General features: G+C 45.4%; 51 protein-coding genes, 1 tRNA gene and 1 pseudogene (1 of these 53 running past the window's edge). 41 read left to right on the plus strand and 12 right to left on the minus strand.

Going from position 1 to position 57,671, the window contains the following annotated elements:
* The 7 genes from ACNKW2_RS11815 to purF form a co-directional block, all read left to right on the plus strand.
* Positions 1 to 1,486, plus strand: a 1,486-nt coding sequence (locus tag ACNKW2_RS11815) for a FimV/HubP family polar landmark protein (protein ID WP_419148752.1), incomplete at its 5' end; no start/stop codon positions are given.
* 201 nt (positions 1,487 to 1,687) lie between these two features.
* Positions 1,688 to 2,482, plus strand: a complete 795-nt coding sequence (gene truA / locus ACNKW2_RS11820; RefSeq protein ID WP_336565637.1) for a tRNA pseudouridine(38-40) synthase TruA — start codon at positions 1,688 to 1,690, stop codon at positions 2,480 to 2,482.
* 135 nt (positions 2,483 to 2,617) lie between these two features.
* The gene (gene accD / locus ACNKW2_RS11825) at positions 2,618 to 3,493 is read left to right on the plus strand and encodes an acetyl-CoA carboxylase, carboxyltransferase subunit beta (protein ID WP_419148753.1); all 876 of its coding nucleotides are present in this window, start codon (positions 2,618 to 2,620) and stop codon (positions 3,491 to 3,493) included.
* A gap of 26 nt (positions 3,494 to 3,519) precedes the next feature.
* Entirely contained in the window at positions 3,520 to 4,779 is a 1,260-nt protein-coding gene (gene folC / locus ACNKW2_RS11830) for a bifunctional tetrahydrofolate synthase/dihydrofolate synthase (protein ID WP_419148754.1), read from the plus strand.
* Positions 4,780 to 4,841: 62 nt separating this feature from the next.
* Positions 4,842 to 5,453 carry an SPOR domain-containing protein gene (locus ACNKW2_RS11835; protein ID WP_419148755.1) on the plus strand — a complete coding sequence of 204 codons (612 nt, stop codon included), beginning with the start codon at positions 4,842 to 4,844 and terminating at the stop codon, positions 5,451 to 5,453.
* A 61-nt stretch (positions 5,454 to 5,514) separates the two neighbouring features.
* Positions 5,515 to 6,009, plus strand: a complete 495-nt coding sequence (locus ACNKW2_RS11840; RefSeq protein WP_419148756.1) for a CvpA family protein — start codon at positions 5,515 to 5,517, stop codon at positions 6,007 to 6,009.
* An 18-nt stretch (positions 6,010 to 6,027) separates the two neighbouring features.
* Positions 6,028 to 7,560: an amidophosphoribosyltransferase gene (gene purF, locus ACNKW2_RS11845; protein WP_419148757.1), complete on the plus strand. Its 1,533-nt coding sequence runs from the start codon at positions 6,028 to 6,030 to the stop codon at positions 7,558 to 7,560.
* 52 nt (positions 7,561 to 7,612) lie between these two features.
* Here purF and ACNKW2_RS11850 read toward each other — a convergent pair whose 3' ends face one another.
* The 7 genes and pseudogenes from ACNKW2_RS11850 to barA form a co-directional block, all read right to left on the minus strand.
* Positions 7,613 to 7,735, minus strand: a complete 123-nt coding sequence (locus ACNKW2_RS11850) for a hypothetical protein (protein WP_419148758.1) — start codon at positions 7,733 to 7,735, stop codon at positions 7,613 to 7,615.
* The gene (locus tag ACNKW2_RS11855) at positions 7,725 to 8,354 is read right to left on the minus strand and encodes a substrate-binding periplasmic protein (RefSeq protein ID WP_419148759.1); all 630 of its coding nucleotides are present in this window, start codon (positions 8,352 to 8,354) and stop codon (positions 7,725 to 7,727) included. Before ACNKW2_RS11855 ends, ACNKW2_RS11850 begins: the two co-directional genes overlap by 11 nt.
* A 1,355-nt stretch (positions 8,355 to 9,709) precedes the next feature.
* A complete protein-coding gene (locus tag ACNKW2_RS11860; protein ID WP_419148760.1) occupies positions 9,710 to 9,928 on the minus strand; it encodes a hypothetical protein in 219 nt (72 codons plus the stop codon).
* Positions 9,929 to 10,483: 555 nt separating this feature from the next.
* On the minus strand, positions 10,484 to 12,001 hold the full coding sequence (locus ACNKW2_RS11865) for a tetratricopeptide repeat-containing sulfotransferase family protein (protein ID WP_419148761.1): 1,518 nt from the start codon (positions 11,999 to 12,001) through the stop codon (positions 10,484 to 10,486).
* A gap of 34 nt (positions 12,002 to 12,035) precedes the next feature.
* Positions 12,036 to 14,501: pseudogene (locus ACNKW2_RS11870) on the minus strand (TonB-dependent receptor).
* A gap of 789 nt (positions 14,502 to 15,290) precedes the next feature.
* Positions 15,291 to 15,434 (minus strand): DUF1737 domain-containing protein, encoded by a 144-nt coding sequence (locus tag ACNKW2_RS11875; RefSeq protein WP_419148762.1) that lies wholly within the window; start codon positions 15,432 to 15,434, stop codon positions 15,291 to 15,293.
* Positions 15,435 to 15,513: 79 nt separating this feature from the next.
* On the minus strand, positions 15,514 to 18,273 hold the full coding sequence (gene barA / locus ACNKW2_RS11880) for a two-component sensor histidine kinase BarA (RefSeq protein ID WP_419148810.1): 2,760 nt from the start codon (positions 18,271 to 18,273) through the stop codon (positions 15,514 to 15,516).
* 77 nt (positions 18,274 to 18,350) lie between these two features.
* Here barA and rlmD point away from each other — a divergent pair, with 77 nt between their 5' ends.
* The 6 genes from rlmD to ACNKW2_RS11910 all read left to right on the plus strand — a co-directional run bounded on the left by rlmD (position 18,351) and on the right by ACNKW2_RS11910 (position 26,733).
* The gene (gene rlmD / locus ACNKW2_RS11885; protein WP_419148764.1) at positions 18,351 to 19,664 is read left to right on the plus strand and encodes a 23S rRNA (uracil(1939)-C(5))-methyltransferase RlmD; all 1,314 of its coding nucleotides are present in this window, start codon (positions 18,351 to 18,353) and stop codon (positions 19,662 to 19,664) included.
* Positions 19,665 to 19,710: 46 nt separating this feature from the next.
* The gene (relA, locus tag ACNKW2_RS11890; protein WP_336565662.1) at positions 19,711 to 21,864 is read left to right on the plus strand and encodes a GTP diphosphokinase; all 2,154 of its coding nucleotides are present in this window, start codon (positions 19,711 to 19,713) and stop codon (positions 21,862 to 21,864) included.
* Complete coding sequence (gene mazG, locus ACNKW2_RS11895; protein ID WP_419148765.1) at positions 21,848 to 22,657, plus strand: nucleoside triphosphate pyrophosphohydrolase; 810 nt, start codon at positions 21,848 to 21,850, stop codon at positions 22,655 to 22,657. The genes relA and mazG overlap by 17 nt, the downstream gene beginning before the upstream one ends.
* Positions 22,658 to 22,814: 157 nt before the next feature.
* A complete protein-coding gene (locus ACNKW2_RS11900; RefSeq protein WP_336565665.1) occupies positions 22,815 to 24,449 on the plus strand; it encodes a CTP synthase in 1,635 nt (544 codons plus the stop codon).
* A 430-nt stretch (positions 24,450 to 24,879) separates the two neighbouring features.
* A complete protein-coding gene (gene eno / locus ACNKW2_RS11905) occupies positions 24,880 to 26,172 on the plus strand; it encodes a phosphopyruvate hydratase (protein WP_419148766.1) in 1,293 nt (430 codons plus the stop codon).
* Between the two features lie 147 nt (positions 26,173 to 26,319).
* Positions 26,320 to 26,733 (plus strand): hypothetical protein, encoded by a 414-nt coding sequence (locus ACNKW2_RS11910; RefSeq protein ID WP_419148767.1) that lies wholly within the window; start codon positions 26,320 to 26,322, stop codon positions 26,731 to 26,733.
* Positions 26,734 to 26,742: 9 nt separating this feature from the next.
* Here ACNKW2_RS11910 and mutH read toward each other — a convergent pair whose 3' ends face one another.
* A complete protein-coding gene (mutH, locus tag ACNKW2_RS11915) occupies positions 26,743 to 27,417 on the minus strand; it encodes a DNA mismatch repair endonuclease MutH (RefSeq protein ID WP_419148768.1) in 675 nt (224 codons plus the stop codon).
* Between the two features lie 442 nt (positions 27,418 to 27,859).
* Between mutH and rppH the strand changes: the two genes are divergently transcribed.
* The 10 genes from rppH to ACNKW2_RS11965 all read left to right on the plus strand — a co-directional run bounded on the left by rppH (position 27,860) and on the right by ACNKW2_RS11965 (position 36,779).
* The gene (gene rppH, locus ACNKW2_RS11920) at positions 27,860 to 28,387 is read left to right on the plus strand and encodes an RNA pyrophosphohydrolase (RefSeq protein WP_419148769.1); all 528 of its coding nucleotides are present in this window, start codon (positions 27,860 to 27,862) and stop codon (positions 28,385 to 28,387) included.
* Between the two features lie 49 nt (positions 28,388 to 28,436).
* Positions 28,437 to 30,725, plus strand: a complete 2,289-nt coding sequence (gene ptsP / locus ACNKW2_RS11925) for a phosphoenolpyruvate--protein phosphotransferase (protein ID WP_419148770.1) — start codon at positions 28,437 to 28,439, stop codon at positions 30,723 to 30,725.
* Positions 30,726 to 30,771: 46 nt separating this feature from the next.
* Positions 30,772 to 31,581, plus strand: coding sequence for a sulfite exporter TauE/SafE family protein (locus ACNKW2_RS11930; RefSeq protein WP_419148771.1), 810 nt, complete (start codon positions 30,772 to 30,774; stop codon positions 31,579 to 31,581).
* A 9-nt stretch (positions 31,582 to 31,590) separates the two neighbouring features.
* Positions 31,591 to 32,403, plus strand: coding sequence for a prolipoprotein diacylglyceryl transferase (gene lgt / locus ACNKW2_RS11935; RefSeq protein ID WP_336565675.1), 813 nt, complete (start codon positions 31,591 to 31,593; stop codon positions 32,401 to 32,403).
* Positions 32,404 to 32,415: 12 nt separating this feature from the next.
* A complete protein-coding gene (locus tag ACNKW2_RS11940) occupies positions 32,416 to 33,249 on the plus strand; it encodes a thymidylate synthase (RefSeq protein WP_419148772.1) in 834 nt (277 codons plus the stop codon).
* Between the two features lie 9 nt (positions 33,250 to 33,258).
* Positions 33,259 to 34,152 (plus strand): UTP--glucose-1-phosphate uridylyltransferase GalU, encoded by an 894-nt coding sequence (gene galU / locus ACNKW2_RS11945; RefSeq protein WP_419148773.1) that lies wholly within the window; start codon positions 33,259 to 33,261, stop codon positions 34,150 to 34,152.
* A 255-nt stretch (positions 34,153 to 34,407) separates the two neighbouring features.
* Positions 34,408 to 34,992 carry a FlgO family outer membrane protein gene (locus tag ACNKW2_RS11950; RefSeq protein WP_419148774.1) on the plus strand — a complete coding sequence of 195 codons (585 nt, stop codon included), beginning with the start codon at positions 34,408 to 34,410 and terminating at the stop codon, positions 34,990 to 34,992.
* 11 nt (positions 34,993 to 35,003) lie between these two features.
* Positions 35,004 to 35,660: a FlgO family outer membrane protein gene (locus ACNKW2_RS11955; protein ID WP_419148775.1), complete on the plus strand. Its 657-nt coding sequence runs from the start codon at positions 35,004 to 35,006 to the stop codon at positions 35,658 to 35,660.
* Positions 35,661 to 35,670: 10 nt separating this feature from the next.
* A complete protein-coding gene (locus ACNKW2_RS11960) occupies positions 35,671 to 36,312 on the plus strand; it encodes a FlgO family outer membrane protein (RefSeq protein WP_419148777.1) in 642 nt (213 codons plus the stop codon).
* A gap of 392 nt (positions 36,313 to 36,704) precedes the next feature.
* Positions 36,705 to 36,779, plus strand: a tRNA-Arg gene (locus ACNKW2_RS11965).
* Positions 36,780 to 36,783: 4 nt separating this feature from the next.
* Here the strand turns inward: ACNKW2_RS11965 and ACNKW2_RS11970 are convergent.
* On the minus strand, positions 36,784 to 37,980 hold the full coding sequence (locus ACNKW2_RS11970; protein WP_419148779.1) for a flagellar assembly protein T N-terminal domain-containing protein: 1,197 nt from the start codon (positions 37,978 to 37,980) through the stop codon (positions 36,784 to 36,786).
* 187 nt (positions 37,981 to 38,167) lie between these two features.
* Here ACNKW2_RS11970 and ACNKW2_RS11975 point away from each other — a divergent pair, with 187 nt between their 5' ends.
* On the plus strand, positions 38,168 to 38,644 hold the full coding sequence (locus ACNKW2_RS11975) for an LPP20 family lipoprotein (protein ID WP_419148781.1): 477 nt from the start codon (positions 38,168 to 38,170) through the stop codon (positions 38,642 to 38,644).
* 24 nt (positions 38,645 to 38,668) lie between these two features.
* Here ACNKW2_RS11975 and ACNKW2_RS11980 read toward each other — a convergent pair whose 3' ends face one another.
* From ACNKW2_RS11980 to flgA, 3 genes are all read right to left on the minus strand, one after another.
* Positions 38,669 to 39,097, minus strand: a complete 429-nt coding sequence (locus tag ACNKW2_RS11980; RefSeq protein WP_419148782.1) for a flagella synthesis protein FlgN — start codon at positions 39,095 to 39,097, stop codon at positions 38,669 to 38,671.
* The gene (gene flgM / locus ACNKW2_RS11985) at positions 39,090 to 39,413 is read right to left on the minus strand and encodes a flagellar biosynthesis anti-sigma factor FlgM (protein WP_419148783.1); all 324 of its coding nucleotides are present in this window, start codon (positions 39,411 to 39,413) and stop codon (positions 39,090 to 39,092) included. Before flgM ends, ACNKW2_RS11980 begins: the two co-directional genes overlap by 8 nt.
* A 72-nt stretch (positions 39,414 to 39,485) precedes the next feature.
* Positions 39,486 to 40,193, minus strand: coding sequence for a flagellar basal body P-ring formation chaperone FlgA (flgA, locus tag ACNKW2_RS11990; protein ID WP_419148784.1), 708 nt, complete (start codon positions 40,191 to 40,193; stop codon positions 39,486 to 39,488).
* A 140-nt stretch (positions 40,194 to 40,333) separates the two neighbouring features.
* On the opposite strand from flgA, the gene ACNKW2_RS11995 reads away from it, so the two are divergent.
* From ACNKW2_RS11995 to ACNKW2_RS12075, 17 genes are all read left to right on the plus strand, one after another.
* Positions 40,334 to 41,266, plus strand: coding sequence for a chemotaxis protein CheV (locus ACNKW2_RS11995; protein ID WP_336565696.1), 933 nt, complete (start codon positions 40,334 to 40,336; stop codon positions 41,264 to 41,266).
* A 15-nt stretch (positions 41,267 to 41,281) separates the two neighbouring features.
* Complete coding sequence (locus ACNKW2_RS12000) at positions 41,282 to 42,112, plus strand: CheR family methyltransferase (protein ID WP_419148785.1); 831 nt, start codon at positions 41,282 to 41,284, stop codon at positions 42,110 to 42,112.
* Positions 42,113 to 42,737: 625 nt separating this feature from the next.
* Entirely contained in the window at positions 42,738 to 43,148 is a 411-nt protein-coding gene (flgB, locus tag ACNKW2_RS12005) for a flagellar basal body rod protein FlgB (protein ID WP_419148786.1), read from the plus strand.
* Between the two features lie 2 nt (positions 43,149 to 43,150).
* Entirely contained in the window at positions 43,151 to 43,582 is a 432-nt protein-coding gene (flgC, locus tag ACNKW2_RS12010) for a flagellar basal body rod protein FlgC (protein WP_419148787.1), read from the plus strand.
* 17 nt (positions 43,583 to 43,599) lie between these two features.
* Positions 43,600 to 44,286, plus strand: a complete 687-nt coding sequence (locus tag ACNKW2_RS12015; RefSeq protein ID WP_419148788.1) for a flagellar hook assembly protein FlgD — start codon at positions 43,600 to 43,602, stop codon at positions 44,284 to 44,286.
* 31 nt (positions 44,287 to 44,317) lie between these two features.
* On the plus strand, positions 44,318 to 45,628 hold the full coding sequence (flgE, locus tag ACNKW2_RS12020; protein ID WP_419148789.1) for a flagellar hook protein FlgE: 1,311 nt from the start codon (positions 44,318 to 44,320) through the stop codon (positions 45,626 to 45,628).
* 124 nt (positions 45,629 to 45,752) lie between these two features.
* Positions 45,753 to 46,517 carry a flagellar basal body rod protein FlgF gene (locus ACNKW2_RS12025; protein ID WP_419148790.1) on the plus strand — a complete coding sequence of 255 codons (765 nt, stop codon included), beginning with the start codon at positions 45,753 to 45,755 and terminating at the stop codon, positions 46,515 to 46,517.
* 16 nt (positions 46,518 to 46,533) lie between these two features.
* Positions 46,534 to 47,322, plus strand: coding sequence for a flagellar basal-body rod protein FlgG (flgG, locus tag ACNKW2_RS12030; protein ID WP_419148791.1), 789 nt, complete (start codon positions 46,534 to 46,536; stop codon positions 47,320 to 47,322).
* A 12-nt stretch (positions 47,323 to 47,334) separates the two neighbouring features.
* Positions 47,335 to 48,018, plus strand: a complete 684-nt coding sequence (gene flgH / locus ACNKW2_RS12035) for a flagellar basal body L-ring protein FlgH (RefSeq protein WP_419148792.1) — start codon at positions 47,335 to 47,337, stop codon at positions 48,016 to 48,018.
* Between the two features lie 11 nt (positions 48,019 to 48,029).
* Entirely contained in the window at positions 48,030 to 49,139 is a 1,110-nt protein-coding gene (locus ACNKW2_RS12040; RefSeq protein WP_336565713.1) for a flagellar basal body P-ring protein FlgI, read from the plus strand.
* Between the two features lie 102 nt (positions 49,140 to 49,241).
* Positions 49,242 to 50,216, plus strand: coding sequence for a flagellar assembly peptidoglycan hydrolase FlgJ (flgJ, locus tag ACNKW2_RS12045; RefSeq protein ID WP_419148793.1), 975 nt, complete (start codon positions 49,242 to 49,244; stop codon positions 50,214 to 50,216).
* Between the two features lies 1 nt (position 50,217).
* Positions 50,218 to 52,245, plus strand: a complete 2,028-nt coding sequence (gene flgK, locus ACNKW2_RS12050) for a flagellar hook-associated protein FlgK (protein ID WP_419148794.1) — start codon at positions 50,218 to 50,220, stop codon at positions 52,243 to 52,245.
* A gap of 2 nt (positions 52,246 to 52,247) precedes the next feature.
* A complete protein-coding gene (gene flgL, locus ACNKW2_RS12055; protein ID WP_419148795.1) occupies positions 52,248 to 53,483 on the plus strand; it encodes a flagellar hook-associated protein FlgL in 1,236 nt (411 codons plus the stop codon).
* A gap of 317 nt (positions 53,484 to 53,800) precedes the next feature.
* Positions 53,801 to 54,772, plus strand: coding sequence for a flagellin N-terminal helical domain-containing protein (locus tag ACNKW2_RS12060; RefSeq protein ID WP_419148796.1), 972 nt, complete (start codon positions 53,801 to 53,803; stop codon positions 54,770 to 54,772).
* A 449-nt stretch (positions 54,773 to 55,221) separates the two neighbouring features.
* Positions 55,222 to 56,196, plus strand: coding sequence for a flagellin N-terminal helical domain-containing protein (locus ACNKW2_RS12065; protein WP_419148797.1), 975 nt, complete (start codon positions 55,222 to 55,224; stop codon positions 56,194 to 56,196).
* 151 nt (positions 56,197 to 56,347) lie between these two features.
* Complete coding sequence (locus ACNKW2_RS12070) at positions 56,348 to 57,319, plus strand: flagellin N-terminal helical domain-containing protein (protein ID WP_419148798.1); 972 nt, start codon at positions 56,348 to 56,350, stop codon at positions 57,317 to 57,319.
* An 82-nt stretch (positions 57,320 to 57,401) separates the two neighbouring features.
* A protein-coding gene (locus ACNKW2_RS12075) for a flagellar protein FlaG (protein WP_419148799.1) crosses the window boundary here: on the plus strand, positions 57,402 to 57,671 show its 5' portion. The gene runs 153 nt beyond the window's last position; 270 of the gene's 423 nt are visible here — the first part of the coding sequence; the start codon lies at positions 57,402 to 57,404; its stop codon lies beyond the right edge, outside the window.

The raw sequence follows: 57,671 nt of genomic DNA on the forward strand, positions 1-57,671 counted from the left end.
GGGTGATGACTTCCCAGAATTTACGGAAGAAGACGCTGCTGACGACAGCGAAGCGACTCTAGAGGAACCGGCAGCCGAGCAAGAACCAACCTTTGACGGTGAGGCTGAGCTCAGCGATGACTTCCCAGAATTTACCGAAGAAGACGCCGCTGACGACAGCGAAGCGGCTCTAGAGGAACCAACAGCCGAGGAAGAACCAACCCTTGACGACGAAGTTGAGCTGGGTGATGACTTCCCGGAATTTACCGAAGAAGACGCCGCTGCTGACGAAGACGCGACTGCAGCAGAACCGACAGCCGAGGAAAAGCCAACCCTTGATGACGAGGCAGAGCTCGGCGATGACTTCCCAGAATTTACCGAAGAAGACGCCGCTGAGGACAGCGAAGCGGCTCTAGAGGAACCGACAGCAGAGGAAGAACCAAGTCTTGACGACGAGGCTGAGCTGGGTGATGACTTCCCAGAATTTACGGAAGAAGACGCTGCTGACGACAGCGAAGCGGCTCTAGAGGAACCAACAGCCGAGGAAGAACCAACCCTTGACGACGAAGTTGAGCTGGGTGATGACTTCCCGGAATTTACCGAAGAAGACGCCGCTGCTGACGAAGACGCGACTGCAGCAGAGCTGACAGCCGAGGAAGAGCCAACCCTTGACGACGAAGTTGAGCTCGGCGATGACTTCCCAGAATTTACGGAAGAGGATGCTGCTGACGACAGCGAAGCGATTCTAGAGGAACCAACAGCAGAGCAAGAACCAACCCTTGACGACGAGGCTGAGCTGGGTGATGACTTCCCAGAATTTACGGAAGAAGACGCTGCTACTGACGAAGACGAGGCGGCTGCAGCAGAGCCGGCTGCAGAGGAAGAGCCAACTCTTGACGATGAAGCAGAGCTTGAAGCCGACCAGCTGGCTGATTCCATTGCAGCAGATGATGAGCTTCTTGATGCTGAACAAGCACCCGATGATGTGCCTGAGGTGGATGAAGCCGAAGTCGAACGGGAGTTTATGGCCGAGTTTAGCAAAGAAGACTTTGATTCTTTGCTGAGTGAGTTGGAGGAGCCTGAAGACTTTGAGCAGCCAGAAGCTCAAGACTTTGAGGTCGACTTTGATAGCTTATTACAAGACGAAGCGGGCGAGCTAGGTGAAGCAACAACAGATAGCGATGCTGCGACCGCAGACGAAGACTTTTTAGAAATTGAAGAGTTACTCGAGCAAAGCGATGACGAGGAACCGGAAGTTGAACCTTACACTGGTGCCAATATGGATGTTGGTTTGGGAGACTTTGATGAACTGCTGGCGGGTGAAAACACCACCGATGTGGATCTCGAAGATGAAGGCTTTGCCGCCAAGCTCGACTTAGCCAAAGCTTACATGGAAATTCAAGACTATGATGCGGCCATGAGCACCCTTAATGATGTGATTGATAACGGCCCCGACTCGGTGCAAGCAGAAGCACAATCGCTGAAGGAAAAGCTCAGTACTTCTTAGTAACCACGTCATCATCGCAAACAGCTAAAAGCAGTGATCTTATTCTGGAACACTGCTTTTTTATTGGTATAAATCAAAGTGTATTCTGTCGCTTGCCGGGAACGATTGGCGGCAGCAATGCGGATTATCTCAGCTTGTGCTTTTATTCACGCAGGCAATCGCATAAAATGGCGCTTTTACTCAGGGTGCGACAGAACAATTATGCGAGTAGCGTTAGGCATTGAATATAATGGTGCAAATTACAGTGGTTGGCAAAGACAAAGCCATGTTAGCAGTGTGCAAGAAAAAATAGAGCGCGCTCTGTCGAATATTTGTAATCACCACGTTGATATTACCTGTGCTGGTCGCACCGATGCCGGGGTTCACGCTACCGGACAAATCATTCATTTTGATACTCATGCCGAGCGCGATATGAGTGCGTTTACGCTAGGCATGAACTCACAGCTACCAGATGACATTGCTGTGCGTTTTGCCAAACAAGTGGACCCTGAATTTCATGCGCGCTTTTCTGCAACGGCGAGGCGCTATCGCTACGTCATTTATAATCACCCATATCGACCTGGTATTTTACGTAGTGGCGTAACTCATTTCCATCATGAATTAGACGTAGAGCGCATGAAAGCGGCCTGTCCGGTAATGATAGGTGAGCAAGATTTTACCTCATTTCGCGCGGTGCATTGTCAATCGAATACGCCATTTCGTAACATATTGCACCTTGAGGTGGAGCGGATTGGCAAATACATTGTGATCGACATTAAAGCCAATGCCTTTTTGCATCATATGGTACGAAATATCACCGGGTGTTTATTGGATATTGGCATGGGCAAACAAGAGCCTGGCTGGATGGCGGAGTTACTGGCCGCCAAAGACCGCACTCTGGCCAGCGCCACCGCTAAGCCTAACGGCTTGTACTTGGTGGATGTTGATTATCCTGAGCAGTGGCAAATCGATAAAATGCCATTAGGGCCATTATTTTTACCCGATGAGTTATTTTAACAGGTCATACAAAAGCCCTATGCGTTACTCTTAAGACCAGTTTTTTATATCGTAGATAACTAAATCATGATTTAATTGGGAAAAGTTGTCTGTCTTTGCTGACGGAACAGAATAAAGCACGATAGAGAGTTGCAAATGAGTTGGTTAGAAAAGATCTTACCTAAAACCACTAAGTCTTCTGGTAAGAAAGAGATCCCAGAAGGGGTTTGGGCAAAGTGTACAGATTGTGATTCAATCCTATACAAGGCAGAGTTAGAAAAGTCACTGAACGTCTGCCCTAAGTGTGATCATCATATGCGTATTACGGCACGCAAGCGCTTAGAAAGCTTTTTAGATGATGCCGATCGCCAAGAGCTGGGTGTCGAACACGAGCCGCAAGATGTGCTGAAGTTTAAAGATTCGAAAAAATACTCGGATCGCATCGCTCAGGCGCAAAAGTCAAGCGGCGAAAAAGACGCACTAGTGGCCATGAAAGGCCGTGTGAAAGGCATTCCAGTTGCTGCTGTGGCGTTTGAATTCTCCTTTATGGGTGGCTCAATGGCCTCGGTAGTAGGCGCCCGTTTTGTTGATGCCGTAAATGAGTGTTTAGAGCACAACATGCCACTGGTTTGCTTCTCGGCCTCTGGTGGTGCGCGCATGCAAGAAGCTTTGATGTCGTTAATGCAGATGGCAAAAACCAGTGCTGCATTGGCAAAAATGAGTGAGCGTGGCTTGCCATTTATCTCAGTACTGACCGACCCAACCATGGGTGGGGTGTCGGCGTCACTAGCGATGCTTGGTGACATCAACGTTGCAGAGCCAAAAGCACTGATTGGTTTTGCAGGCCCCCGCGTTATTGAGCAAACGGTACGTGAAACCTTGCCAGAAGGTTTCCAGCGCAGTGAGTTCTTATTAGAGCACGGCGCCATTGACATGATTGTTGACCGCCGTGAAATGCGCGACACCCTTGCGCGTATTTTGGCTAAGTTTATGGACTTGCCATCAACCGAACAAGAGCATAGAGTAGCGTAAAATTTTTTAATTGAGCTACTCATCCTATGACAGTTAACCAGCCTAGCCAATCATCGAGCCTTGATGATTGGCTTTGTTATTTAGAAGCCATTCATCCTGCGACCATTGAAATGGGCCTTGAGCGTGTTGCTGCGGTGGCCAAACAAGCCGGCTTGCTTGATGATTTTAGTAAAATCATTCTCGTTGGTGGCACCAATGGTAAGGGCACCACTGCCCGTTGTCTTGAAACCTTGTTATTAGCACAAGGTTATAGCGTAGGTACCTATGCATCGCCTCACCTTATCCGTTATAACGAGCGAGTGCGCGTCAATGGTGCAGAGCTTGATGATAACTACCATATTGATGCTTTTAAATTTCTCGATGACGCCAGAAAAGACACCGAGCTGACCTATTTTGAGTTTGGTACTCTTGGCGCGTTACATATTTTTAAACGCTGCCAGGTTGATTTTGTGCTGCTTGAGGTAGGACTTGGCGGACGTTATGACGCCACCAACATCGTCACCCCCTATGCTTCCGTGATCACCACCATTGATTTAGACCATAAAGAGTATTTAGGCGATACCCGCGAGCTGGTTGGCTACGACAAAGCTGGTATCTTTAGAGCGAATACTCCCGCGATTGTCGGAGACTTAGCCATACCACATACGGTCACCGACTATGGCGAGGAAATTGGCGCTGATATGGTGCTGTCTAAACGTGACTTTCATTTTAGTGCCACAGATGAGCACTTCCGCTGGCAATATCAAGACCATGATTGGCAATTACTGAAACCTACGATCCCGGCGCAAAACGCCGCCACTGCGCTAACTGTGTTGGCAAAGCTTGGGCTGTTACCAAGCAAAGAGGTGGTAATAGAAAAACTGGCCCAGCTGCAAGTAGAAGGGCGGTTTCAACAATTAAGTGGTGAGCCGTTAGTGTACACCGATGTTGCACACAACCCTGAGTCGGCCCGCTATTTGGCAACTAAGTTGCAACAACTGCAGCAAAAAGGCTTTAAAATTCATGCCTTAGTCGCTATGCTTGCGGATAAGGACAAGGCCAGTGTGTTGGATGCCATTTCCCCTTATATTGATAAGTGGAGTCTTGCCTCGCTGTCGGGCCCACGGGGAGAGCGTGCCGAACACTTATTACCTTTGCTTGATACCAAGCAGCCTGTGGCACAATACAGTGACGTTGAGACCGCATTAGAGAGTGAACTTGCGCAGTTAAGCAACGACCAAGCATTGATTGTATTTGGCTCATTTTTTACCGTGGCAGCGGCCATCCAATACTGGCAAAATAAATAACCGCAACAGCAACCACTCTTAATTAGGGCGGTTGCTATCATTATTTAGTAGAGAGTAACGCAGTGAACTCAGTATTTATTAATCGACTTGTTGGAACCAGTATCGTGGTAGTGGCAGCGGTGATATTCATTCCAAATATCCTCGATGGTGAAAAGGTCCATTATAAAGAAGGGTTTCAAGCTATTCCTGAGCGCCCGGAGTTTAAAACCATCGACTTACAAAGCAAAGTCGATGCTAAAGCCGAAGCCGCTCCTGAGTTGCCACAACCGGTGATTGAACAAGCAACGCCAGATGATGATAAACTTGCTGCTGCCACAGCAGAAAAACCAGCGGATCCTGTCGCTGACAGCGCTGAGCCAGAGCCAGTAAGCAGTAATGACACGGTGGAAGTGGCAAAGCTGACCCGTCCTGCGGATTCTAATTTCAGCCAAATGGCATATGTGATCCAATTAGGCAGCTTTTCTCACAAGTCCAACGTTGCGGCTCTGACCAAAAAACTCAAAGACAACGGTTTTAAGACCTTTACCAAGCCAATACAAACCGCCAATGGCACCCTCACCAAAGTGTTTGTTGGGCCAGATTTAAATAAAGCCGAACTTGAAGCTAAGTTACCAGCATTAAAGAAATTAACCAAATTACAAGGGCGTTTAACCCAGTTTGAAGTGACAAAATGATCTGGCATTTAGCCGCCAAACCTTTTAGAATGCGCCCCACATTAACGACTTATTGGTTACTATGATCTGGGTTGATTACGCCATCGCTGGTATTATTGGTTTGTCGACACTCTTTGGCTTACTGCGTGGTTTTGTCAAAGAAGCGATGTCTCTCGTCGTATGGATCGGCGCCTTTTTCGTCTCCAGCATCTTTTACCAATATCTTGCAACCTTCCTTACATTCATTTCAGAACCCCTTTTAAGAAATGCAGCCGCAATAGCCATACTCTTTATTGCGACCTTGATGTTAGGTGGGCTTGTTAATTATGTCCTGAGCGAGCTGGTTCAACGAACCGGGTTATCAGGCACCGATAGGATCTTTGGGATTGTGTTCGGTGGACTTCGAGGTGTGTTGGTCGTGAGCGCCTTACTCTTTTTCCTTGATGCCTTTACCAGTGCACCCAATACGCAGTGGTGGAAGTCATCAAATTTAATACCTGAATTTGGCTTTGTGATAGAGTGGTTTTTTTCCTACCTAGAACATAACTCCAGCTTTTTAAATTCAGTAAACCGTTAATCGGCGAGGAAATTTTTAATGTGTGGTATCGTTGGGATAGTCGGAACTTCTCCTGTAAATCAGGCGATTTATGACGGCTTAACTGTTTTGCAACACCGCGGTCAAGATGCGGCGGGTATCATTACCATTGACAACAATACGTTTAGCTTAAGAAAGGCCAATGGTTTGGTGAAGGATGTATTCCACACCAGACACATGAAGCGTTTGCAAGGTAACATTGGTATTGGTCACGTACGTTATCCGACAGCGGGCTCATCGAGCTCGGCTGAAGCGCAACCTTTTTACGTCAACTCACCATTTGGTATTGCTCTGGCACACAATGGTAACCTGACCAATGCTGAGCACTTGAAAGAGCGTCTGTTCTCACAAGCTCGCCGCCACGTGAACACCACTTCTGACTCAGAGATTTTATTGAATATTCTAGCGCATGAGCTGGGCAAAACCGATAAAATGAAGTTAGACGCTGAAGACATGTTCCGCGCGGTAACTGACGTAATCGCAATGGCTTCTGGTGGCTACGCCAGTATTGCGATGATCATTGGCCACGGCATTTTAGCGTTTCGTGACCCACACGGTATCCGTCCTTTGGTGTTTGGTAAAAAAGAAACCGACCGTGGCACTGAGTACATGTTTGCCTCGGAAAGCGTGGCATTAGCGATTGATGGCTTTGAATTTGTTCGTGACGTTGCCCCTGGCGAAGCCATTTACGTTACCGAAGATGGCCAATTTTATTCACAAGTATGCGCTGAAAAAACCATGCTTGCGCCATGTATCTTTGAGTTTGTGTACTTTGCTCGTCCAGACTCTAACATCGATAACATGTCGGTGTACGCAACCCGCGTGAACATGGGCACTAAGCTGGGTGAGAAAATTGCCCGCGAATGGTCAGACAAAGACATCGATGTGGTGATCCCAATTCCTGAAACCTCTTGTGATATCGCCTTAGAAATCGCTTCAGTGCTGGGCTTACCGTACCGCCAAGGCTTTGTGAAGAACCGCTACATTGGCCGTACCTTCATCATGCCAGGGCAAGAGATGCGCAAAAAGTCAGTGCGCCGTAAGCTTAACGCCATTGACCGCGAATTTGCTGGTAAAAACGTATTGTTAGTGGACGACTCAATTGTACGTGGTACAACATCGGCACAAATCGTTGAAATGGCCCGCGAGGCCGGTGCTAAAAACGTCTACTTTGCCTCAGCGGCGCCAGAAGTGCGTTTCCCTAATGTCTATGGTATCGATATGCCATCGGCGTCGGAGCTGATTGCCCATGGCCGTGAAGTGGAAGACATTAACGCCAGCATTGGCTCAGATGGCTTAATTTACCAATCGATCACCGACTTAGTGGCGGCAGTAGGTCAAGAAAACCCTGAGATCAAGTGTTTCGAAACCTCGGTCTTCGATGGCCAATACATCACCGGTGATGTTGACCAAGAATACTTGAATTACGTTGACGAGCTGCGTAACGACTCCGCGAAATCGACTCGTGAGCAAGCCATGTCCTCAGGCCTTGAGTTACATAATCAAGAACCAGAAAACGCCGACAACGATTAACGTTTGAGTGCGTTGTAGAGGTAAAAAACCCAAGCTTGGCTTGGGTTTTTTGTTATTGCGACTTGGGTAAAGTGCCTAAATAGTGACTGACGATTTCCTGGTACTGCTTACCTTGCTTAAAGCGCCTTAACTCGCGGTTAAAGTCATCACGTAGCTGTTTATCTTTAAACGCCACACTGGCATCCACAGGAGCAATTAACGGATGCTCTTGAAACCGCTCGAGAGAACGCTTTTTGTCGTGTTGGCGATATATCTAATACGGCAAAGTCAAACCTATCCATACTGAGCATGCGTGGGATAATGGCCATTCGCGCCGATTCAACGTAGTCAGCCTGCTCTGACATGGCCGCAAACTCCTCACCAAAATAACCAGGTGCACCTTGAAAGGTGATCACGGCGTAATCGCTTAAATCACTGATGCTTTGTGGAGCGAGTTGCGCCTTTTTTAGTGAAAACACCATAGGCTTATAGGAGACGATAGCGTCGCTAATGTAAAAGTTCTCTTCATCTTGTGACTGAAAAATCGGCGCCATTAAATCCACGGCAGCGGTTTTTACCAATACTTCAGCGCGACCCAGTGGCACAAATACCAGTTTTACCTCGTAACCCATGCGCTTTAGCACCGCCTTTACCACGTCCAGATCGATGCCGCTATAGGTGGGGTGGTTAATGGTATGGGGTGGACCTTCGCTACTGACCAAAGTCAGCTGCTGGGCATGGCATAATTGTGCCGACAGAAATAAGCTAGCAATTAGGCTGGTTTGCAATAAATGGGTTAAGGTTTTCAGTAACATGTTTGTGGTGCGTGACCGGTTTCCTTATTGTTGTATGATTAGCATACAATGACTGTGGGGAAATGCCTAATTGGACTTTTTTCGTGACGGGTTTCGATGTTCGTCCATAAAAGTAAATGGAGTCATCGGTGCTTGAGGATAGTCAGTAAGAGGAAGAGTGTTCTCACCATCATACTCATTATAAAAAGACTACACATTTTTTTGCTTGTGTGTATTGGGTTTAATTGTCCTCGTGACGGGTTTCAACGCCCGTCCACGGGCGCTGACTGACTTATCGATGCCGCCCAAAGAAAAGTAAGCAAAAGAAAGGGCGCTCCCAGCATCACACTAATACCAGTTTGCTTAATTAAAGGGTCGATTCTGAGGCAAGTAAATCTCGTCAATAACAAGGCAAAAATTTTGCGATTTGGTGGTGCTAAATAATAAATTTTTAACGCAGTTAGTGGCAGATTTACTCCCTCAGAATTGAGCATGTATTAAGCCAAGCTGGTATCGTCCTCAAGTAATCAGCCAATGTTAACGTTACCAGCATGTAAGAGCCGTCCATGGCCCTGACATGCTTTTTCGCGCTTCCTTGCGCGAAATAAGTTAATTGGCTGCTGACTTGAGGGTGTGATGAGGGAGGAGGGCGTTGCTGCTGGAAGCATGTAAAAAATGAAAGTACAAAAGTCAGAACAGTAAGGGGGACCGTTTTACGGTGGATGGATCTGATGCTGGTACAATACTTCGGGTGATGTCAGACATGATTCAAGTGTCTAATAAAACATGAGACCGAATTAGAGAGCTAAACAACATAGGCCAAGATTTATTTCTGAGGCCTTACGGCAATAATATTGACTAACCAGCCTGCTAAAATCTCTGTAAAAGAAACTGGTTCAATTAATGGCTCTGATAAGCAATTTAACGCAGCAGAATGAGTAAGTAAGCTTAATAAACTAAAGCTTTTAATAGTCTCGTTGAGTGTTGACTACTGTGCTGTACTCGTTGTTCTTGCAGAAGTTATATGGCTCTTGAACGTGTTAATGCATAGTTCCAAAAGGTTTACTTAAAAACAAGTGGAAGTCAAGAGAGCAGTAAGTGTAAAAAAATCTAGTTTCTCGCTCATTTTGGCTCTCTGCATTAACCTTTTTTTTCTTTAATATTTAAAAAGTATAATATGGTTGCTGAGATGGCTAGGCTCACTCCATACTCATATACTCTGTCATTACTTAATAATAAAATATCACTTATTAGAGACTTTATTGTAAATACAACGCAAGTAGTAATTAGTAGTTTAGATAGTGTTCCATAAAATTTCTTCATTATTTTCTCCATAAAAGGCCGGCATATATAGACTGATATACGCCGGGCATGATTTATTTTGTGGCGCGGGCGTAAATATCTCTCATTATTGAGCTGAGAACACTAATTGTGCCTCCTGCAAGGCAGGTCTGGCCTGCTAATGGCAGTGACATACCTCCTGTTGCAACTGCAGCACCAGCAACCCCAGCAACGCATCCACCGACAAATTCGGCACCATAGTTTGTACCTCCACTTACCTTTTTTGCTGTATGTAAATTTAATTCTTTCATCATATTAAATTCCTTCTCATTGACTTTAGCACTAACTCTCATCAAAAAAGTTGAGCTGTGTTGTGACTTGATTTTTGAAAAAACTAAGTCAGTATCTTTTCTAGCTTAAAGCTAAAAAATTCATTTCCTATTTAAAATTTAGAGTGCCCTTAGAGGGGGAGATACCAGTATTTCTGTGTTGAAAGATTTATTAAATAACCTTTTTTTAATAAAGCTTGCAAACGGATAAATGCTGATATTGAAAAAATTTTCTTTTTTAAGCGACACTTAGCTGTAATTAGCGCAATAAAAAATTGGCAGTTCGAGCACAGCAGAATTATATTCTGATATCTAAAAGCAATTAGCTGGCTAAGGCTGAACGCAGCCCTCAGGAGAGCAAGTTTAAAAGTGATAATCATATTATAACAGCCATTTATATCCTTTAAATGTCTCTTGAAAGTAGTTGGAGTTAAATTTCTTGTCAAGAAGTTTTTGAGACTTAAATAAGGCCGCTTAATTAATAGGTTTGTATTCGTGGTAAAACCTATAGAGGTATAATCAATGTATTGTTGAGTTTTGTTAACTACCATGCCACTTTGCTTGATAGTTGCGCCAGTAGCCGATGGATTTGCTATTGAGAGGTTGGCGAATTTGCAGCTTGCTGGCGGTGGCGCAGGCATGGGGCGTGTTGTAAAACTCCAAGCTGTTCTCTTGCCATGGCAGGTCACAAAAATCGTATAGGGCTTTCACTTCGGGGGCTTTGCGGCTCACCAGTTGTTCGTAGTGTTGTAGCTTGACCTGTGCTGGGTATTTGTTGGCAAAGTGGGTGGCGAGCATGGCGTAGTCGTCGTAAAAGCTCTTGATATTGTCCAGTGAGAACGCGTAATGATGAAATGGGCTTTGCACTTGGTACGCTTGGCGGTAGTTGGCGATACAGCAGTCTGCTTTACCGCGTAGCATTAAGATGATTTTGGCGCTCGGGAAGCAAGCTAAAATAAAGTCGATGTAGTAGAAGTTAAACGGCTGCTTATCGCAGCCTCGTGCATGTTGCCCCTTTAGTGATAGATATCTTTGGCGGTAACGCTCATAAAGGCCGTTGAGCGGCGCTTTTGCTGCGGCGGCCATAATATCTGGGCTCAATACGGCTGGGTCTTGATTGCCGGCAATATGCTTGACGGCCAATGGCAGATCATTAAGTTCACCAAGCGAAGCCACCTCCTGGCTCTGTTGCAGTAGTTTATCTACCAAGGTGGTACCGGAGCGCGGCATACCCATGACAAAAATCGGCGCTTGTTCCGAGTGTGCTAACTGGTTTAGCTCGGGCGCTTGAGTAATTAACGACTGGCAAAACGCTTGGTGCTTATCTGCAGCAAAGTGAATGTTGCCAGCGACGGCGTTTTTGCTGTTGTGAAAACACGCAAAAGCTTGCTGGTACTCTTTTAACTTTTCATACTGTAATGCCATGGCGTGGTACACAAGCTGTTGCTCGGTGGCCAGTTTTGGGGTGTTGAGTAGGGATTGTAATTGTTCAATATGATCACCGGCTACACTCACAGGGCTTTGTTCGGCGAACATTAAATGCGCTTTAACATGACTGGGTGCCACGCTTAAAGCTTGCTGTAGCAGAGCTTCAGCTTGTTCAGGTTGCGCCATAATGGTGTGACTAATGGCACCATTGAGCAAAATGTCGGGGTTGTTGTTAGCAAGTGCTGTGGCGCGAGTATAGAGCTCATGGGCCTGTGGGTAGTTGCCTAAGCGAGTATGTAAGTTGCCTAAGGTATCGAGCATTACAGCATCATCAAGATCACTGTATTGCAGCTGCTCGAGGGTTTGCTGGCACTCATCCAGCGCGCCAAGCTGATAGTAACATTTGGCCAGCTCTGTAAGGTATAAAGGCAGAGGTGCCAAGGCTGCGGCTTTTTGCAGTATTTGCCGTGCCTTTGCCAGATCACCAGCCGTTTTATTAATTTCAGCCAGCAAATACCAACTGTGGTGATCTTCGCCATTGCGTTGCAATTTTTCCACCACAAGCTGATGAGCTTGGCTTATCTGCTGCTTTTGTAACAGCTGCTGTACGTGTTGTGTGTATGAATTCATAAAATAAAGGGCAGTTTACACTGCCCTGAGGATATCAAAGTTCAAAGTTGTAGGTAAACTTCACGCCCACAGTGCGCGGGGTGGTGATGTAATGACCATAAACCCGTTGTAGCTCAGGCAGGTTACGGTTCTTATCTTCAAAGCGTGCCATTCCGGCCCATGACTTATCACGTCGGGTAGAAGTAAAGGCGTACTTATCAAATAAGTTATTGACGTAGAAAGTGGCAGACCACATATCGCCCGCGACTTTTGCAGATAGGTTACTTAGGGCATAGCCTGGTAAAATTTCGCCATCGGCTTTTAACCCTACTTTGGTGTAAACATCACTTTGTGCCGTTAAACCATAGTTGATATTCAGTAGCTTATCGCCAAACACTTCAGTTTCATAGCTTACTCCCATGGATGCTTGATGCTCTGGAGCGCCTGGGAGGCGGTCGCCATCGCTGCCATCATAATAAGGCTGCATTAAGGCAATCTCAGCGGCGCTGTAGTCTTCTGCTTTAAAGACATCAAATAGCGCTGGCGCGTCTTCGGTTAGTTCCGCTTTGGCGTAAGAGTAAGTGGCGTAAACGGTCCAGTTATCATTGATAATGGCACGTGTAGATAACTCAACCCCTTGTGAGCGCGCCGTACCGGCATTGGCGGTAATGATCTCTTGGCCGTTTACCGTGGTGGCTTGAATTTGCGCGTCCTGCCAATCGACGTTAAAAATAGCGGCATTGAAGTGCAACTTGTTTTTAAACCAAGTTGATTTCAAGCCCAGCTCATAGTTGGTGGTGGTGTCTGGCTCATAAGCCAACTCATTGGGCAGCGCACAGACAATTTGTTGTTCAGGCAGTTGCTCAGGACAAGATTCTAGGCCGTTACTGCCACCGATACGGAACCCTTCGCTGACGGTAAAGTAGCTAACGATGCCATTGTCAAAGGTGTAGCTGGCATTAAACTTAAATAGGCTGCCATTGTCACTGGCTGAAGTAGCCTCCAGTGGTACATCGTCAACCGATGAGTAAATGATATCGCTCCAAACATCGTAAAGTGGGATAGCTGAGCCTGATTGCGACTCAATGTCGTACTCATAAAAACGCGCACCGAAGGTCACGTTAAATTGCTCAGTAAAGGCATAACCCACCTCACCAAATAACGCTTTTTCAGTGGTTTCTGATTCTGAAAGGGCGATGTATTCTAGATCGGGCTCAATATTGGGAATATCACTGCCATAGTCGAAATTATCAAACCCAGGTGCGTATTCGCGGTCATCCGATTTGGTCTCGAATTTATTGTAGTAGCCACCCACAATCCAATTCCAAGGACCTGAGTGGGTAGATACTAAGCGCAGCTCTTAGGTGAAGCTATCTTGAACGCTGGTGTCTTTGGTGTAGCCCACAAACGCTGGGAAGTTGGCGTACCCACTCCAAATATCATAAAGCAAATCAGTTTGGTCTCGTTGACCTACTTGGTCGTAGCTAGACCAACCCGAGGCAGAGACTAGCTCGGCAAAGTCTAAGTCGGCTTTCAGCTCTAGGCTTAACAGTGTGTCTTCTTGTTCGTTTGGCTCTTCCACTCGGTAAGCCGATTGGTATTTGCCAATTTGATCATGCAGTGGGTTTTGTTCACTGATGCTACCGTACTGGGTAATCGAGTTACCGCCATGTTCTTGCTTTTGATAGAAGTAGTTTAACGTCCCTTCAAACGCAGAAGTTGGTGCCCAGCGCAGTGATATTCTTGCTGTGGTAATGTCTTCGTCGTTGGCGTCTTTCACCTGCTTTAAATTGCTCGATACTTGCTCCGAGTTGCTCCAATCTGGATCGGGTAAAGACACACCAGGTTCGCGCACCACATAGTTATAATCTAAGTATCCAGGGTTACTGTAATGATTAATGCTGGCGCGCACGGCCAATTCATCTTGGATCAATGGAGTGTTAAACACCAATCCAGCCTCACCGCCTGTGCCATCACTTTCTGAAAGGGTAAAGACGTCACCGGTAATTTGCCCTTCAGTAATATCAAGTACTGGCTGCTTTAACATGTAGCGGATGGCGCCACCGAGCGTACCAGCACCGTACAGGGTGCCTTGCGGGCCAATGAGTACTTCAACGCGCTGAATATCAGTTAAGCGTAAATTGATATTAAGAGGGATCTCACCTAGGTAGGTTGCAACCGTGCCGCTGTCAGAAGCGCGCTCTGATGAGTTGGTGTTAAGACCGCGCACAATAATAGGCGAGCCTTCACGGCCGCCTTGATCGGTAATAGTAAGACCAGGTACCCAGCGCGCAACATCTTCGAGCTGAGCTATGTTCTGATCTTTCATGACATCGGCGTCCATGGCGGTAATGTTCAATGGCGCCTCTTGCGCCGAGCCGCTTCGACGGGTCGCGGTTACTTCAATCACTTCAATTGATTTTTCTGCCTTTGGCGCCGACTCGGCATAGGCACTGATTGGACTGATTAAAAACGTGCTGGCGATAGCGCTTGCCAACAGACTAGGTTTAAATCGAGACATTATTATTATTCCCATTTTGATGATAAAGCAAAGCTAGAGTAGTAATACAAAAGCATGTTAGGAATTGATTAACAAGAGGTTGAAATCGGGAAGGAAATGTTTATGCGGCTAACGCGTTTAACTATCCGGTTAAAACCCAAAATAAGTGAATACTCTTGCAAAAAAAATTATAAAAAAGTGTTAGCTATTTAAAAGTCTTGGGTGTTTTGTACTCTATTGCATAAAAAATTCACTTTAAGGTGTATGAATAAACATCGTTTTGCTGTTTTAAACAGCTAGCTTGTTAAGTTTGTTAATTTCATAACTGGGTCTCACCGTGACCACTACGCAGATCATAGAAAAGCAAAAAGTAATGCTTTTGCTAGTTTTATCTACAAATTCAAATTACCTGCTTATTAATTGCGGTTAATTGTTCAAGTTAGGCCTAAAAATAAGTGCATAAAAAGGTAAGTTGGCTAATGCGCTTATTTTTAAACCAATGCTGCAGTTTGCTTTGTTGACTTTTTATGCGTAAAAAGAGTTTTATTTTCTATATATATTCACTAAGTGTGAATATATATTCTTATTTGGCGGGATTTTACCTGAAGTTTTTCTTGGTGTGTAGTCTTAAGTGTAGAAAATATCGATTTTAAGTCGTTCGTTAGTAAAGTCAGGTAATACTGAGCTTTTATGGTGTACAGGTATAGCCTCAAACACTTGCCTGCGAGGCTAGGTTATAAGAAGAGCATGATGCTTCACATGCTCAAGGTGGGGGGAGGTAATACGAGCGAATGTGGCAAATGTTGCCCACTAAGCAGGTTTGATCATTGCCTGATATAACATGCCCATTTCAAAGGCGATACCACCTTGTGGCTGCCAGCCGGCTTCAAGGAGTTCATTGACGGCTTGTTCCAAAGCATTCGGGGTTTCTCCATACAGTATTTTGTAGTGCATACTTATCCTTAAATTATGAGTTAAACGTAAGCCCATGCATTAAGCGTTGGTGACTTAATCGCAACCACGCCGTCACTGATTACGCATAGGGCTGCGAATCTTCTTGCAAGCGCTCTAAGCCATCAATTAAATCAAATAGCTCAGGCTCAATATCGCTAATCGGTCTATTTTGTTTTAAGGCAGTTTCAATGATTTCGGCTAACTTTTTCAATGTGGGCACGCCGGTATAGCAACAAGCGCCATGGAATTTATGGATCACCTTGAGCAGTGTTTGCACATCGCTTTGTTCATGGGCGGTTTCAATTTGCTCTAAGGTTTCTGCTGCGCTGGTAAGCAGCATATTCAACATTTCTAGCGCTAAATCGGGTTTATTACCGGCACGTTGTAGCGCCAGCGGCCAGTCGAGCATATGGCTTTCGAATGGTGGCACGCTGTGCTGTGCTTTAGCACTGCTTTTGTGCCGGGCAATGGGAGAAGACTCACTGTGATCGCAAATAATTTGCTTGAGCATATCTTCGTCGATGGGCTTGGTCATATAATTGCTAAAACCATCTTTTAATAATTGCTCTTTCTCCCCGGCCAAAGCATGAGCCGTCACGGCGATAATAGGGGTATCTTCGTTTAGTGACGATTCGCGAATACTTTTACAAGCACTGATCCCGTCCATGATCGGCATTTGAATATCCATAAAAATTAAGTCGTAGTTACGTGACTTACATAACCCCACGGCTTGGGCACCGTTGTGCGCCGTATCAATGGCTTCTACTTGTTCATCAAGCAGGGTACAAATCAGTTTTAGGTTGGCGTCATTATCATCGGCCACTAACACCTTAAGGGGTAGGCTGGTGGCTTCTACTTCATTGGCACTCATGTCTGGGTGATCAAGACGGTAAGGAGCCGCCAGCATTTCACACAACTTGCGGTGGTTAAGTGGTTTACTTAAGCAAGCATCAGCACCACTGCCAATTAATGCTTCGCGCATGTTATGCGATACCGTATTGACCATTAAATAGAGATAATCAGCACTGCTACGTGCCTGCTTAATATAGCTTTTTACGGTTTGCATCTGGTCGACACTGGCCATTGAGCCAATTAAACAAATATCATAATTAAAATCTTTGCTCAGCGCGCTGAAAAACTCCTCTTCACTTAAACAACGGCTAACTTGCATATCCCACTGCTCTAACTGCGCGAGCACGGCAAAATGGGTGTGCTCTTGTGGCTCAAAATACAGCACGCGTTTGTTTTCCAGTGGTTTAATGGGCAAATCATCGTTGTATAAACGGTTAGGTAAGGCAAATACCGCGTTAAACGAAAAGCAGGTGCCGTTGCCCGGCGCTGAGTTGAGTGTGATACGCCCTTGCATGGCTTCAACAATGTGCTTGGTGATTATCAGACCCAAGCCTGTGCCGCCAAATTTGCGGGTAATGCTGGTATCGGCTTGGGCAAATGGGGTGAACAAGGTGTCTTGTTTGTCTTGGGCAATACCCACCCCAGTGTCACTGATGGACACCAATAATGACGATTGGGTTTCGTCAATTAAGCGGTGATTGATGTCGACCTTGACTGAACCTTTTTCGGTAAATTTAATCGCGTTACTAATGAGGTTGGTAAGTACTTGCTTAAAGCGCGTGGGGTCACCAATCAAGTTATCTGGTACATGAGGGTTAACCGAGATAGAAAATTCCAGCTGTTTATCATGGGCGGTGGGCGCCAGTAGGGTCATCACCTCATTGACGGCATCGCGCAGCTCAAACTGAATATTCTCCAGCTCCATGGCGCCAGCTTCTAACTTCGAGAAATCAAGAATATCACTGATAATCGTCAATAAGCTGTTGGCCGACAGCTCAATGGTATCGAGGTAGTCTTTTTGGTGTTTGTTCAATGGGGTTTTATAGAGCTGTCGGGTAAAGCCAATAACGCCATTTAGAGGCGTTCGCAGCTCATGACTCATTTTAGCCAAGAAGTCCGATTTTACGCGGTTGGCGTCTTGTGCTTCTTTTTTAGCAATGTTGAGCTGAATATTTTGGGTTTCGTACTGTTCTAAGGTTTCGCGGTAATCGCTGGTGGCCTGATCAATGTGTTTTTGCATTTCATCTTTTTGGCTCGCCATTTTTTTGCCAATCACAATTAATCCCTGACGCAGTAGCTCAAACTCGCCATGCATGGGTTCGCTGATGGCGGTATCTTGTTTGCCCTCGTTGAGCTTGTCGGTGGCGAGGATTAGTCGCGCAATGGGTTTGGTGAGCATGCGCGACAGGCGCATGGCCAAGAAAATGCTTAAAACAAAGGCGCAGAGGATCACAATGGCACTAAAAATAAGCGCTCGCTGTTGTGAGATAAGTGCTTGGTCTTTGCTTATTTCAACCACTAACACCGCTAACGTTTCTGGCTCTGCACTGTGCCAGTCGCTTTTTTCTGCTAAATGGTTTTTAACTGGCGCATAAAAGACAAAGGTGTCTTTTAAGCTCGCCACTTGCGTAGCATGGAGGTCGGCAACCTCACCAAAATAATGCAATTTATCAAATTGATTATGGAAGTTACTGGTGAGCAATAGCTGATTTTCGGTGTCGAAAAGGGCGATACTTTTTACTAAAGGCGCATGTTTATTATGCGCTTGGCTTAAAATGCGATGTAAATGGGCTTTGTCCTGTTTCTCAATGGGGTATTCTGCCGACATTGCCAACGATTCCGCAATTCGATTTCCTTGGCTGACGAGAATTTCCTCAAGCTCTACGTAACGATTTATAGTAAAATAACCGCCTAGTAGCAAACCAACCAGCAAGGTTGGTAGTAATGTCAGTAATAAAATACTGTCGCGCAGGTTTAATTTCGTCATAAAGTTAAAAAGTGCAGAAAAATCTGTCACTAAGATTATCTTTTACTCGCGTGATAAGCAAACATATGGGGAGTCCAATGGCACAGATTTTTCGTGCTAAGCGCGCCACAAAGCCAGCTAAACACCTTGAGCTCACAATCGATTCGATGGAACACCAAGGCCGCGGTGTCGGCCGGGTCAATGGCAAAGTCTGTTTTGTCACTGGGGCATTGACCTCGGAGCGCGTCAAGGCTGAGGTGACACAGGCTAAAGCGAAGTTAATGGAGGCGCGTTTAACCAAGGTGGTGCAAGCGGCTCCCGAGCGCGTTGAGCCATTTTGTCAACACTACCAACAGTGTGGTGGTTGTGGCTTGCAACATCAAGAGGTGGCGGCGCAATTAAACAGCAAACAATTGGCGGTCAGTAAATTATTTCAGCGCTTCGCTGGCATTGAGTCTTTACCATGGCAAGCGCCCATCACCTCACCGCCTAAGCATTATCGTCGAAGTGCTCGGGTTGCCTGTATATACGATAAACAGAGCAAGCAAGTGAAATTGGGTTTTCGTGCCAAACAATCAAAACACATTGTTGCCATTGACCACTGCCCGGTATTAGTGGCTCCGTTTGATAGCTTGTTCGAAGTACTACAGCAATTGGCGGCCAATGAGCGCGAATTTAGCGCCATCAGCCACATTCAACTATGCCAAGCAGACAACCATAATTATGTGCTATTTCGCCATACCAAAACACTGTCAGCTCGGTTTATTGGCGTTTTGCAGCAACAACTAGTCGATTATCAGCTATTGTTTGATAACGGCTCAGATGCGCCCGAGTATGCCGTATTACCGCAATATCGCTTGCCTGAGTTTGAACTAAGCTTAGAATTCAAACTCGCTAACTTTATTCAGGTGAACCCGGGCGTGAATAACGCCATGTTGTCACAAAGCGTTGAGTGGTTAGAACTTGGCGAACACGACAAGGTGTTAGACCTCTTTTGTGGGGTGGGCAATTTCTCTTTGGTGCTGGCAAAACAGGCAAATAGCGTGGTCGGGGTCGAAGGGGAAGCGCAATCGGTTGCAATGGCTCAGCAAAATGCGCACACTAATCAAATCGACAATGCTAGCTTTCATTGCTTTGATTTAACTCAGTCGCTCAGTGACGCGCCATGGTTTGCTCCTGACTTAGACGTACTGGTGCTCGACCCATCCAGACCAGGGGCATTAGAGGTTTTACAGCAGCTACCATTAACACAGTTTAAGCGCATCTTGTATGTTTCTTGCGATCCTGTCACCTTAGCCAGAGACAGCCGCATCATTGCTGAGGCTGGGTTTGCATTGGATAAAATTGGCTTGATGAATATGTTTGTTCATACCGGCCATATTGAAACCATGGCATTGTTTGTAAGGCAATAAACACACGGTATTGCACAGGACAGAATCCCGAAGGAGGTATTACAACATGGTTGCTACTAGGCAGTCGCATCAGACCACACTACCCATGGAGTTTGATGCGCGGTTAGCGATTTTAAACTTGTCTCAAGACCAGCGTGAATGGTTACAGCGAGCCTATACCCTGTGTCCTGCTGAGGATTCTACTGAACACCTCAACCAAGCGATTGAGATGGTTGAGATTTTGGCTGAACTAAACTTTGACAGTGAGTCTCTGGCAACGGCCTTTCTCACTCCTTATTTTGTTGCTGAATTATTGAGTATGGAGCAAGTGGAAGCTGAGCTTGGCAACAATATTGCTTTGTTGTTGCAAGGGGTGGAAAAGATGGAAACCATCAGCACCTTGGCCCATCAGGGCTCTGGCAAAGTGCAAGTCGACAACGTGCGGCGAATGTTGCTGGCCATGGTCGAAGATGTTCGGGCGGTGGTGATTAAGCTGGCCGAGCAAATTTGCCACTTACGTGCGGTAAAAAAAGCCTCAGAAGAGGAGCGGGTGGTGGCGGCCAAAGCCGCTGCGAATATTTTTGCTCCACTTGCCAACCGGTTAGGGATCGGGCAACTGAAGTGGGAACTGGAAGATCTGTCATTTCGTTATTTGCACCCAGACACCTATAAATCCATTGCCAAAAAGCTCGCTGATAAGCGTCTAGACCGCGAAGCCTACATGGAAAACATGGTTAATCTGGTGTCGCAAAAATTGGCCGATGCTGGGATCAATGCACAAGTGTATGGCCGTCCCAAGCATATTTTCAGTATTTACAAAAAGATGGTGCAAAAGCGCTACGAATTTGAACAGCTCTTTGATATTCGTGCCATGCGCGTGGTGGTGGATGAAATTCAAGATTGTTATGCCGCACTGGGAATCGTGCACACCAGTTGGCGTCACCTTAATAAGGAGTTTGATGACTACATTGCTACACCAAAGCAAAACGGCTATCAGTCTATCCATACGGTGGTGTTTGGGCCCGAAGGTAAAACGGTAGAGATCCAGATCCGCACCGAAGCCATGCATCAAGATGCCGAGCTTGGGGTGGCCGCTCATTGGATGTACAAAGAAGGCGCCTTACCTGGCCGTAACTCGGGGTATGAACAAAAGATCAGCTGGCTGCGCAAACTGTTGCAGTGGCAAGAAGAAGTGGTTGATGGCAGTGAAATCGCTGACGAATTAAAGAACCAAGTGGTGGAAGACCGCGTTTATGTGTTTACCCCGAAAGGCGATATTTTTGATTTGCCCATGGGTTCCACACCACTGGACTTTGCCTATTATATTCACTCCAATGTTGGCCATCGCTGTATTGGCGCTAAGGTGTTTGGCAAAATTGTGCCCTTCACCTACAACCTGCGCACCGGCGATCAAGTGGAAATATTAACCCAGAAAAATGCCTCGCCGAGCCGAGATTGGTTAAACCCGTCATTAGGGTATATTCACTCATCCCGTGCGCGCAGCAAAATACACCATTGGTTTAAACAACAAGACCGCGACAAAAACCTCCAAGCTGGTAAAGAGATCTTGGATGGCCATATTCAAAAACTGGATATTACTTACAAAGATCTTGAACCGGCCATTGCGCGTTTTAATTTTAAAGAATTGGACGACTTGATGGTGGCCATTGGCGCAGGCGATGTCCGTATTAATCAGTTTTTGAACTATGTTCAAGATAAGCCAGAAGAAACGCCTAAGCTTAAAATTGCCACGCCGAAACGAAACCGTGCAGATAAAAACGCGGTCATCGTGGATGGTGTTGGTAGTCTAATGAGTCACATGGCAAAGTGCTGTCAGCCAGTGCCTGGAGATGACATTTGTGGTTACATCACTCAGGGTCGAGGAATTGCGGTGCACCGCGCCGACTGTGACGCTTTTGCTCACATTACAGAAAAGCACCCTGAGCGTGAAATCGCGGTGAGTTGGTCTGACGATGTTAAAGCCTCTTACGCCATCACCTTAAAGATTGAAGCGCATGATCGCCAAGGGCTTATCCGCGACATTAGTTCGGTGTTGGCCAATGAAAAGGTCAATGTTCTCAACATGAATGTGCAAACCCAAGACGATAAAAACGTGGCGGTATTCACCATGAAAGTGGAGGTGGATGACTTATCGGCCATGAACCGGCTAGTGACCAAGCTGATGCAAATTGATGGGGTGTTTGATGCCAAACGACAATAACGCAGAGCGTCAAGGGGTCACAAAGCTGTTGGCGATTATGGCACAGCTGCGCGACCCAGAGCGCGGCTGTGACTGGGATAAAAAGCAAACCTTTCAGTCGATTGTGCCCCATACCCTAGAAGAAGCCCATGAAGTGGCTGACACCATAGAAAAGCAGGATTACCATCATTTAAAAGAAGAGTTGGGCGACTTACTGTTTCAGGTGGTGTTTTATGCCCAGCTGGGCAAAGAGCAGGGGCTGTTTGACTTTGACTACATTGTCGCCACATTAAATGACAAGTTGGTCCGCCGCCATCCTCATGTATTCGAGCAGCAACAACAGCTTAGTGAAGCAGAGCTTGAAGCGCAGTGGCAAGCCATTAAGGCACAGGAGAAACGCGGTCAAGCCGCTGCTGGCTTTGCTGCAAACATACCTAAGTCATTGCCGGCATTATCGAAAGCCTATAAGACTCAAAAAGAAGCCGCGAAGCTGGGCTTTGATTGGCCCAGTTATCACGGAGCCTTGGCAAAGGTGCAGGAGGAAGTCACAGAAGTAACTGAGGCCTTGGCTGAAGACCCATACTCTGAGCACAGCGCCGAAGAGGTGGGGGATTTGCTGTTTGCCACGGTGAACGTTGCGCGGCATATTAAACGCGACCCAGAGCAATTGTTGCGCCAAGCCAACGACAAATTTAAGGGCCGTTTTGTCGAGATTGCCGCCATACTAAGTGAATCATCACTCACTCTAGAAGAGGCATCATTAGAACAAATGGATGCCGCTTGGGAAGAGGTTAAGCGACGACAGCGGGCATAACTGCCAGCGCCTGGTGAACAGGGTAGGATGAAATTGACGCGGATAATCCGTCGCGGTGGCTATTTTTATCTGGAATGGCTCGCTGTGCTTTGCTATACTATCGCCCCGTCTTGATTCTTATTTAAATTCCAATTTTCCTGATATTTCTAGGGTTCGCATGAGTACAAAATTTATCTTCGTAACGGGCGGAGTCGTATCCTCCTTGGGTAAAGGTATTGCAGCTGCTTCTTTAGCCGCTATTTTAGAAGCACGTGGCTTAAAAGTAACCATTTTAAAGCTGGATCCTTACATCAATGTTGACCCTGGGACCATGAGCCCTATCCAGCACGGTGAAGTATTTGTTACCGAAGACGGCGCAGAAACCGATCTAGACTTAGGTCACTATGAGCGCTTTATTCGTACCAAAATGACCAAGCGTAACAACTTTACGCAAGGTCGAGTGTTTGAAGATGTATTACGTAAAGAGCGTAAGGGCGAGTACTTAGGCGCGACCATTCAGGTGATCCCGCATATTACCAACGACATTAAGCGTCGCGTATTAGATGGTGCGGAAGGTCATGACGTGGCCATCGTTGAAATCGGCGGTACGGTCGGTGATATCGAATCGCAACCTTTCCTAGAAGCCATTCGTCAGTTAGGTACAGAGCTTGGCCGTGAAGCCGCCTTGTTTATGCACTTAACGCTAGTGCCATTCTTAGGCCCAGCCGGTGAAGTGAAAACCAAGCCAACGCAACACTCAGTAAAAGAGTTGCGCTCAATTGGTATTCAGCCTGACATTTTGATTTGCCGCTCTGATCGCAAACTACCAGCCAACGAGCGTGCTAAAATTGCGTTGTTCACTAATGTAGAAGAAAAAGCGGTTATTTCGCTACAAGACGTTGACAGTATCTACAAGATCCCAGCGCTACTGAAATCACAAGAATTAGACAACATTATTTGTCGTCGTTTCTACTTAGAGTGCCCAGAAGCGGACTTGTCTGAGTGGGAGCAGGTATTATATCAAGAGTCGAACCCTACTGGTGAAGTGACTATTGGTATGGTTGGTAAATACATTGAATTGCCAGACGCGTACAAGTCAGTCAACGAGGCGTTAAAGCATGCCGGCCTCAAAAACCGTGTAACGGTGAACATTGAGTACGTTGACTCGCAAGATATTGAAAGCAAGGGCACGGAATTATTAGAGCACCTTGATGCTATCTTAGTTCCAGGTGGCTTTGGTAACCGTGGTGTTGAAGGTAAAATTCTAGCGGCCAAATATGCTCGTGAAAACAAGATCCCTTACCTAGGTATTTGTTTAGGCATGCAGGTAGCACTCATTGAATACGCTCGTAATGTGGCTGGCTTAACGGATGCTAACTCAACCGAGTTTGACTTAGAAAGTCCAAACCCAGTAGTAGGCTTAATTACCGAGTGGTTGGATGCCGACGGCAAAATTGAAGTGCGTGACCATGATTCTGACCTGGGTGGCACTATGCGTTTAGGCGCACAACTTTGCCACCTGAAAGAAGGCTCAAAAGTACGTGAAGTATACGGCAGTGCCGAAATTGTTGAGCGTCACCGTCACCGTTATGAAGTGAACAACAACTTTGTTCCAGAGCTAGAGAAAGCAGGACTGGCTTTCACTGGTTTATCTGAAGATAAGAAGTTGGTTGAAATCATTGAAAACAAAGATCACCCTTGGTTTATTGCAGCTCAGTTCCACCCTGAGTTCACTTCAACACCAAGAGATGGACACCCGCTATTTGAAGGCTTTGTAGCGGCGGCTTACAGCCACCAAAAAGCGTCTTCATAAGCGAAAAAGCCGTGCTCTTGCACGGCTTTTTTGTGGCTTATTATACCAAGTCGCTTAATTAAGTGGTCTATTTGAGGTAAGAAAATTCTGTCGATAACAAGGCAAAAATTTTGCTATTTAGTTGTTCTAAATGAGAAATTTTTAACGCAGTTAGCGTCGAATTAGCTCCCTCAAATTGAGCAAGTATTAATGCGGATTGGTATTAGGCCATTTAGCAATAGGCATTCACTTTCAGGTTAAGCCAGTGTTTATTGCTAAGTTGAGTACTGACCAAGTTAATAAGGCAGTGTGACGTGTAAATTCTTCACTTTGCCAGATGCCTAAGATAGGGCAAACTTTAGCGCAATTGTAAAACGCAATTGCTATTAAATCGTTTCGCCTGCAACAACGCAGCGCAATACACACCACTTTGGGAATAAGAGGAATCAAGATGTCAAAAATCGTTAAAGTGATTGGCCGTGAAGTTATGGACTCACGCGGTAACCCAACTGTAGAAGCGGATGTTCACCTAGAATCAGGTGCATGGGGCCGCGCATGTGCGCCATCAGGTGCCTCTACGGGAACCCGTGAAGCGCTTGAGTTACGTGATGGTGATAAGTCTCGTTACTTAGGAAAAGGTGTTTTAACTGCGGTAAACTTCATTAATAACGAAATCGCGGCAGCACTTGAAGGCCAAAACGCACTTGAGCAGCGTGCGGTAGATAAAGTTATGCTAGACCTTGATGGCACAGAAAACAAAGAAAAACTAGGTGCCAATGCCATTTTGGCCGTGTCTCTTGCTACGGCAAAAGCGGCCGCACAAGACAAAGGCGTTGCTTTGTATGAGCACATTGCAGACATCAATGGCACTGCGGGTAACTACTCTATGCCAGTACCCATGATGAACATTCTAAATGGTGGTGAGCACGCGGACAACAACGTCGATATTCAAGAGTTCATGGTACAGCCTGTGGGCGCGTCAAGCTTCCGCGAAGCCCTGCGCATGGGCGCAGAAATTTTCCATAGCTTGAAAAAAGTACTTAAAGCACGTGGCCTAAATACTGCTGTCGGTGATGAAGGTGGTTTTGCCCCTGATCTTAAATCAAATGAAGAAGCCCTTGAGGTGATCGTTGAAGCGGTTTCTGCAGCAGGGTATGAAATGAACAAAGACGTGACGCTCGCGCTTGACTGTGCTGCGTCTGAGTTTTATGTCGATGGCAAATACGACCTTAAGGGTGAAGGCAAAGCATTTGACTCTGAAGGCTTCGCGAGTTTCCTAGCGGATTTGGCTGCGCGCTACCCAATCGTTTCAATTGAAGATGGTCTAGACGAAAGTGACTGGGACGGCTGGAAGATCTTAACCGATAAAATTGGTGACAAAGTACAGTTAGTAGGTGACGACTTGTTTGTGACCAACACCAAGATCTTAACTCGTGGTATCGAAGAAAAAATCGGCAACTCTATCTTAATTAAGTTTAACCAGATCGGCTCTTTATCTGAGACATTAGATGCCATCAAGATGGCGCAAGACGCAGGCTTTACCGCCGTTATCTCGCACCGTTCAGGTGAAACAGAAGACGCCACCATTGCAGATCTTGCCGTAGGTACTGCAGCTGGCCAGATCAAAACCGGCTCACTGTGCCGCTCTGACCGTGTAGCTAAGTACAACCAGCTATTGCGCATCGAAGAAGCACTGGGTGAAAAGGCTGTGTACAAAGGTCGTAGCGAAATTAAAGGTCAGTAATGACCATTTGTTGAGAAATATAAATAGCCAGTGTTAACGCACTGGCTTTTTTTGGCCTGCACGTTTCGCGTTCCTCGCGGCTATCACCTACACTTTGATGGTCTGACAGACAACAGTTATAAACATGGAAACGTGAGGAACATCATTATGGATAATGTCAATGCAATGGCCATTGTTGAGGCTTTAGCTCATGGCGTAGACCCTATTAGCGGCGAAGTCATGGCACCAGATTCACCCTACAATCACCCCGAAATCATTAGAGCGTTATTTTTGCTGCTTAAAAGTGGGCCGCAAAAAAAGCCTAAGCGCACGCTGGCTGAGCGCCAAGCTGAGAACCAACAAAATGGCTTACCGAAAAATCATGGACTGCCTTGGAGTGAGGAGGACATTGAAATGGTGTTAGCCGAATACCAAGCAGACAGCAAAATTGCCGCCATTGCGAAGCAGCTACACAGAAAGCCAAACTCGATTATTGGTACTTTACACAAGCGAGGCGTATTAACTGACGAGCAAGCTTACGCCATGGGGTTTACCTTTGCTGCGCGCCAGCGTCGTGGCTAGTGGCCGCCTTTAATGGGAAAACTCTTGAGCTAAAATAGCTTGGGTAAAGTTGGTTTTGAGATAAAAGCCTCGTGGCAGGGTTTGGATAATCTTGCCATTGGGGCCAATGGCATCGGTGAGGGCTTTGCTATTGGCCGCCTTTGGGCGAATTTGCATCACCTCGCCGAGATGCCCGCTGATGCTCTCAACCTGGCCTGTGGCGATTAACTCTATTTGCTCTTCCCAATCGCGCTGTAGCATTTGCGCTTGCAGCGGCGAGGGCTGCCACAGAAAACCTTGGCCAATGGTTCTATCGATAACGGGTATCTCGCGCTCTGCCAGAATAGGCAGCCAGAGTACATGGGCGAGCTTTTTTTTGACGCTGGAGTCTTGCCAGCGTAGGCCCGTTAGGCCCGTGAGGGGCACCACTGAGACATAAGTGGTTTCAAGGGGTTTGCCTTGATAGCTGATGGGCAAGGTTTTTAGCTCGACACCAAGGTGTTCAAAGTCTGGGACGGGTTTTGAGCCTGCGCTTGCTCCAAGGGCCACCTCAAGCAGTTGTCCTACCCAGCCTTTTTCTTTTTGTAAGTGCTCCGGAGTCTTAAAAGCCAACTCGCTTGCCAATTCGCCTAACGTTAAGCCAGCAATACGATTAACCCGTTGCATTAACTCGCTGATGGATTTGGGGGGCGATGGCGGTAACAAGGCAAGCTCCTATGGCGATATTGAGTTAAGTGGCCATTATAAGGCATAAATTCGCCTGGTGTAAGGTGGTTAATTTGTGCGCATTTCGTGTTCAACCTCAAGTTATTACTTACTAACCGTTGCTGGGCTTTGCTTATCTGGTTGAAATTAAAGGGCTTATTTCTTTTTTGATGGCGTTACATCGGGCTGGAAATCATTCCCCTTTGGATAAATACAAGACTATAAACATAATTATCCACAGAATCTGTGGAGAAAGTGGCTTTTATTTTCTCCTATTGTGGATTTGTTCGTAAAATATACGCATATTTCTAACTTTATGCACAAGCTGTGAGTAAGTTGCGGATAGCCGACGAATATTTGGGCATAGAATGGAATTAAATTTGCCGTGTCGCTGCAGTTGTGGAACAATCATTAAAAATCGACTTACAAATGAGGCACTAAGGTGATTGATGCCGAAGGGTTTCGTGCCAATGTCGGAATAGTGATTTGTAATAATCAGGGGCAGGTATTTTGGGCCCGTCGTTACGGACAACACTCTTGGCAATTTCCTCAAGGCGGAATAGATCAAGGGGAAACACCTGAGCAGACGATGTATCGTGAACTTCATGAAGAAGTTGGTCTTAGGCCAGAAGATGTTGAAATAGTAGCAAGTTCCAAGCATTGGTTGCGTTATAAACTACCAAAACGGTTGATCCGACGTGATTCCAGTCCCGTCTGTATTGGCCAAAAACAAAAATGGTTTTTGTTGAAACTTAAGTGTAAAGATGAAGATGTAGATTTACTGCATACCCATCACCCTGAGTTTGATGATTGGCGTTGGGTAAGTTATTGGTATCCCGTGCGCCAAGTAGTGTCGTTTAAACGCGATGTTTATCGCCGCGTGATGAAAGAGTTTGCGCCATTTGCCATGCCATTTGGTAAGCGTGAACATCATCAAGGTCAGCGGGAGCATTGGCGCCATAGACGATAATACCAATCCACTTAATTAAGCGAATTGGTATAACTTCAAGGAGCAGCATGTGTTAGCAACGTTAAGAGCAATCGCCGAATCGGTGGCGCAGCAAAGTGATTTGCAAAGTGCGCTAGATTGCTTTGTCACTATGGTGAAAGAGGCGATGCACACCGAGTGCTGCTCAGTTTACTTTGCGGACTACAGCCAAGATAACTTTATACTAATGGCCACCAATGGCCTCAACCGCGATGCCATTGGTCAGTTTCGCATCGGTTTTACGGAAGGCCTGGTGGGCTTGGTGGCCCAGCGCGAAGAGCCAATCAACATTGCCCATGCCCAATCCCACCCTAGATTTAAACTATCCCCAGAAGTGAATGAAGAAGGGTTTAACGCGTTTTTATCAGTGCCCGTAGTGCATCAGCGTAAAGTGCTTGGTGTTATTGTGGTACAGCAAAAGATGGCTCGCGTTTTCAGTCATGACGAAGAATCGTTCTTAATTACCTTATCAGCGCAATTGGCATCGCAGTTGGCCAATACCGAAATACAAACGTTATTACAAGAAGATGCCAGCAGTCATCGCACCTCGGTATTAAAGGGGGTGGCCAGTGCCCCGGGGATTGCGCTGGGGCAGGGCTATGTGGTGCTGCCTAATATCAGTTTTGCCAGTATTGAGCCCGAGCGTTCCGAGCAAACGCAACAGCAGTTACAGTTGTTCCACCAAGCCGTGGCTGCCACGCGACAAGAGTTTCATATTTTAGCCAAAACCCTCAGTGATGATATACCTAAAGAAGCCATTGCGGTATTTGAGGTTTACCAGCAGTTACTCGATGCCAAAAGCTTAGGGCAACAGGTGGAAAGTGAAATTAAACAGGGGTGGAATGCCAAAACCGCGTTAAAGCGAGTGATTGATAATTTAGTGGCGCAGTTCAATGCCATGAACGACCCTTATATCAAAGAGCGTGCTGTGGATGTAAATGACATCGGTTTGCGCGTTCTGCATCATTTAGTATCGACTGAGCAAGCGGTAAAACAGTACCCTGAAGACACCATTTTAATTGCCCATACATTAACCCCGACCATGTTAGCCCAAGTGCCCAAAGATAAATTAAAAGGGGTGGTGAGCGTGCATGGCTCGGCAAACTCCCATGCTTCTATTTTAACTCGAGCGATGGGCGTCCCGGCGATTTGGGGCATTGAAAATATTCCCTTGTTACAGTTTGATGGCAAAGAAGTCATTTTAGACGCCTATGCCGGACGCTTATATATTTCTCCCTCGCAAGTGCTGGTGAATGAATACATTGAAATTAAACACAAAGACAGTATTCTTCACGATAAATTTGAAGCCGAGCACGACCTGCCACCAGTAACGCTTGATGGTGAACGGATAAAACTGCTGCTCAATGCCGGCCTTGATTTATCCACTGAGACCATAGGCGCGAAATATTTCGATGGTGTGGGACTATATCGCACTGAATCTTGGTTTATGCAAAAAGGCCAATTTCCTACTCAAGCTGAGCAAGAGCAATGGTATCGCGAAGTGTTAACTCGCTACCACCCTGAGCCGGTGATCATGCGTACCTTAGACATCGGTGGCGATAAGGTGCTGGATTATTTTGATATTAAAGAAGAGAATCCGTTTTTAGGCTGGCGAGGGATCCGCGTGTCGTTAGATCATCCTGAGCTGTTTCTCGATCAAGTAAAAGCCATGATCAAAGCCAATGCGGGGTTGGGGAATTTGCGTATTATGCTGCCCATGGTCGGGCACAGTGAAGAAATCGATGAAGCGTTGGCCTTAGTTGATCAAGCCTGCTTTGAGCTGCAAGATGAGTGGGCAGACCCTTTTTACACCATAGACCGTCCAGAGGTTGGGGTTATGCTAGAAGTACCATCCAGCGTGTACTTGCTGCCTGAGTGGTCTAAGAAAGTCGATTTTTGCTCGGTGGGCAGTAACGATTTAACGCAATATCTGCTGGCGGTGGATAGAACCAACGCCCAAGTTGCCGACTTATTCGATCCTTACCACCCCAGTGTACTTAGAGTGTTAAACGACATTGCGCGACAATGTGAACAGCATGAGCTTCCCTTTAGCCTGTGTGGTGAGCTCGGTGGTGAGCCAGAAGGGGCAATTCTACTGATTGCCATGGGCTATCGCCGCTTAAGTATGAATATTTCTTCGCTAAATAAAGTCAAGTGGGTGCTGAGGCGGCTACGAGTGACGGACATGGAAGCCTTACTTGAGCAGTGTTTAGCTCAACCGTCCACCAAGCAAGTACGAAGGGTGATAAAAGAGTTTATGATAGCGCATCAATTCGGTGAGCTGCTTTACACCAGTCATCAAGCAAAGGGTGCGTCTTAGCGACATTTGCGCTACCATAGCGGCGCTATAAAAAGAAGAGCTTGTGATGGAAACCATTTTACTCATCGTTGTACTTTGCGCGTTATTAGGTTGCGCGGTTGGCTTTTTGGCTGGCTTGTTGGGCATTGGTGGTGGACTGTTAATTGTCCCTATTTTGTCGATTATTTTAACGCAGTTTGAAATCATCCCACCAGAAAAGGTGGTGATTGTCGCAGTGGCCACCTCGTTGGCTTCAATCATCTTTACGTCCACGTCTTCGGCAAAAGCCCACCATAAAAACAGTAATGTGCCTTGGCAAGTAGCGCCTTGGGTGATGCTTGGCGTGGCTGTTGGTGCCCTTGGCAGTGGGTTTGCGGCAGTCTTGTTACCGGAAAAACTCGTGCGCCTCATCTTTGTGATTAGTGTCATTGGCATAGCGCTTAAAATGGCATGGAGCTCACGTCGCCCGCCTAAAACCACTCGAGTTATGCCATCTGGACCTGTGCTTGCCATCTTAACCTCAGTGACTGGGGCGTTATCGGCGATGATTGGCATTGGTGGTGGGGCGCTGATTGTGCCTTTATTAACCTTCTTCTCATTAGATATGAAAAAAGCCATTGGCTGTGCTTCGGCAAGCGGAATTATCATCGCCATTTTTGGCTCGATTGGCTATATTGCTTCAGGCAGTCGCCACGTTGATATTGAGCACGGGTTTTTAGGTTTTGTTTACTTACCGGCGCTGGTAGGGATTGTGGCAACTTCATGGTTTATGGCGCCAGTTGGTGCAAAAGCAACGCACCATTTGCCGGTTGCAACGATAAAAAAAGTATTTGCCGCGCTATTGGTCGTGATTGCCGGCAACATGTTAATTAATTAAGGAAAGGCTATGGCTTTGCAGTTTCCACAGATAGATCCTGTGATTTTTTCTATCGGGCCACTGAGCGTGCGCTGGTACGGCTTGATGTATTTAATTGGCTTTGTGTTTGCCATGTGGTGGGCAGGTAAAGAAGCGAAAAAAACCAACTCAGGTTGGAATAAAGACCAAGTCGGCGATTTGGTGTTCTACTGCATGCTAGGGGTTATCCTTGGCGGCCGCATTGGGTATGTATTGTTTTATCAATTTTCCCACTTCTTAGAAAACCCGTTATACCTATTTAGAGTGGATCAGGGCGGTATGTCTTTCCACGGCGGTGCGTTAGGGGTGATCGCTGCCATTGTGTTTTATGCCCTAAAAAATAAGCGTTCGATTTTAGCGGTAGGCGATTTTGTTGTCCCTATGGTGCCGGTTGGTTTATTTGCCGGACGCATTGGCAACTTTATTAATGGTGAGTTATGGGGCCGAGTGACGGATGTGCCTTGGGCCTTTGTCTTTCCAAGCGGTGGTCCGTTGCCGCGTCACCCATCACAGCTCTATGAAGCGTTTTTTGAAGGCTTAGTATTATTTATCATGTTGGTGTGGTTCCGTAATAAGCCTCGCCCAGCAGGCAGCGTGGCTGGTCTATTTTTAGCAGGCTACGGTGTTTTCCGCTTCGCTATTGAGTATTTCCGTGAGCCGGATGCCCATATTGGCTTGTATGGTGGCGTTATCTCACAAGGGCAAATTTTATCATTGCCGATGGTGATTGCCGGAATTATGTTGATGGTGTGGGCTTACAAGCGCGAAGCGACTCAGGGCAATGCAGGGCAAGTTAAGAATTAAAGAGTAACGATTATGAAGCAATATTTAGAGTTAATGCGCTATGTGCGAGATCATGGCACGAAAAAAGAAGACCGCACAGGCACCGGGACGATTAGCGTGTTTGGCTACCAAATGCGCTTTAATCTGCAAGAAGGTTTCCCGCTGGTCACCACCAAAAAATGCCACTTACACTCAATTATCCATGAACTGCTGTGGTTCTTAAAAGGTGACACTAATATTCAATACTTAAAAGACAATGGCGTAAGTATTTGGGATGGTTGGGCCACGGAAGAGGGCGATTTAGGGCCTGTATACGGCAGCCAATGGCGCTCTTGGGAAGGACCGAACGGTGAAGTCATTGATCAAATCAAAGACGTGGTGGAGCAAATTAAAACTAATCCAGACTCTCGGCGTTTAATTGTCAGTGCTTGGAATCCAGCACTATTGCCAGATACTCAGTATTCACCAAAAGAAAATGCCGCTATGGGTAAGCAAGCATTGCCGCCATGCCATACCTTATTTCAGTTTTATGTGCTAGATGGCAAGCTTTCTTGTCAACTGTATCAACGCAGTGCTGACATTTTCTTGGGTGTGCCATTTAACATTGCCAGCTACGCACTATTGACGATGATGATTGCCCAGGTGTGTGATTTAGAGTTGGGTGACTTTGTTCACACTTTTGGTGATGCTCACCTTTACCTTAATCATATGGAACAGGTTGAACAGCAGTTATCACGAGAGCCCTTCGCTAAGCCGACCATGAAGATTAACCCTGAGGTAAAAGACATCTTTGGCTTTACCTTTGCAGACTTTGAGTTAGTGGACTACCAATGCCACCCGCACATCAAAGCGCCAGTGGCAATTTAGGAGCACAACGTGAAAGCGGTTATTCCTGTTGCAGGGCTTGGTACGCGGATGTTACCCGCAACAAAAGCCATACCAAAAGAAATGCTTCCGATTGTAGACAAGCCACTGATCCAGTATGTGGTGGATGAAGCAGCCGCAGCTGGAATAACCGAAATTGTTTTAGTGACTCACTCTAGTAAGAACTCCATTGAGAACCATTTTGATACCAGCTTCGAGCTGGAAGCCACATTAGAGAAACGGGTTAAACGCCAGCTACTGGAAGAGGTGCAATCGATTTGCCCTAAGGGCGTCACCTTAATTCATGTCCGCCAAGGCGAGGCTCGAGGACTTGGCCATGCCATCAACTGTGCCGCGCCGGTCATCGGTGATGAGCCTTTTGTGGTGATGTTACCCGATGTGCTGATCGATGATGCCGCGTGCGATTTACAGCGGGACAATTTAGCGCAAATGATACAACGCTTTGAACAAAGCGGTCACAGCCAAGTTATGGTCGAAGCCGTCGCTACCGAGCAGGTGAGCCAATTTGGTATTGTTGACCTTGGTGGAGCGACCCTTAACCCTGGCGAATCTAAGCAAATGCTCAGCATGGTAGAGAAGCCATCCGTGGCGGCTGCTCCTTCTAACCAAGCCGTGGTTGGCCGTTATGTGTTAAGTAAAGCCATTTGGCCTTTGTTACTAAAAACTCCCCTTGGTGCTGGAGACGAAATTCAGCTAACCGACGCCATTGCCATGATGAACGAAGTTGAACAAGTACAGGCTTATGCCCTCATCGGGAAGAGCCATGATTGTGGCAGTAAAATGGGCTACCTAAAAGCCATTGTTGAATACGCCTCAAGACGCCAAGAATTTGCTCCTGAGTTACAAAAAACGATTAATACCTTGATAAAAAGCACAATTACCTGATTGTCGGCAAGCCAAGGCGGTTGATAACCTTTTTGAGGCGTATATCAAGCTATTGTGGTGTTTAACTGCTCTGATCCTTAGGTGGCAAAGTCTTGCCTATTTTTAAACATTAAAGGTGCAGTTTACAAACGTTGTAGAGTAAGGGAAAACATAAATTCCGCCTAAGGACGACGGGTTAGTCACTTTATCAGCTATAGACTGTAACTATGGTGCGACTTTTGCATCGCTTCAAGCCAAGGTAACAATTGGCTTGGTATGATGAAATTTCTAATTTGGTTTACAGTATTATTTATGGTTGCTTGTAGCAACACCCGCACAACTTCAACCAGCAATAACACAGTAGATGCAAGCCCACCTCCTAGCATTGAGTATTATGGTGCACAACTGGCGAAATCATTGGGACAGCATGTGAGGCCATATAAACCCAACTCCACGATTGCGGTGACGAGCTTTTTCAAAGCGGACGCATTGCAGCAAGTGACAACGGGTCAAGGGGCTGGGTTGAGTGTAGCACTGCAAGAGTCACTAATTACTCGCCTTACACAAATGGGGGCCGATGTTGTGGAATATCGCCTATCCGAGTCTTTATCATTTCATGATGCTGCCGATAACATGTTATCAAGAGATTTAGCCAAGGTGGTTCAGCGCCAGAAAATTGACTTGGTAGTGGTAGGGACGATTGTAGAAACTCAAGATGCCTATCTGGTTAATGCCAGGCTAGTTGGCACTTTACACAATAAAGCCGTTTCTGCAGCAGCAGTAAGCATTCCAAAGTCGGTCATGTGGGGGACGCAAAATGTCACTCACCGTGATGGCCAGTTGATCCGAAGCCAATATTAGTGGAGCAGGCAATGTTAAAAAATTTAGTTAGTGTCATTTTACCGCTTACATTGATGGTCGGTTGTGCCCAAGGGAGCTTTTTCGCTGAAGAGGGGGCGCCTGAACAGCAGTCGAGAAATGGCTTTGCAAAGGATTCCATGTTTCAAAGTAACCCCAGCGGGATGAAACAGTTTTCGATTAGTCAGCAAATGGCGGGCAAAAACGTTACCCATTATGTCCAAAGCATTATGCAAGACATGGTGGCCAACATAAAACACGTAAATGAAAAAACGCCCATTGCCGTTACCAGCTTTGTTTTTTTGGATAAAGATTTTAATCAAGCGTCGTTATTGGGTAATCAATTAGCAGAGAGTTTTATTCACGAATTGCATACCTTTGGTATTCCAGTTGTGGACTTCAAAACCACGGATTACATCCGAGTGACTCCAGAAGGGGATTTCGTATTTAGTCGAGACTTCCTTGAGTTATCAGACGACCACCCATTTTTATATGTGTTAGGTGGTACCTTGGTTAACCATCAAGGTGGTGTAATGGTAAACGCCCGTATAGTTGGTCTGCGCAGTAAAAGCGTGGTCGGTACCGCACAAGGCTTTTTACCACAGAATATCGTAAACGCCTTAGAAGATGGCGCGGCCTACGACGGTATTTTGCTTGAGCAAGCGAATTAGGAGCAGAGAAATGAAAAACGCAGTTCTGTTCGCCACCACGTTAGCTCTGTTAGGTGGCTGTGAAATGACCGAACAGCAAGCTCAGCAAGGAGACAGCAAAGAGCAATCTGATATTGATGCCTTGTACGCCATGATGGCCGCACAAGAACAGCAAGCATTGGATGAGCAGTCGGCAATGACCGAGGACATGGGATTCGTAAGCTATCGCCATCGTAAGCAGGTGGCAAATTATGCCAGCCAAATTGCGCTAGAGCTATCTGATACTATATTAGGACAGCAGCCAGAAGCCATTGCGGTTGCCAGCTTTGTAAACTTTAATGAGTCATTACGACAAACCAATCAGTTGGGGAACCAGCTGGCAGAGTCGTTAATGCATCAAATACAAAAGTTGGGTTACCAAGCACTGGATTTTAAAGCGCTAGGAAAAATTGAGGTGACGCCCAGTGGCGACCTAAATTTTTCTCGTAAAGCCAGTCGTTTAAAGGTAGCCCAAGCACCAAGCCATGTACTAACAGGCACCATGATTTATCGCGCTCGCGGAGTCGAAGTGAATGCTCGACTGTTGGAGTTTGATAGCAATCTCGTGGTTGCGACTACGGCGGTGACTATTCCCTACTTTATCTTAGATGGCCGAGCAACGGCATCGAGGTAACCCTAACCACGCGGAGTGAGCTTTAGTTCCCTGATGGGCAGACAAAAGCTCACCATTCCCTAAAGAAAAGCTTCAAAAAGTGATAGTAATCAGTATACTAGAAGCTAATAACAATTCCTTAAATGAATTGGCTGTTTGCGGTAAGAAACTTTTTATACCAGCTCGCTTAATTAAGAGGTCTATTTGAGGCAAGAAACTTTTCTCGATAACTAGGCAAAAATTTTGCTATTTAGTTGTTCTAAATAAGAAATTTTTAACGCCGTTAGCGTCAAATTTACTCCCTCAAATTGAGTAAGTATTAACGTGGATTGGTATAACCCAATAAGTGTAACAGTGGCTCCTGCAAATGGCGCAAGTATGAATATGGATTGTTATAAAGCTGCTAAGTGGATGTCCCCATAGTTTAATGGATAAAACTAGGCCCTCCTAAGGCTTCGATGTAGGTTCGATTCCTACTGGGGACGCCATTCCTTAAAGAGCAAAATCCTCCTTTTGCTCTACCTGAATTTCTACTAAATCATTTATTTGTACGTTGTTGAGTGGGCGGTTACTTATGTTCACAGCCACTGCATTTTGGGCGTTAATTTGTGTGACACGAACCTTATTAATGGTCTTGATTTGGCGCATGTACTGCTTGCCGCGTGCGTTGGTCACTGGGCTGCTGTGCGCAATGTTCAATATTTGGCCATTTTCCAATCCATGCATACGGCCAAGGTTAATAATCACTTGATCGCCGTCAACGTGCAGAATTTTACCATTCGTTGCTAAGCAAGCCACGGCGGCATTTAAGTCAATGGTAACTTGCTCGAGTGTTAACTGGATTTCGTCGGCATAATCTGTGCGCCAGAAGCGCTCACTATAAACGTCTATTAGTTTGGTCTTTTTAAATGGCCAAACGCCTTGTGTGGCGTACTGCTTTTGCCACACACGCTCGTGCGATAAGGCATCAAAAAGGGCAAAGTCGATTTTAAAGCTACGCAAAAACTTATCGCTCTGCCAAAATGCAAAGTCACTGTTAAGTTTATCCACACTGGAAATGTCGCTGATCTGAGAAAGCAAAACATATTGGCTATTGGTATTGGCCGTAACGGTTTCAATTAAACGTTCGTTATAATCAAAACGCTGGCTAAAAAAGCGTTCAACATTGATGGTTTGTGCGAAGTAAGGCACTGGCTCTAAGCTGGTGCTTTGGCCATTCATGGTTTGATAGAGCTTTTTACTTACCACCTTGTGTATGTCAAAGATTTGACCCAAGGTTGCTTGGTGCTTGTTCTTTAATTGACTTTGAGTAATGGCGATTTGTTTATTGTAGGCGCTCGTAGGGCATTGCTGATCCTGTGGCATAATATCAATGTGTAAGGTGACGTGCCAGCTATCACCTACCCGTGACTCCGACACCACATTGGCGCTTTGCACTTGGGCGTTGGAGCGTATTTTTAATTCATCCTGAGTCAGCACACCATCGGTGACAGTTTGTACACTGCTGACATTAGCGCCAGAAAATAACAGAGCCTGGGTAATGGCATCGTTGACAGCCTTACGTTTGGCTTTTTGCTGATCACCACTTTTGATGTCAGCAATGCCTGTTACTTCAAACCACTCCGCGCTAGCGCCATTGGCGTAAGATAAACTGATGAGTGATAAGCTTAGTACAATATGCTTGTTCATTTTGAGTAACCTAATTCATTAACTACCTAAATATCAGCAATACCTGTGCCAAATTTTGGCAGGATTCGTGCATATATCAGCTAAGTGAACTCTTATACCGATTCGCTTAAAAAGTGGCCTAGTCTAAGCGAACAAGGCGTAATGCGGACTGGTATTGTATTTATTGATTGTAGTGGAGATGGTTAGGATGAGGGTATTTAAATCACGTTACGTACTGCTTTTGGTCACCACATTCGCCTGGCTTAATGGCTGTGCCAGTATTGCAGACAAACACATTGAGTATGAAACCATAAAACCTGATAGTTATCCGGTACTCAAAGCCGTTGGTTATGCGCCGTTAAGTGCACAACCGGGAGCGACGGATGGTGAGAAACAGTTAATGGCAATCAAGGTTTCTAAGCTTGAAGCGTATCGTGAATTAGCGGAGCAACTGTATGGACAAAAGTTGACTGCAACAACCACGGTAAAAGGGGCCATAGCGCAAAATGATGGCTTAAAAAGTCAAGTTAATGGCCTTATCAGGGGCGCAAAAGTGCTCAAAAGCTACTCAGTCGGTGATACCTATGCCACGGAATTAGAGCTAGATATGAAAAGAGTGTACAACCTCTATATTGCGCAAACTAAGCCGAAGAAAATTAAAAAGATCCGTTACAGTATCAAATAACAGCTTAAACAATGAAAGCCTAATTTAGGCTTTCAAGTTCTTTACTAGCTTATTATCACTGCTTTTGACACTGCCGTCTTCACCATAAGTTACTGATGCAGGCACACCTATCAGAATTTCTTTCAGCTCTCTGGTGCTAACATTGGCATGGTGAGCCGCTTTGGCGTTAACTTCATTTTTGCGCTTACAATCATTCAGTAGCAATTTAACTTGGTCTACTAGGGGCGAAAGTTCTTCGTTTTTGAACAGTTCAACATCGACTTGAGCGAGTTCTTTGTCGAGTTGTTGCAGTTGTGTGATGTGTGAGAGTTTTTCCCGAGCGATATCTTTTAAGCTATCACCGTGGCGAGAGGCGAGCGCCTCAAGCTCGTCCACTAGAAGCTGGGTCAAAGCTTCTAGTGCACTAATTTGTTGCGTTAGTTTGTGGTGGCAAAGCCGAACCGTATCATCCATAGATCTCGAACTCGAATGCTGCTATGTTTTTTGCCAGTTTATCGGCGTCAACCTGGTACTTGCCTTCGGCAATAGCTTTTTTCAGCTCTTCGACTTTTTTATCGTCAAAACCGGAAGACTGCTGCGCCTTATCATTTACAGACTTTAACTGTTGTGCCTGTGGGGTTAGGCTCACTGAATCCGCAGCCGCTTTAGGTGCTGCAGGTGCCTTATTATTCGTGGCATTGGCTTCGTTACGTTGTAACTCCGCTTTTTGTTGCTTAACATTGTTAGCAACGGATGTAGATTGATTTTGACCGTTAACTTGATTAACCATGATTGTAGACCCAATACTATTATACTCTCAGCCACTATATCGGCTTGCGTAAGCATTACTTTAGCAAATTTTTTATAAATTCACCTCAACAGTTTCTACATCGATAACTCTAGCACGTAAGGTCTTGCCAGAGCGAGCATTTTTTACCCGAACTAAATCCCCTTTATTGCCGTCTTGCAGTGCTTCACCGGCTGTTTTTATTACCAAACCACCAGACTTAGCAAAAATAGTCACGCCATCGCCTTTGCATACCATACAAATATGACGCTGGGTGAAGGCCTGCCCCTCACGAATATTGCGTTTACTGCGGCTGCCAATAATGAGCTTAGCTTCTTCAATATATGAAACTCGGCGAAAACGTTTGGGTTGATACTCTTTTTTGATGTCTTCAGCCGTAATGATACTGCCTTTTTCGAGCATGTTGGCGCTAACTAACACTGGGAATAGACGGTCGATCCGGACATGGACGTATTGCGTCCAACTGACTAAATCGTTGCAGCGTAATTGCACGGTTACCTGAGTATTAAAAGGAGGAGTCATGGCCGTGGCGCGCTCTAATGGCTGTTGACACTCTCGGGCCGGGATGCGGTCATCCAGCGGTATGGTGGTAACCGAGAGCTTGCTGTCAGGGTCTTGTTCGATTTGAGGAGTAATAAAATCAATGGCCGCTTGCTCCAACATGTTGTTGTCATATTGCTGACAATGGGCATAGCCTATGCCTATAAAATAAGCGAACAAACAAAAAAATTGATTGTAATAGGTTTTTTTTAACAAACTCATGATGTTTCGACTATGCTTATGGGGTGAAACAAGGTATAAAGATTCTGCTTTAATAACTGCACCTAATCAAGGGTGTTTAACCATATCAGAGTCGAAGCAAAGATCGTTCCGATTAGCGGTTTATTCAGTAGGAGATTGAAATGGCAGGTGTTTTAGATTCGGTGAACCAACGTACCCAGCTGGTTGGACAAAACCGACTCGAGCTATTACTTTTTCGGCTTCAAGGTCGACAACGCTTCGGTATTAATGTCTTTAAGGTCAGAGAAGTTCTACAATGTCCTGCCCTGACGAGCATGCCAAAGTCTAATCCGCTTATTCGTGGTGTGGCTCATATTCGTGGTCAAACTATTTCAGTAATTGATATGTCGCTGGCGGTAGGTGGGCCTCCTATCCAAGATATCCGCAATTGTTTTATTGTTATCGCTGAATATAACCGCTCAGTTCAAGGATTCTTGGTAAGCGCTGTAGAACGTATTGTCAACATGAACTGGGAGAAAATAATGCCGCCACCTTCGGGGGCTGGTCGTTATTCTTACCTAACCGCAGTAACAGAAATTGAAGATGAATTAGTCGAAATCCTTGACGTAGAAAAGATCTTAAACGAAATTTGTCCTATAGATACTGAAGTCAGCGCTGGAATTGTCTCTGATGGCGAAATGCAAAAAGATTTGGGCGAGCGTATTGTCTTTATTGCTGATGACTCGGCAGTAGCGCGAAACCAGGTCAAGCGTGCATTAGAACCTTTAGGAGTGCAAACCGAGTTGGCTAAAAACGGCAAAGAAGCGCTGATCAGGCTTAGAGAAATTGCCGATATGGACTGTCAAAATAATGTCACCGAGCGCGTAGGCTTGTTGATATCGGATGTTGAAATGCCGGAAATGGATGGCTATACCTTAACGGCTGAGATCAAGGCGGATCCAAAGTTAGCGCCACTTCATGTTATTTTACATACTTCCTTAAGTGGGGTATTCAATCAGGCAATGATTGAAAAAGTAGGCGCAGATGATTTTATTGCTAAGTTTAACCCCGATGAATTAGCCGCAGCGGTTAAGAAATGGGTTCATTGTGATTAAAGCTGGTGGTAGCACTTGGAAAATAAGCATTTAGAGCAAAAAGAGTACGATCAATTTCGAACCTTTCTGGAGCAGCAGTGTGGGATCGTACTGGGCAACAACAAATTGTACTTGGTTAAAAGTCGATTAGCTCCATTGATGGCGCGCTTCAATGTTGAATCTTTGTCATCGTTAGTTGCTAAAACACTAAGCCCCCATGAACGGCAACTTCGTGCCGCGGTGGTTGATGCCATGACTACCAACGAAACCTTATGGTTTAGAGATACTTACCCGTTTGAGTTACTTAAAAATCGGATCTTGCCGGAGTTTAAAGATCTAAGAAGACCAGTGAAAATTTGGTCAGCGGCAAGTTCGTCAGGACAAGAGCCGTATTCCATTGCCATGTCAGCGAATGAGTATGTCAGTAAGTCGCCAGGCGCCCTCAAAATGGGCGTGCAGATAGTGGGTACTGACATTTCTAATACCATGCTTGATATGTGTAAAAACGCTGAATATGACGCTTTGGCGTTAGCGCGTGGATTGTCTCCAGAGCGACGCAAAAAGTTTTTTACCGACAGCGGTAATGGTATGGCTAAAGTGGTAGAGCCAATACGAAAAATGGTGAGCTTTAGGCACCTTAACTTGTTGGACTCTTATGCTTTGATGGGCAAGTTTGATGTCATTTTTTGCCGCAATGTACTGATCTATTTTTCCCCAGAGGTCAAAGCAAAAATCATTGCGCAATTTGCACAGTCACTCAATCCTAATGGTTACTTGTTTTTAGGTGCCTCTGAGTCAATGGCCGGTTTAAGTGATGACTTTACTATGATCCGCTGTAACCCAGGTATTATTTACCAGAAAAAATAGTCACTCTACCATTAAGCTTCGCAACAGTGCCTCAAAACACTGTTGCAAGCCAGCTCTATAATACCAATCCGGATTAATACTTACTCAATTTGAGGGATCAAATTCAACGCTAACTGCGTTAAAAATTTCTCATTTAGAACAACTAAATAGCAAAATTTTCGCCTTGCCTATACGGATATAGGCACCTTGGCGGTAGCAGGACGCGAGAGCGGTGTTATCGTCAGAATTTTCTTGCCTCAAATAGACCACTTAATTGAGCGAATTGGTATAATTATCAACTTGCTCCTACATCGTCTTACTGATGCTATTGAATTGCTGTTGCCGAACCTTGACTTGCTTAGCTTTGCCGGTGCCACTTCTGACAATAACTTTTTCCTGTCATAGAAAAACGTTTGCTCCTCTTTTTTAATAACAAGCTGATGCTTAAAACCAACCTTAACCTCTACTATTTTTGTTTCGTTGACAGTGATTTTTGATGAGCATAAGTTTAATGAATTAGCCTCAAATAGATCATTACCTCGCCTTTTTAATGGTATTAACCATTGAAATTAAAGAGAAAAAATAAATTTATATTTTGGCCTAAAGATTGCTTTATCACTGTGAGTCAAATTTTTGGAGTTTAACTATGGCTATAAGTTTCGATAAAGCACTGGGTGTTCATCAGCATACCATGCTGATCCGCTCGCAACGTGCGGAAATGTTAGCGAGTAATATCGCAAATGCGGACACTCCAGGATATAAAGCAAAAGATATTGACTTCGCAGGTGCCTTAAAAGCGGCAAAAGCGGGGCAAAGAAGCGGCAATGATATGGTGAGAACTGATGCCAAGCATCTCAGTGGTGGCACTAAAATGACCAACGCAAATGAACTATATCGTTCGCCAAATCAAGCAGATACAGGTGATGGTAACTCAGTGGACATACAAGTGGAACGAAACTTGTATACACAGAATGCATTAGAGTACCAAGCCAGTTTGCAGTTTTTATCTGGTAATTTCAGTGGCCTTAAAAAGGCACTGGGTGGTCAAGGAGCATAATTATGAGTCTTTACAACGTTTTTGATATTTCTGGCTCGGGCATGAGTGCCCAAAATGTGCGCCTGAACACCACTGCGAGTAACATTTCGAATGCCAACTCGATAAGCTCCAGCCAAGAAGGAGTGTATCGCGCTAGACATCCGGTGTTTGCAGCTGAACTTTCTAAAGCTTCAACTTCCCAAAATAATGCCATGGGATCGTCTGTTGGAGTGAAGGTGCTAGGTGTGGTTGAAAGCGATAAACCGCTTCAGATTGAGTACAATCCAAACCACCCTAGTGCTGATGCAAATGGCTACATTTATAAACCGAATGTGAATGTGGTAGAGGAGATGGCAAATATGATTTCAGCCTCTCGTTCTTACCAAACCAATGTTCAGGTTGCAGATGCTGCAAAGCAAATGTTGAGCAAAACCCTGCAGCTTGGTCAGCGCTAGATTGGGAGTAACAGCTGATGAGTAATGACGTAAATTCCGCTACTTCGTCGTATATGGATTCTCTGCGGTGGAATAAAGAAAATCGCACCACAGAGGAGCAACAGAACCGAGATACCTTAACGCAGGAAGATTTCTTTTCATTGCTTACTCAGCAGCTGTCTTATCAAGATCCCAGTAAGCCTGCAGACAATGATCAGATGATTGCGCAGATGACCAACTTTACTATGGCTGAGGGGATCTCAAAGTTAAATTCGAAGTTCGATTCTCTGAGTGCCTCGATGACCTCTAATTCCGCTTTGCAGGCATCCACCTTAATTGGTAAAAAAGCACTGCTGGAGTCAGATACCTTAGAACTTGGTGGAGATGCCATTACATCGGGATCCGTGGTTGCAGAGAAACCAGTTGAGAATTTGTCCATTTCCATTGTTGACCAAAGTGGTTCGGTAGTGAGAAAGCTTGATTTAGGTGCTCAATCTGCCGGAGCAATTAAGTTTGAATGGGATGGCAAAAACCAAGATGGCGATGCCATGCCAGCAGGTGATTATACCATCAAGGCTGAGGGAAGTATCAATGGTCAGTTTTCCACTCTTCCCACGGCAACATTCAGAAATATAGACAGTGTTAATGTCAACGGCTCCAACGGCATTGTAATTAACACCCGCGAAGGGGCTGTGCGCCTCATTGACATTGCAGAAATAGCATAAATTAACAGATTAGCCTAGAAGAGGTGAGAGTATGAGTTTTAATATTGCACTAACAGGTTTGTCTGCGGCACAAAAAGACCTTGATGTAACCGCAAACAACATCGCTAACGTAAATACTACTGGTTTTAAAGAGTCTCGTGCCGAATTCGCGGATGTATACGCATCTTCAGTATTTAGCTCAGGCAAAACAAAAAGTGGTGATGGTGCCCAAACGGCCATGGTTGCACAGCAATTTCATCAAGGCTCTTTAAAGTTTACAAACAACTCGCTGGACTTAGCTATTACGGGTGAGGGATACTTCGCCATGGCTAACTCGATTGGGTCCCAGGACTATTCATACACTCGAGCTGGCGCATTTAAGCTCAATAAAGACAATTTTGTTGTAGATGCCCAAGGTAACTTTTTGCAAGGTTTCCCTGTTGACCCTGCCACGGGTGAGACTACTTCGGTGAGTTTAAGTACTTCATCTGCTTTGCAAATTCCAGATGCTTCTGGATCTCCACGAGCAACTAGTGAGGTGTTTTCATCGTTTAACCTAGATGCACGAGCCACACCGCCTGCAGCAGCGTTTGATGCTACTGATAGGACTACCTATAACGCCTCAACCTCAACTACGATATATGATTCTCTAGGTGAGCCACATGTAATGCAGTTCTTTTTTCGAAAAACTGCAGATAACCAGTGGGATGTTCATGCGACATTAGATAATCAAGAGTTTGATAATAATGGTGCACCAGGTGCTGGTCCAATTACTAACTTTATATTTAGTGCCAGTGGCTTACCACAGGCTCCGGTTACAGGTTCTACTTTCTCGCCACAAACTTCAATAACAGGTGGTAACTTAACCACCTTGCTGAGCAACGGAGCTTCATTTCCAAATGACCCAGTTATCAATTGGCGCGATGAGGCGAACACTACCAACAAATTGCCAACCCAGTATGCCAGCCGCTTTGAAGTTAAAGCGTTAGAGCAGGATGGTGCTACGGTAGGGCGACTATCTGGGGTTGATATTGGCGCCGATGGTAAGATTGTGGCTTCTTACAGTAATGGTGACTCTACCTTCCTAGGCCAGGTTGCCATGGTGCGCTTTTCCAACTCACAAGGGCTGCAACCGGTTGGTAATACCGCATGGAAAAAGAGCTTAACTTCTGGTGAGCCTCTAGCTGGTGAGCCAAACTCAGGGACGTTAGGCTCGATAAACTCTTCAGCGCTTGAGCAATCGAATACCAACTTAACTAACGAGCTGGTCGACCTTATTAGCGCACAGCGTAACTTCCAGGCCAACTCCCGTGCCTTAGAGGTTAACTCAACGCTCCAGCAGAACATTCTGCAGATTCGATAAACTATTATGCCCTCCAAAGGCTGCGCACGTCGCAGCCTTTTTTATTGCCGTCAAAAACATCACTCATAACTTGGCACTAAGCTTGCAGTAACCAATACAAGTTAGAATTTTAAGGGTCATCGTTATGGATAAAATGGTATATATCGCCATGTCAGGCGCGAAGCAAAGCTTACGCGGTGTGGCATTAAAAGCGAATAACCTTGCTAATGCCAATACGACTGGCTTCAAAGCCGATTTTGCGCAAGCCCGCTCAATGCAAGCGTTTGGTGAAGGGTTACCGACTCGGGTGTTTGCTATGCAAGAACGCCCTGGCACCAATATGACCGGTGGCGCTATCGTTGAAACCGGCCGTGAGCTGGATATTGCTGTGGATGATAAGTCTTGGCTCAGTGTGGTGGACGCCAGTGGTGAAGAAGCTTACACCAAGGTAGGCACGCTCAACATCCGTAATGATGGCGCCTTGGTCACCAGTCATGGCCGTCAACTAATTGGCGAAGGCGGTCCTATCGTTCTTCCTATTCCAGTAGATAAAGTGGTGTTTAGTGACGATGGCTCAATTCAAGTTAGGCCTCAAGGCGCCCCTGCCAACTTTTTGGAAGTGGTGGATAGGCTCAAGATTATTTCAGCCGATAATAGCAAACTGGCGAAAGGCAACGATGGCCTGTTTAGACCAAAAGAAGACAAACTTGAAGACGGCATTTGTGGTTTTTGTGAAATATCACCCACTGCCAAAGTCCAGAGTGGCTTCTTAGAAATGTCCAATGTTAACCCAGTTCACGAGATGGTGGATATGATCAACCATCAAAGACAATTTGAAATGCAAATTAAGCTGATGAAAACAGCTGAAGAAATAGACGAGCGACACACTTCGCTCCTACGCATAGTATAAGCGTGAGGTAAGAGTTATGAATCCTGCACTGTGGATAAGTAAAACCGGCTTAGATGCCCAACAAACCGATATTTCGGTGATTTCGAATAACTTGGCAAACGCCAGTACGGTGGGCTACAAGAAAAGCCGTGCTATTTTCGAAGATCTTTTATATCAAAACATCAACCAGCCAGGCGGGCGCAGCTCTCAAGATACTGAACTGCCTTCAGGCTTGATGCTAGGTGCTGGTGCTAAAGTGGTTGCTAACCAGAAAAACTTTTCTCAAGGCAATATGCTCAGTACTGAAAATTCGCTGGATTGGATGATCCAAGGCCCGGGTTTTTTTGAAATTCAAATGCCTGACGGTACCACGGCGTACTCCCGTAATGGTCAGTTCACTACTGATGAGGAAGGGCGAGTCGTGACATCTGGTGCGGGCTTCCCACTGCAACCAGAAATGAACGTACCGGATGATGCTCAGTCCATTACTATATCGCAAGATGGTGAGGTGTCAGTAAGAGTCGCCGGGCAAGCCGAAAACGTGGTCATTGGTCAGTTGGTGATCAGCGACTTTATCAACCCATCGGGCTTAGAGCCAATCGGCCAGAACTTGTACACCGAAACCGCAGTAAGTGGTGCGCCAGTACAAGGGAATCCGAGCGTTGAAGGGCTTGGCAAAATTGTGCAAGGGGCATTAGAAACGTCTAACGTAAATGTCACCGAAGAGCTGGTTAACTTGATTGAAACGCAACGGGTTTATGAAATGAACTCGAAAGTCATCTCATCAGTGGATCAGATGCTTAGTTACATTAATCAGCAACTTTAATTAGGGGGTAGTATGCGTGCATTATATTTAGCCATCGCAACGGTTGCAGCACTCAGTGGCTGTAGCACAACACAGAATAAACATGTGGTGCGTGATGATCCTTATTATGCACCTATCTACCCAGAAGAAACACAGTCGCAAATGGTCGCCACGGGCTCACTGTTTAATACCCAGTTTTCCAATGATCTATACGCCGATAAAAAAGCGTTGCGAGTAGGAGATATTATTACGGTGGTGTTAAGAGAAACCACGCAAGCGACTAAGGCGGCAAACTCCACGCTGGAAAAAGACAGTGAGGTGTCAGTGGATCCTTTGATAGGCTTAGGGGGAAATGCCATTAATATTGGTAACGATGCCATCCAGTTTTCATCGGGCTCGGCCTCTTCCTTTGAAGGAGACTCACAAGCTAACCAGTCTAATAGCCTATTTGGTAATATTTCCGTCAATGTGACGCGTGTTTTACCTAATGGCAACCTAGTGATCCGCGGTGAGAAGTGGCTGACCTTGAATACTGGCGAAGAGTTTATCCGTTTAGAGGGGCTGGTACGGCCTCAGGATGTCAAAGCGGATAATACCGTAGAGTCTAACCGTGTTGCCAATGCTCGAATTCAATATTCAGGCAAAGGCGATCAGCAAGAAGTGCAAAGTGCTGGTTGGTTAACGAGCTTCTTTATGAGCGCGATAATGCCATTTTAAGGGTGTAACAAATGAATAAGTCGATAGCAAAACTACTGTTAAGTTCAGCGCTGTTCGCTCTGACTGTGATTTCCTTTGGCAGTAAAGCAGAGCGAGTTAAAGATGTTAGTATGGTTGAAGGCGTGCGTTCAAACCAGTTGGTAGGTTATGGCTTAGTTGTAGGCTTACCGGGCACCGGCGAGCAGACCCGCTTTACCGAGCAAAGCTTCAAGGCAATGTTAAATAGCTTTGGTATTTCGATGCCGGCTAATTTAAAGCCAAAAATTAAAAATGTGGCAGCCGTGGCTGTGCATGCGGATTTACCTCCTTTTGTAAAACCGGGCCAAACCATTGATGTTACTGTGTCTTCTATAGGCAGTGCCGGAAGTTTGCGTGGCGGTACCTTGTTACAGACGTTTTTAAAAGGCGTGGATGGTAATGTCTATGCCATTGCTCAGGGCAGCTTAATTGTCGGCGGCCTAGGTGCTGAAGGGGCTGATGGTAGCCGAGTGGTGATCAACACCCCAACCGTTGGCCGCGTTGCCAATGGCGCTACGGTTGAGCGCGCGGTACAAAGTCCGTTTACTCAAGGAGATTATATCACTTTTAATCTCAACAACCCGGATTTCACCACAGCAAAGCGTTTAGCAGACACCATTAATGATTTAGTCGGACCAAACAGTGCGAAACCAATGGATGCGGCTTCGGTAAGGGTAATTGCCCCACGAGACCCATCACAGCGAGTGGCGTATTTATCCACCCTAGAAAATTTAGAGTTTAAACCAGCAGACACCGCTGCCAAAATTATCGTCAACTCGCGTACCGGCACCATTGTGATTGGCAAAAATGTGAAATTACAGCCTGCAGCTATCACTCATGGCGGCCTCACAGTAACCATCGCTGAGCAACAAAATGTGGCGCAACCCAATGCTTTGGCAGAAGGGGAGACCGTGGTGACACAGCAAAGCATCATCGATGTTGATCAAGATGACTCACGGGCCTTTGTGTTTGACCCTGGTGTTAGCCTAGACGATTTAGTCCGCGCTATAAATCAAGTGGGCGCAGCCCCTGGCGATTTAATGGCGATTTTGGAAGCCTTAAAAGAGGCCGGCGCGATTAATGGTCAATTAGTCGTCATATAAAGGTTGTTTTATAATCAATAAGTTAGCCCCACAAATGTGGGGCTTTTTTTTGGTCTGTTTTTTGCATTATCTAAGTATGTGTTTACAACAGTGCTTAACAGTATGAATACCGACCAGCTGAAAAATCAGAGCTTTTTTGACTTAGGCAATCTTGACTCCATCCGTAAGGAGGCGCTTCAAGGTGCTGGCGATAAAAATGCGTCCGATCAGGCATTAGAAAAAGCGGCCAAACAGTTTGAGTCAATTTTTACGCAAATGCTGCTAAAGAGCATGCGTAAAGCCAATGAAGCACTAGAAGATAAAGATAGCCCCTTTAATTCCAGCGGCGTGAAGTTCTTCGAAGAGATGCATGACCAACAATTGGCAATGCATTTGTCAGATAAAGGCAGCTTGGGCTTGGCGGATCTTATTGTGCAGCAACTCTCGCCCAGTACTGAGGGCTTTAAGCCAGCGTCGGTGCTGCGAGGAGATACCGCTTTGCCAGCACGCTCAGAAACCAAGACCAACACCACTGTTAAGCCGAGTGCTGAAGATAGCATGGTGGTGGCTAGTCAAACTGCTAATGAACAAGCAGCGAGCTTTTCTTCTCCAGATGAGTTTGTTGAAAAAGTATGGGACTACGCCAAGTCAGCGGCTAAGAAGTTAGGATTAAACCCAGCAGTAATGGTGGCACAAGCAGCACTGGAGACAGGCTGGGGACGGCACATTATTAATAAAAAAGAGGGTGGCAGTAGCCACAACCTTTTTAACATTAAAGCAGACAGTCGCTGGCAAGGCGACAGTGCCAAAAAGTCGACACTGGAATTTGAGCAAGGTTTGCCAGTACGCAAACAAGCTGATTTCAGGGCTTATGACTCAATAGCGGATAGCTTTGATGATTACGTCAGTTTCTTAAAAGGTAACCCGAGATACGAGCAGGCGCTGCAAAAAGCGGACGATAGCCACGCTTATCTGGACGAGCTACAAGCGGCAGGCTACGCCACCGATCCAAACTATGCCGATAAAATAAAGTCAGTTTTACAACGCATCGATGTCTCTGGACTGGTATCGGGTGCGTTTACTAAGGGAGTCAGATGAGATGTCATTTGATCTATTAAATATTGGGGCCAGCGGGATCAGGGCAAGCTCTGAGCTGTTACATACCACCAGTAAGAATATTTCTAATCTCAATACCAAGGGGTATATTCGTGAGCGCACCGAGCATGGTACCACCATAGATAATATGGTTGGTCGTGGTGAAACGGTGCGGCTATTAAATGAATTTGCCCAAAAGCAGCTTAACCGTGATGTTTCTAATCAGTCTTATTACGAACAGTTTGTCACCGAAGCAAGCCGTGTTGATACCTTATTTGCTGAAGAATCCAATAGTTTAAGCAAAAGCATCAACTCGTTATTCAATAACTTACAAAGCGCTGCCAATGTGCCGTCGTCCACGACTAACCGTTCTTTATTTATGACAGATGCCCAGAACTTAGTGGATCAGATGGATAGATTGTCGGGCATTGTGGTGGATCAAAATAGCATTGTGAATGAGCAGCTAGATATCTTCTCTACCGAAGCGAACAACCTTATACAAAAGATCAGTGACTTAAACAAACAAGTGGCTGGGCAATCAGGTGGCGATATGAACAACGTCGACCACAGTGTGCTCAATGAGCGCGATGAAGCCATTAAAGATTTATCTAAGCTGGTAGATATCGAAACCATTGATGGTAAGAATGGCCAAAAGCTGGTTTTTATGGGCAGTGGTGAATCTTTAGTAATGCAAGATGGCTCGTTTAACTTATTTGCCACCAAAGGCGATCCCGATCCCAACCACAAATCGCTGGTATTGGATATAAAAGATCAGCAAGTAGTGCCAATAGAGATGGAAAGTGGCTCACTAAAAGGCAAAATTGGTGGCTTGTTGGCGTTTCGCGATGAGGTGTTAATCCCAGCCCAAAACCAACTTGGTCAAATAGGTATTGCATTAGCCGATGCGTTTAACCAACAAAATAAGTTAGGCATGGACTTAGACGGCAACTTAGGCAGTGACTTGTTCACCATTCCTACCGTAGGAGCTTATGCTTATAACGATAACACCGGTAGCGCTTCAGTGAATGCTACAGTAGAAGCTGGACGCGGCAATGAATTGCCAGCCACCGATTTTGAAATTACTTTTACTAGTGCCACCACCGTAGAAATTGCTGCCATCGATGCTAAGGGCAACGTAATTGGTACTCCCTCCACTGCAAACGTGGCAGGTGGTGTGATTGATTCCACGACGATTACCAGTGGTGAGTCATTTGGACTTTCGATGGACGTTTCTGGCGTTGCAGCCGCAGGGGATAAATTTGTGGTTAAGCTCAACCAGGAGGCGGCAACGAGTTTGCAGCTGGCGACACAAAGGCCTGAGGCAATTGCGCTGGCATCCCCAATACGCACCGAAAAGTCGGTAGATAATACCAGCGAAGCAAGTATTAGTGCAGGCGTAGTCAGTGATACAGATCCTACGACTAGTGCATTCACAGGTGCTACACCACCTACGCTCGATGATGGTCCTTATACCCTAACGAAAACGGGCAATGCCGACGAATACACGCTAACCAGTGATTCGGGAACCACTCATACCTTTACTGCCCCAAGTGATGGTAAAGATATTATGTCTGGTGTTGGCGGTGGTGCACCGGCGCCATTTGATAATTTAGGCTTTACCTTTGATATTGAAGGCACGCCTAATGCCGGTGATAGCTTCACCATTGCCTTTAATACTGGTGGCTTTGATGACAACCGCAATGGCTCGGCACTGTCTGAGCTGCAATCATCAGATTTAGTACGTGAAAATGTGGTTGCAGGGGCCAATGCCGACAACCACAAAACCTTTAACCAAGCTTACACCGATGTTGTTACTGGCGTGGGTGTGGTGACCAACCAAGCGAAAACCAATGGTGAAGCGTTTGAAGCGCTGGCTAATCAATCTGAGGCGTGGTTTGAGTCTATTTCTGGTGTCAACCTGGATGAAGAGGCGGCAAATTTATTGCGTTTTCAGCAGTCCTATTCAGCTTCTGCGCAGGTGATATCTGCGGCAAGAACCGTGTTTGACACCTTATTAAGTGCAGCGAGGTAATTATGCGTTTATCTCAAAATCAAATATTTAACAACAACTTAAATTCCATTTTGCGTAACCAGCAAGATGTCAATAAGGCGTCAGAGCAGCTTAATTCGCAAAAGCGGGTGTTAAGTGCCTCGGATGATGCATCGGCAACAGCGCGAGCCATGCTTTACGATGATAAAATTCAAGCTAATGAGCAATATGGTAAAAACTTCGCCATGTTGTCATCGCGACTAGATACCCAAGAGTCGTTGTTGGAAAACATTAAGTCAGCGATAGACAGTGCCTACACTAAGTCTATTCAAGCGGGTAACGGTGGCCTTTCTGATATAGATCGAGAAGCCATCGCGGACGAGCTCGAAGCCATACAAAGTACCATTTTGGATTTGATGAACTCTAAAACCGAAGATGGCAAATACATTTTTTCTGGCTATCAAGACGACACTCAAACATACAGCTTCAATAGTTCAACAGGCAAGTATGAATATGGCGGCGATCAAGGACAGCACAAAATCCGTCTGTCGGAAAGTGTTGAGCTGCGCTCAAGCGACAACGGCTTTGACGTTTTTGAAAGTGCTAAAAAGCGTTTAAATGTGGTCTCAAATACCGGAACGGTCACTGGGGGGATCACCTCCGCCAGCGTTTATGTCGATCAGCAAGGTGTATTCGATAAGTTTCATCAAGATAACTATAATGCTGATCCCGCGGCAGGTGCCGGCGCCAATACTTTTGATTTAGTGGTCAGTGCTGGTACACCTAACACCTACCAACTTGAACAAGGTGGCACAGTCATTTCAACTGGCAGCTTTGAAGGAAATAAAGTCAAAGTCGCTGGTATGGAATTTAACTATCAAGGCGCGGCGCCTGGACAGATCAGCTTTGACTTGGAAAAACCACAAAAAGAAAATGTCCTTAATACCCTGGAGGGCATGATCACTGCACTGCGTGACCCAAGCGTCACTGGAGAGGATTACAAGCAGATGCTTGCGACCGGCATAACCGGACTGGATAACGCTAAGATCGAAGTCTCTAGTGCACAAGCAGGTCTTGGTGGGCGGTTAAATGCGGCAAAGCTAGTTTCACAGTCGAATGCAGACTTGGACGTTAACAATAAAGCCAATAAAGCTGAGTTGATAGAAGTGGACTATTATTCGGCAATATCTGAGCTGACCAAACACGAAACGGCTTTGCAGGCTTCGCAAGCAACATTTGGTCGTTTATCCAATTTATCCCTTCTTGACTATATCCGTTAAATAAGCAGCCTATTTAGGCTGCTTTTCTTTTACTCTCCTTATCTAGCAAAAAGCTACCTAAGTATCAGAAAGTAAATAGCATTGTCATGGCTTTAAATAACTAAAGTGATGATGTCAAAGTTTTGCCGCTGAGTGACTAAAATAAGTTTAACCTACATAAAATCAGTAGCTTAGTATTTTTTTTAAAAAAATACTAAAGGAATATTTTTGCTTACCGATAACTTAATTAACCAAGCCGGAGAGTGAAAAACACTTGAAGGGTGGAAAAGAATCTAAGTTTGAGAGTGTAATACTCGATTTAAAGTGGGAGAGTCATCATGGCACTTTATGTAAATACTAACGTAAGTTCATTGAACGCACAAAGACAATTAATGCAATCTGGTAACTCACTAGATACTTCATTTCAACGTCTATCCTCAGGCTTCCGTATCAACAGCGCTGCTGATGATGCTGCAGGCCTACAAATTTCAGACCGTTTGACTTCACAAATCAATGGTCTTAACCAAGGTAACCGTAACGCGAACGACGGTATCTCACTAGCGCAAACTGCTGAAGGTGCGTTGGATGAGGTAACTTCAATGTTCCAGCGAATTCGTACACTGGCACAACAAGCAGCTAACGGTTCAAACACTGACGAAGATCGCTTAGCAATACAAGAAGAGATACAGTCTTTATCTTTGGAAGTTAACCGTGTTGCGAAAGACACGACCTTTGGCGGTCAAAACCTACTAGATGGCAGTTATGAAGCGAGTTTCCAGGTCGGTGCAGATGCTGTCCAGACGATAGGTTTCAGCATGAAAACCGTCGGAGGAACAGCTGCTGCAAATTCAATTGAAGCTGATGGAGGCTTTACTTTATCTGGTATTGCAGGGGTAGCATCGACTATTAGTGATGGAACGCTGGCTTCAAACCTGAGCGGAATTGATACTGTAGCATCAACTGCAACCGCGGGTGACTATACCTTCGCTGATGTATTTACAGCGGATGACATCAGTGTTTCTTCACAAGCAAATGCTCAAGCCGTTCTTGCTGGTATGGATGCAATGATTGCTGTTGTAGACAAAAAGCGTGCGGAGCTTGGTGCGGTACAAAACCGTTTTCAATCAACTATTCGAAACCAAGCTAATATCTCGGAAAACTTATCCGCTGCTAAATCTCGTATCAAGGATACAGACTTTGCACAGGAAACAGCAAACTTAACTAAAATGCAGATCCTTCAACAGGCTAGCCAAACCATCTTAAGTCAGGCTAACCAGCGTCCACAGGCTGCTTTAAGTCTTCTTGGATAATCGCTAGGAAGGTAAGTAAAAGGTGCCTAGGCCGAATGGGGTATTTGCCTAGGCACCAAATTGGATGATAAAGCGGAGGAGCTTAAAATCCAATTGCGTTCATAAACAATATGAACACGTTTATTAAAGCACAATGCGTGCCAGTATTGTGCTAAAAAAATGACACTCACTCTCAAACTATTTAAAAAGAGGCGAAAGCCTCTTTTTCTTTAACTCCCAAATACCTCTCAAGCTTCATAAATACTTGTATAAAGGTCATTCTCAAAATATTAACCCTTAATATTTTAAAAGTTGGATCGCTAATTGCAGTATCTTGATCAGATAAAAAATTTGGCGTCAAAGTGGCAATTGGTTGCCTTTGTAGGAAATAACCCTGATGCATACATGCCGCTTTGTCATTGAACTATCTATCAATTAGATAATTGATTTGACAAGAAAGAGAGTGAGTTATGGCTTTATATGTTAATACTAACGTCAGTTCTATTAATGCTCAGAGACAACTGACTAATTCAGGTAATGAACTAGATACTTCATTTAAGCGTTTATCATCAGGTATGCGAATCAATAGCGCAGCAGATGATGCGGCAGGTTTGCAGATATCTGATCGCCTCCAGTCTCAAATCATGGGACTAAATCAAGGCAACCGAAATGCAAACGATGGTATTTCTTTGGCGCAGACAGCTGAAGGTGCAATGGACGAGATTACGTCGATGTTTCAGCGAATAAGAACTCTTTCACAACAGGCTGCTAATGGTTCTAACACTGATGAGGATAGACTTGCCATTCAAGAAGAGATTCAACAGCTTTCTGCCGAGGTTAATCGCGTTGCTACTGATACTACATTCGGTGGGCAGAATTTACTCGATGGAACTTATGAGGCAAATTTTCAGGTGGGAGCTGATGCTGTTCAGACTATCGGTTTTAGTATGAAAACTGTCGGTGGCTCAGCAGCAGCAAACTCATTGGAGGGCAATGGCGGTTTTACTTTATCAGGTATTGCAGGGGTTGCTTCAACAGTTAGCGGCGGCTCTCTAGCATCAAACCTTAGCGGTATAGATTCAGTTGCATCGACTGCTGTAGCTGGAAACTTCACTTTTGAAGATGTCTTTACGGCTGGTGATATAAGTGTGTCGTCGCAAGTTAATGCTCAGGCTGTTTTTGCAGGAATGGATGCATTAATTGCAGTAGTAGATAAAAAAAGAGCAGAATTAGGTGCGGTACAAAATCGTTTTCAATCAACAATTCGAAACCAAGCCAATATTTCTGAGAACTTAAGTGCTGCGAAATCTCGCATAAAAGACGCTGACTTTGCAGCTGAAACAGCTAAGCTAACAAAAAACCAGATTTTACAACAAGCCAGTCAGACAATTTTAGGACAAGCTAACCAAAGGCCTCAAGCAGCACTAAGTTTATTACAAGGCTAAGAGCGATATATTTTAACAAAGTTACTAAAGCTTTCTTTTTATCAGTCGATAGATGAGTTAGAGAACTATAACTGTAGGACTCTAACCCATCGAAGTTGAAGGGTAGGGGTATCCCGATGCTTCGTGAACAATTGATAAAGCGGAGGCTATTATGGCTTTATATGTAAATACTAATGTGAGTTCATTGAACGCACAGCGTCAGTTAATGAAATCTGGCAATTCACTTGATACTTCATTCGAACGCTTATCTTCCGGCCTGCGGATTAACAGCGCTAAAGATGATGCTGCAGGCATGCAGATTGCTAATCGTTTAACAAGTCAAGTTAATGGTTTAAATCAGGGTAACAGAAATGCTAATGACGGTATTTCTTTGGCACAAACTGCTGAAGGGGCACTGGATGAGGTTACCTCAATGTTTCAACGTATACGTACTCTCGCACAGCAAGCTTCTAACGGCTCAAATACCGACGAAGACCGTTTAGCTCTACAAGAAGAGATACAGTTATTATCTTCAGAAGTTAACCGTGTTGCGAAAGACACGACCTTTGGTGGTCAAAACCTGTTAGATGGTACTTATGACGCAAGCTTTCAAGTTGGGGCTGATGCTGTTCAGACTATTGGTTTCAGTATGAAGACTGTGGGTGGTACAGCTGCTGCAAACTCTATTGAAGCTGATGGAGGCTTTACTTTATCTGGTATCGCTGGGGTAGCATCGACTATTAGTGATGCAACGCTGGCTTCAAACCTGAGTGGAATTGATACAGTTGCAGCAACAGCAACCGCAGGTGATTATACCTTCGCGGATGTATTTAAAGCTGACGATATCAGTGTTTCTTCACAAGCGAATGCTCAGGCAGTACTTGCCGGTATGGATGCGATGATCGCTGTTGTAGACAAAAAGCGTGCGGAATTGGGTGCGGTGCAAAACCGTTTTCAGTCTACCATCCGTAACCAAGCCAATATTTCAGAAAACTTAAGTGCTGCGAAATCTCGTATTCAAGATACAGACTTTGCACAAGAAACTGCCAACTTAACTAAAATGCAGATCTTACAACAAGCAAGTCAGTCTATCCTCAGCCAAGCAAATCAACGTCCTCAAGTGGCGCTCTCTTTACTAGGCTAAATGAGCACAGTTATAAGCCACTTTATAAAAGTGTTTTTTCCTGAAGTGGCTTATACTATATAGAAATATAGGAGTTGTTAAAATGAGCGATGTAAATTCAACTCACTGGTCAGCAGAAAGTTTAACTAGCCCTTCAAGTAAGAGTCTTGTTAATAATACAGATTTAAAAAATGAAGATCGCAGTAAAGGCGCAGAAGTTGCATTATTAGGGGCTGTTGATTCGAAGCAAACTGACCAGCTAGATTCAAATAACAAACAAAGATTAATTGCTGATGTTAAAAATAACTTGGAGAAGCTTAACGAGTATCTCCCGGTAACCTCAACTAATTTGGTCTTTGAATTTGATGAATCG

The sequence above is a fragment of the Pseudoalteromonas 'SMAR' genome, assembly GCF_048515945.1.
Taxonomy (GTDB): domain Bacteria; phylum Pseudomonadota; class Gammaproteobacteria; order Enterobacterales; family Alteromonadaceae; genus Pseudoalteromonas.

Coding starts and splice junctions, on each gene's coding strand:
- mazG (WP_419148765.1), top strand. CDS start 21,848: ATGCCAAACGACAATAACGCAGAGCGTCAAGGGGTCACAAAGCTGTTG.
- ACNKW2_RS12025 (WP_419148790.1), top strand. CDS start 45,753: ATGGATAAAATGGTATATATCGCCATGTCAGGCGCGAAGCAAAGCTTA.
- ACNKW2_RS11940 (WP_419148772.1), top strand. CDS start 32,416: ATGAAGCAATATTTAGAGTTAATGCGCTATGTGCGAGATCATGGCACG.
- flgC (WP_419148787.1), top strand. CDS start 43,151: ATGAGTCTTTACAACGTTTTTGATATTTCTGGCTCGGGCATGAGTGCC.
- ACNKW2_RS11970 (WP_419148779.1), bottom strand. CDS start 37,980: ATGAACAAGCATATTGTACTAAGCTTATCACTCATCAGTTTATCTTAC.
- ACNKW2_RS11995 (WP_336565696.1), top strand. CDS start 40,334: ATGGCAGGTGTTTTAGATTCGGTGAACCAACGTACCCAGCTGGTTGGA.
- ACNKW2_RS11930 (WP_419148771.1), top strand. CDS start 30,772: ATGGAAACCATTTTACTCATCGTTGTACTTTGCGCGTTATTAGGTTGC.
- rlmD (WP_419148764.1), top strand. CDS start 18,351: ATGGCACAGATTTTTCGTGCTAAGCGCGCCACAAAGCCAGCTAAACAC.
- truA (WP_336565637.1), top strand. CDS start 1,688: ATGCGAGTAGCGTTAGGCATTGAATATAATGGTGCAAATTACAGTGGT.
- folC (WP_419148754.1), top strand. CDS start 3,520: ATGACAGTTAACCAGCCTAGCCAATCATCGAGCCTTGATGATTGGCTT.
- ACNKW2_RS11950 (WP_419148774.1), top strand. CDS start 34,408: ATGATGAAATTTCTAATTTGGTTTACAGTATTATTTATGGTTGCTTGT.
- flgG (WP_419148791.1), top strand. CDS start 46,534: ATGAATCCTGCACTGTGGATAAGTAAAACCGGCTTAGATGCCCAACAA.
- flgA (WP_419148784.1), bottom strand. CDS start 40,193: ATGAGTTTGTTAAAAAAAACCTATTACAATCAATTTTTTTGTTTGTTC.
- ACNKW2_RS11975 (WP_419148781.1), top strand. CDS start 38,168: ATGAGGGTATTTAAATCACGTTACGTACTGCTTTTGGTCACCACATTC.
- relA (WP_336565662.1), top strand. CDS start 19,711: ATGGTTGCTACTAGGCAGTCGCATCAGACCACACTACCCATGGAGTTT.
- flgK (WP_419148794.1), top strand. CDS start 50,218: ATGTCATTTGATCTATTAAATATTGGGGCCAGCGGGATCAGGGCAAGC.
- flgM (WP_419148783.1), bottom strand. CDS start 39,413: ATGGTTAATCAAGTTAACGGTCAAAATCAATCTACATCCGTTGCTAAC.
- barA (WP_419148810.1), bottom strand. CDS start 18,273: ATGACGAAATTAAACCTGCGCGACAGTATTTTATTACTGACATTACTA.
- ACNKW2_RS11840 (WP_419148756.1), top strand. CDS start 5,515: ATGATCTGGGTTGATTACGCCATCGCTGGTATTATTGGTTTGTCGACA.
- ACNKW2_RS12070 (WP_419148798.1), top strand. CDS start 56,348: ATGGCTTTATATGTAAATACTAATGTGAGTTCATTGAACGCACAGCGT.
- ACNKW2_RS11960 (WP_419148777.1), top strand. CDS start 35,671: ATGAAAAACGCAGTTCTGTTCGCCACCACGTTAGCTCTGTTAGGTGGC.
- ACNKW2_RS11875 (WP_419148762.1), bottom strand. CDS start 15,434: ATGCACTACAAAATACTGTATGGAGAAACCCCGAATGCTTTGGAACAA.
- ACNKW2_RS12040 (WP_336565713.1), top strand. CDS start 48,030: ATGAATAAGTCGATAGCAAAACTACTGTTAAGTTCAGCGCTGTTCGCT.
- flgE (WP_419148789.1), top strand. CDS start 44,318: ATGAGTTTTAATATTGCACTAACAGGTTTGTCTGCGGCACAAAAAGAC.
- accD (WP_419148753.1), top strand. CDS start 2,618: ATGAGTTGGTTAGAAAAGATCTTACCTAAAACCACTAAGTCTTCTGGT.
- purF (WP_419148757.1), top strand. CDS start 6,028: ATGTGTGGTATCGTTGGGATAGTCGGAACTTCTCCTGTAAATCAGGCG.
- ACNKW2_RS11955 (WP_419148775.1), top strand. CDS start 35,004: ATGTTAAAAAATTTAGTTAGTGTCATTTTACCGCTTACATTGATGGTC.
- ACNKW2_RS11865 (WP_419148761.1), bottom strand. CDS start 12,001: ATGAATTCATACACACAACACGTACAGCAGCTGTTACAAAAGCAGCAG.
- ACNKW2_RS11855 (WP_419148759.1), bottom strand. CDS start 8,354: ATGTTACTGAAAACCTTAACCCATTTATTGCAAACCAGCCTAATTGCT.
- flgH (WP_419148792.1), top strand. CDS start 47,335: ATGCGTGCATTATATTTAGCCATCGCAACGGTTGCAGCACTCAGTGGC.
- ACNKW2_RS11980 (WP_419148782.1), bottom strand. CDS start 39,097: ATGGATGATACGGTTCGGCTTTGCCACCACAAACTAACGCAACAAATT.
- ACNKW2_RS12065 (WP_419148797.1), top strand. CDS start 55,222: ATGGCTTTATATGTTAATACTAACGTCAGTTCTATTAATGCTCAGAGA.
- flgJ (WP_419148793.1), top strand. CDS start 49,242: ATGAATACCGACCAGCTGAAAAATCAGAGCTTTTTTGACTTAGGCAAT.
- flgL (WP_419148795.1), top strand. CDS start 52,248: ATGCGTTTATCTCAAAATCAAATATTTAACAACAACTTAAATTCCATT.
- ACNKW2_RS12060 (WP_419148796.1), top strand. CDS start 53,801: ATGGCACTTTATGTAAATACTAACGTAAGTTCATTGAACGCACAAAGA.
- ACNKW2_RS11910 (WP_419148767.1), top strand. CDS start 26,320: ATGGATAATGTCAATGCAATGGCCATTGTTGAGGCTTTAGCTCATGGC.
- ACNKW2_RS11900 (WP_336565665.1), top strand. CDS start 22,815: ATGAGTACAAAATTTATCTTCGTAACGGGCGGAGTCGTATCCTCCTTG.
- eno (WP_419148766.1), top strand. CDS start 24,880: ATGTCAAAAATCGTTAAAGTGATTGGCCGTGAAGTTATGGACTCACGC.
- ACNKW2_RS11860 (WP_419148760.1), bottom strand. CDS start 9,928: ATGATGAAAGAATTAAATTTACATACAGCAAAAAAGGTAAGTGGAGGT.
- flgB (WP_419148786.1), top strand. CDS start 42,738: ATGGCTATAAGTTTCGATAAAGCACTGGGTGTTCATCAGCATACCATG.
- ACNKW2_RS12015 (WP_419148788.1), top strand. CDS start 43,600: ATGAGTAATGACGTAAATTCCGCTACTTCGTCGTATATGGATTCTCTG.
- lgt (WP_336565675.1), top strand. CDS start 31,591: ATGGCTTTGCAGTTTCCACAGATAGATCCTGTGATTTTTTCTATCGGG.